This window comes from Amycolatopsis sp. NPDC058986 (assembly GCF_042741125.1).
Lineage (GTDB): Bacteria > Actinomycetota > Actinomycetes > Mycobacteriales > Pseudonocardiaceae > Amycolatopsis.
In genome coordinates this window covers 1-57,671 of record NZ_JBHYJW010000060.1, presented here as the reverse complement: position 1 = coordinate 57,671, position 57,671 = coordinate 1, and the positions used below count along the sequence as shown (strand labels likewise).

42 protein-coding genes, 1 other RNA gene and 1 pseudogene (1 of these 44 running past the window's edge) are annotated in these 57,671 nt (G+C 70.1%); 31 read left to right on the top strand and 13 right to left on the bottom strand.

The features are described from left to right. Both ACFW0G_RS36830 and ACFW0G_RS36825 read left to right on the top strand, forming a co-directional pair. On the top strand, positions 1 to 957 hold the 3' portion of the coding sequence (locus tag ACFW0G_RS36830) for a bifunctional RNase H/acid phosphatase (RefSeq protein ID WP_378330120.1). It extends 165 nt beyond the left edge of the window; the window shows 957 of its 1,122 coding nt (coding positions 166-1,122); its start codon lies beyond the left edge, outside the window; its stop codon occupies positions 955 to 957. A gap of 233 nt (positions 958 to 1,190) precedes the next feature. Next, positions 1,191 to 2,942 (top strand): hypothetical protein, encoded by a 1,752-nt coding sequence (locus ACFW0G_RS36825; RefSeq protein ID WP_378330119.1) that lies wholly within the window; start codon positions 1,191 to 1,193, stop codon positions 2,940 to 2,942. Positions 2,943 to 3,125: 183 nt separating this feature from the next. Here ACFW0G_RS36825 and sfnG read toward each other — a convergent pair whose 3' ends face one another. Together sfnG and ACFW0G_RS36815 are read right to left on the bottom strand one after the other, a co-directional pair. Then, positions 3,126 to 4,262, bottom strand: coding sequence for a dimethylsulfone monooxygenase SfnG (gene sfnG, locus ACFW0G_RS36820; protein ID WP_378330118.1), 1,137 nt, complete (start codon positions 4,260 to 4,262; stop codon positions 3,126 to 3,128). 150 nt (positions 4,263 to 4,412) lie between these two features. Then, complete coding sequence (locus ACFW0G_RS36815) at positions 4,413 to 7,244, bottom strand: BREX system ATP-binding domain-containing protein (protein WP_378330117.1); 2,832 nt, start codon at positions 7,242 to 7,244, stop codon at positions 4,413 to 4,415. Positions 7,245 to 7,890: 646 nt separating this feature from the next. Here ACFW0G_RS36815 and ACFW0G_RS36810 point away from each other — a divergent pair. The 14 genes and pseudogenes from ACFW0G_RS36810 to ACFW0G_RS36745 all read left to right on the top strand — a co-directional run bounded on the left by ACFW0G_RS36810 (position 7,891) and on the right by ACFW0G_RS36745 (position 23,249). Beyond that, positions 7,891 to 8,541 carry a DUF4142 domain-containing protein gene (locus ACFW0G_RS36810; protein ID WP_378330116.1) on the top strand — a complete coding sequence of 217 codons (651 nt, stop codon included), beginning with the start codon at positions 7,891 to 7,893 and terminating at the stop codon, positions 8,539 to 8,541. A 23-nt stretch (positions 8,542 to 8,564) separates the two neighbouring features. After that, positions 8,565 to 9,395, top strand: coding sequence for a ferredoxin (locus tag ACFW0G_RS36805; protein WP_378330115.1), 831 nt, complete (start codon positions 8,565 to 8,567; stop codon positions 9,393 to 9,395). Next, on the top strand, positions 9,392 to 10,690 hold the full coding sequence (locus ACFW0G_RS36800) for an NAD(P)/FAD-dependent oxidoreductase (protein WP_378330114.1): 1,299 nt from the start codon (positions 9,392 to 9,394) through the stop codon (positions 10,688 to 10,690). The genes ACFW0G_RS36805 and ACFW0G_RS36800 overlap by 4 nt, the downstream gene beginning before the upstream one ends. Continuing rightward, positions 10,596 to 10,889, top strand: a pseudogene (locus tag ACFW0G_RS36795) (hypothetical protein); the annotation flags it as partial. The gene ACFW0G_RS36800 and the pseudogene ACFW0G_RS36795, both read left to right, overlap by 95 nt. Positions 10,890 to 11,088: 199 nt before the next feature. Beyond that, an RNA gene (rnpB, locus tag ACFW0G_RS36790) (RNase P RNA component class A) lies at positions 11,089 to 11,480 on the top strand. 471 nt (positions 11,481 to 11,951) lie between these two features. Further along, complete coding sequence (locus ACFW0G_RS36785; protein WP_378330113.1) at positions 11,952 to 12,818, top strand: hypothetical protein; 867 nt, start codon at positions 11,952 to 11,954, stop codon at positions 12,816 to 12,818. Between the two features lie 451 nt (positions 12,819 to 13,269). After that, the gene (locus ACFW0G_RS36780; protein ID WP_378330112.1) at positions 13,270 to 13,539 is read left to right on the top strand and encodes a hypothetical protein; all 270 of its coding nucleotides are present in this window, start codon (positions 13,270 to 13,272) and stop codon (positions 13,537 to 13,539) included. Between the two features lie 12 nt (positions 13,540 to 13,551). After that, positions 13,552 to 14,034: a hypothetical protein gene (locus ACFW0G_RS36775; protein ID WP_378330111.1), complete on the top strand. Its 483-nt coding sequence runs from the start codon at positions 13,552 to 13,554 to the stop codon at positions 14,032 to 14,034. Between the two features lie 3 nt (positions 14,035 to 14,037). Further along, positions 14,038 to 17,013, top strand: a complete 2,976-nt coding sequence (locus ACFW0G_RS36770; RefSeq protein WP_378330110.1) for an ATP-binding protein — start codon at positions 14,038 to 14,040, stop codon at positions 17,011 to 17,013. Next, positions 17,010 to 19,190 (top strand): magnesium transporter, encoded by a 2,181-nt coding sequence (locus ACFW0G_RS36765; RefSeq protein ID WP_378330109.1) that lies wholly within the window; start codon positions 17,010 to 17,012, stop codon positions 19,188 to 19,190. The genes ACFW0G_RS36770 and ACFW0G_RS36765 overlap by 4 nt, the downstream gene beginning before the upstream one ends. A 3-nt stretch (positions 19,191 to 19,193) precedes the next feature. After that, positions 19,194 to 19,793, top strand: a complete 600-nt coding sequence (locus tag ACFW0G_RS36760; protein WP_378330108.1) for a hypothetical protein — start codon at positions 19,194 to 19,196, stop codon at positions 19,791 to 19,793. 6 nt (positions 19,794 to 19,799) lie between these two features. Continuing rightward, on the top strand, positions 19,800 to 20,795 hold the full coding sequence (locus ACFW0G_RS36755; protein WP_378330107.1) for a C40 family peptidase: 996 nt from the start codon (positions 19,800 to 19,802) through the stop codon (positions 20,793 to 20,795). 156 nt (positions 20,796 to 20,951) lie between these two features. Beyond that, entirely contained in the window at positions 20,952 to 22,997 is a 2,046-nt protein-coding gene (locus ACFW0G_RS36750; protein ID WP_378330106.1) for a hypothetical protein, read from the top strand. 54 nt (positions 22,998 to 23,051) lie between these two features. Beyond that, entirely contained in the window at positions 23,052 to 23,249 is a 198-nt protein-coding gene (locus ACFW0G_RS36745; protein ID WP_378330105.1) for a hypothetical protein, read from the top strand. Between the two features lie 155 nt (positions 23,250 to 23,404). On the opposite strand, the gene ACFW0G_RS36740 is transcribed toward ACFW0G_RS36745, so the two are convergent. Further along, on the bottom strand, positions 23,405 to 24,373 hold the full coding sequence (locus tag ACFW0G_RS36740) for an AAA family ATPase (RefSeq protein WP_378330104.1): 969 nt from the start codon (positions 24,371 to 24,373) through the stop codon (positions 23,405 to 23,407). A 128-nt stretch (positions 24,374 to 24,501) separates the two neighbouring features. On the opposite strand from ACFW0G_RS36740, the gene ACFW0G_RS36735 reads away from it, so the two are divergent. Together ACFW0G_RS36735 and ACFW0G_RS36730 are read left to right on the top strand one after the other, a co-directional pair. Beyond that, entirely contained in the window at positions 24,502 to 25,908 is a 1,407-nt protein-coding gene (locus ACFW0G_RS36735; protein ID WP_378330127.1) for an RNB domain-containing ribonuclease, read from the top strand. A gap of 13 nt (positions 25,909 to 25,921) precedes the next feature. Further along, entirely contained in the window at positions 25,922 to 26,698 is a 777-nt protein-coding gene (locus tag ACFW0G_RS36730; protein ID WP_378330103.1) for a helical backbone metal receptor, read from the top strand. A 191-nt stretch (positions 26,699 to 26,889) separates the two neighbouring features. Here ACFW0G_RS36730 and ACFW0G_RS36725 read toward each other — a convergent pair whose 3' ends face one another. Together ACFW0G_RS36725 and gabT are read right to left on the bottom strand one after the other, a co-directional pair. Next, positions 26,890 to 28,323, bottom strand: a complete 1,434-nt coding sequence (locus tag ACFW0G_RS36725; RefSeq protein ID WP_378330102.1) for an aldehyde dehydrogenase family protein — start codon at positions 28,321 to 28,323, stop codon at positions 26,890 to 26,892. Beyond that, positions 28,320 to 29,714, bottom strand: a complete 1,395-nt coding sequence (gabT, locus tag ACFW0G_RS36720; protein WP_378330126.1) for a 4-aminobutyrate--2-oxoglutarate transaminase — start codon at positions 29,712 to 29,714, stop codon at positions 28,320 to 28,322. The genes ACFW0G_RS36725 and gabT overlap by 4 nt, the downstream gene beginning before the upstream one ends. A gap of 64 nt (positions 29,715 to 29,778) precedes the next feature. Between gabT and ACFW0G_RS36715 the strand changes: the two genes are divergently transcribed. Then, positions 29,779 to 31,251: a PucR family transcriptional regulator gene (locus ACFW0G_RS36715; RefSeq protein ID WP_378330101.1), complete on the top strand. Its 1,473-nt coding sequence runs from the start codon at positions 29,779 to 29,781 to the stop codon at positions 31,249 to 31,251. A 9-nt stretch (positions 31,252 to 31,260) separates the two neighbouring features. Here ACFW0G_RS36715 and pip read toward each other — a convergent pair whose 3' ends face one another. After that, positions 31,261 to 32,226, bottom strand: coding sequence for a prolyl aminopeptidase (gene pip / locus ACFW0G_RS36710; protein ID WP_378330100.1), 966 nt, complete (start codon positions 32,224 to 32,226; stop codon positions 31,261 to 31,263). 90 nt (positions 32,227 to 32,316) lie between these two features. Then, the gene (locus tag ACFW0G_RS36705; RefSeq protein WP_378330099.1) at positions 32,317 to 33,294 is read right to left on the bottom strand and encodes a hypothetical protein; all 978 of its coding nucleotides are present in this window, start codon (positions 33,292 to 33,294) and stop codon (positions 32,317 to 32,319) included. A gap of 215 nt (positions 33,295 to 33,509) precedes the next feature. On the opposite strand from ACFW0G_RS36705, the gene ACFW0G_RS36700 reads away from it, so the two are divergent. After that, the gene (locus ACFW0G_RS36700; RefSeq protein WP_378330098.1) at positions 33,510 to 34,454 is read left to right on the top strand and encodes an undecaprenyl-diphosphate phosphatase; all 945 of its coding nucleotides are present in this window, start codon (positions 33,510 to 33,512) and stop codon (positions 34,452 to 34,454) included. Positions 34,455 to 34,547: 93 nt separating this feature from the next. After that, a complete protein-coding gene (locus ACFW0G_RS36695) occupies positions 34,548 to 35,429 on the top strand; it encodes a cytochrome c oxidase assembly protein (protein WP_378330125.1) in 882 nt (293 codons plus the stop codon). A gap of 227 nt (positions 35,430 to 35,656) precedes the next feature. On the opposite strand, the gene panB is transcribed toward ACFW0G_RS36695, so the two are convergent. Continuing rightward, positions 35,657 to 36,544, bottom strand: a complete 888-nt coding sequence (gene panB / locus ACFW0G_RS36690) for a 3-methyl-2-oxobutanoate hydroxymethyltransferase (RefSeq protein ID WP_378330097.1) — start codon at positions 36,542 to 36,544, stop codon at positions 35,657 to 35,659. A gap of 272 nt (positions 36,545 to 36,816) precedes the next feature. Between panB and lysX the strand changes: the two genes are divergently transcribed. Beyond that, positions 36,817 to 40,140, top strand: a complete 3,324-nt coding sequence (lysX, locus tag ACFW0G_RS36685; protein ID WP_378330096.1) for a bifunctional lysylphosphatidylglycerol synthetase/lysine--tRNA ligase LysX — start codon at positions 36,817 to 36,819, stop codon at positions 40,138 to 40,140. Between the two features lie 226 nt (positions 40,141 to 40,366). Further along, positions 40,367 to 40,945, top strand: a complete 579-nt coding sequence (locus tag ACFW0G_RS36680) for a hypothetical protein (protein ID WP_378330095.1) — start codon at positions 40,367 to 40,369, stop codon at positions 40,943 to 40,945. Here the strand turns inward: ACFW0G_RS36680 and ACFW0G_RS36675 are convergent. Continuing rightward, on the bottom strand, positions 40,908 to 41,354 hold the full coding sequence (locus ACFW0G_RS36675) for a MarR family winged helix-turn-helix transcriptional regulator (protein WP_378330094.1): 447 nt from the start codon (positions 41,352 to 41,354) through the stop codon (positions 40,908 to 40,910). The genes ACFW0G_RS36680 and ACFW0G_RS36675 overlap by 38 nt on opposite strands. Before the next feature lie 59 nt (positions 41,355 to 41,413). On the opposite strand from ACFW0G_RS36675, the gene ACFW0G_RS36670 reads away from it, so the two are divergent. Beyond that, positions 41,414 to 42,640, top strand: coding sequence for an MFS transporter (locus ACFW0G_RS36670; RefSeq protein WP_378330093.1), 1,227 nt, complete (start codon positions 41,414 to 41,416; stop codon positions 42,638 to 42,640). A gap of 51 nt (positions 42,641 to 42,691) precedes the next feature. Further along, positions 42,692 to 43,276, top strand: a complete 585-nt coding sequence (locus ACFW0G_RS36665; RefSeq protein ID WP_378330092.1) for a DinB family protein — start codon at positions 42,692 to 42,694, stop codon at positions 43,274 to 43,276. Between the two features lie 36 nt (positions 43,277 to 43,312). Here the strand turns inward: ACFW0G_RS36665 and ACFW0G_RS36660 are convergent, their stop codons facing one another. After that, a complete protein-coding gene (locus tag ACFW0G_RS36660; protein ID WP_378330091.1) occupies positions 43,313 to 43,864 on the bottom strand; it encodes a methylated-DNA--[protein]-cysteine S-methyltransferase in 552 nt (183 codons plus the stop codon). A 160-nt stretch (positions 43,865 to 44,024) separates the two neighbouring features. Here ACFW0G_RS36660 and ACFW0G_RS36655 point away from each other — a divergent pair, with 160 nt between their 5' ends. Beyond that, positions 44,025 to 45,461 (top strand): S8 family serine peptidase, encoded by a 1,437-nt coding sequence (locus ACFW0G_RS36655; protein ID WP_378330090.1) that lies wholly within the window; start codon positions 44,025 to 44,027, stop codon positions 45,459 to 45,461. Further along, positions 45,458 to 46,078, top strand: a complete 621-nt coding sequence (locus tag ACFW0G_RS36650) for a VOC family protein (RefSeq protein WP_378330089.1) — start codon at positions 45,458 to 45,460, stop codon at positions 46,076 to 46,078. Before ACFW0G_RS36655 ends, ACFW0G_RS36650 begins: the two co-directional genes overlap by 4 nt. Before the next feature lie 87 nt (positions 46,079 to 46,165). Here the strand turns inward: ACFW0G_RS36650 and ACFW0G_RS36645 are convergent, their stop codons facing one another. Beyond that, positions 46,166 to 47,887: an NAD+ synthase gene (locus ACFW0G_RS36645; protein ID WP_378330088.1), complete on the bottom strand. Its 1,722-nt coding sequence runs from the start codon at positions 47,885 to 47,887 to the stop codon at positions 46,166 to 46,168. Between the two features lie 176 nt (positions 47,888 to 48,063). Continuing rightward, on the bottom strand, positions 48,064 to 50,388 hold the full coding sequence (gene secA2, locus ACFW0G_RS36640) for an accessory Sec system translocase SecA2 (protein ID WP_378330087.1): 2,325 nt from the start codon (positions 50,386 to 50,388) through the stop codon (positions 48,064 to 48,066). Positions 50,389 to 50,489: 101 nt separating this feature from the next. Here secA2 and ACFW0G_RS36635 point away from each other — a divergent pair, with 101 nt between their 5' ends. Next, on the top strand, positions 50,490 to 52,112 hold the full coding sequence (locus ACFW0G_RS36635; protein ID WP_378330086.1) for an alpha/beta hydrolase: 1,623 nt from the start codon (positions 50,490 to 50,492) through the stop codon (positions 52,110 to 52,112). Between the two features lie 128 nt (positions 52,113 to 52,240). Here the strand turns inward: ACFW0G_RS36635 and ACFW0G_RS36630 are convergent, their stop codons facing one another. Further along, positions 52,241 to 52,906 (bottom strand): LppX_LprAFG lipoprotein, encoded by a 666-nt coding sequence (locus ACFW0G_RS36630; protein ID WP_378330085.1) that lies wholly within the window; start codon positions 52,904 to 52,906, stop codon positions 52,241 to 52,243. A gap of 67 nt (positions 52,907 to 52,973) precedes the next feature. Here ACFW0G_RS36630 and ACFW0G_RS36625 point away from each other — a divergent pair, with 67 nt between their 5' ends. From ACFW0G_RS36625 to ACFW0G_RS36615, 3 genes are all read left to right on the top strand, one after another. Further along, entirely contained in the window at positions 52,974 to 54,314 is a 1,341-nt protein-coding gene (locus tag ACFW0G_RS36625; RefSeq protein ID WP_378330084.1) for an MFS transporter, read from the top strand. A gap of 79 nt (positions 54,315 to 54,393) precedes the next feature. Next, entirely contained in the window at positions 54,394 to 55,737 is a 1,344-nt protein-coding gene (glnA, locus tag ACFW0G_RS36620; RefSeq protein WP_378330083.1) for a type I glutamate--ammonia ligase, read from the top strand. An 11-nt stretch (positions 55,738 to 55,748) separates the two neighbouring features. Further along, positions 55,749 to 57,299: an amidase gene (locus ACFW0G_RS36615; RefSeq protein WP_378330082.1), complete on the top strand. Its 1,551-nt coding sequence runs from the start codon at positions 55,749 to 55,751 to the stop codon at positions 57,297 to 57,299. The last annotated feature ends 372 nt before the right edge of the window (positions 57,300 to 57,671 follow it).

Genomic DNA, 57,671 nt, shown 5'->3' with positions numbered 1-57,671 from the left:
CTCGTCGCCGCGCTCGAGGCCGCCGCCGACGCCGGAGCGTCCACAGTGGACGTCCGGATGGACTCGAAGCTCGTGGTGGAGCAGATGTCCGGCCGGTGGAAGATCAAGCACGCCGCCCTGCAGCCCCTTGCCGCGCGGGCCAGGGAACTGGCCGCCGGATTCGACCGCGTCACCTACCAGTGGATTCCGCGCGCGGAGAACTCCCACGCGGACAGGCTGGCGAACGAGGCGATGGACGCGGCCGCCGGGAAGCAGGTCAAGGCCGCGAAGGCCGTCGTGAAGGAAACCGACCGCTCTTCCCCGGCACGCTGGACCGGCGCCAGCGGCACCCCCACCAAGCTCCTGCTGCTGCGGCACGGCCAGACCGCGATGTCGATCGACCGGCGCTACTCCGGCCGCGGCGACGTCCCGCTGACCGACCACGGCCAGGCACAGGCCGCCGCCGCGGCCAAACGGCTCGCCGGGATGCCCGGTCTCGTCGTCGACGGCGAGGCGGCGCCGATCGTCGCGTCCCCGCTCACCCGGACCAAGCAGACGGCACAGGCCGTCGCCGACGCGCTCGGCGGCCGCGTCGAAACCCACCCGGGGCTCATCGAGACCGACTTCGGCGAATGGGAGGGCCTGACCTTCGCCGAGGCGAAGGAACGCGACCCGGACCTGCACCGCCAGTGGCTCGGCGACACGTCGGTGCCGCCGCCGGACGGCGAGAGCTTCGACGTCGTGCACCGCCGCGTCCGCAAGGCGCGCGACGAGCTGATCGCCGAGTACGGCGGCCGGACGATCGTGGTGGTCAGCCACGTGACGCCGATCAAGGCGCTGCTGCGGATGGGCCTGGACGCCGGTCCGTCGCTGCTGTTCCGGCTGCACCTCGACCTCGCGTCGCTGTCGATCGCGGAGTTCTACCCGGACGGCAACGCCTCGGTCCGGCTGGTCAACGACATCTCCCATCTGTCATGACCCCCCTGTCATAACCCGGATACCGGCGGTTGCTCGTGACGGCGAAATGTGGGATGGATCACGCCCGATGATGACGCGTGGACAGGGCCGGATGAGGTATTGGCTAGAGTGCTGCTTCGAAGTTGAGGGCGCTGTGGCGCCGCGACGACGGATCCCGCCCGGGATCCTCCTCACGGGGGCGCAGGCTCGTGCGTTTCTCGGCAAGGCCTGTGAATAGGAACAGTGACGGGGACATGACGGCAAGCGCACTCAGCGAAGCATCCGAACGTGACCTGCCCAGCACGCCGGATTCCGAAACCGAGCGGCGCGGCTGGGCGCTGCGGCTGGCCCCGTACCTGGCGGTGCTCGCCGGGGTCGCGGCGGTCGCCTGGCACGCCACCCGCTACAAGCACTGGATCGTCGACGACGCGGCCATCACGTTCTCCTACGCGCGCAGCTTCGCCGACGGCCTCGGCCCGGTGCTGCAGCCGGGGGCGCCGCCGGTCGAGGGCTTCTCCGACCCGACGTGGATGGTCCTGCTCGCGCTGGGCAAGGTGGCCGGGCTGTTCGACCACGGCCTGCTGCTGGGCATCCCGGACTACGTGCTGTTCCCGAAGCTGCTCGGGCTGCTGTTCACCGGCGGCATCCTCGCCGGGTTCCAGGTGGCCGCGCGGCAGGTCTTCCGGCGGCACGCCTGGGCGATCACCCTCGTCGCCGGGCTGACGCTGGCGACGATCCCGTCGTTCGTGATCTGGGTCGTGTCCGGCCTGGAGAACTCGCTGTTCGCGTTCGGCGTCGTCTGGCTCGCGGTGCTGCTGTTCGTCGCGGCCCGCAAGGACAACCTGCTGTCGTGGAAGGTCGCCACCGCGGCGGGCCTGCTGGTCGCCTTCTGCGCGCTGACCCGGCCGGACGGGCTGATCTACGCGGGCGCGTACCCGCTGGCGGTGCTGTGGCAGCTGCGGCGCCCGTTGCTCGGCACGAGCATCAAGCACGTCCTGATCTCGCTGGCCGCGTTCGCGATCCCGTTCGGCGCGTACGTCGCCTGGCGGCACAGCGAGTTCGGCGGCCGGCTGCTGGCCAACCCGTCGATCGCGAAGCAGCAGGGCCTGCCCGACCTGACGTCGATCATCCGGCCCGGTGCGCTGGTGCTGTACATCGGTGTCGCGGCGGTCGTCGTGGTCGCGGCCCTGATCGTCTGGGCGATGGTCAAGGCGCCGTGGCGGCGCGCGCTGTACGTGCTGCTGACGCCGTTCGCGCTCGGGATCGTCGCCTTCGGCGTGCTGATCCCGGACTGGATGGACCAGTACCGCTTCGCGACGCCGGTGTGGGCGCTGGGCGCGCTGGCCGGGACGATGTGCCTGGCGGAGTTCCTGCGGACGGTCAAGGCGCCGGTGGTCCGGGTCGTGGCGCTGGTCGTGGTGATCGCGTCGCTGGTCCCGTCGGCGATCGGGTTCGTGAAGGTCTCGGACAAGTTCATCAAGTCCCCGACCATCCCGGCCTGCCTGGTGGCCGACCGGTTCGGCCGCGGGTTCAACACCATCGCCGACATGCTGGGCCTGCAGCAGGCGTCGCTGCTGCTGCCCGACCTCGGCGGTTCGTCGATGACGAGCAGGCTGCAGCTGGTCGACATGGCGGGTCTCGTCGAGGCGAACGTCGCCGACTACCTGCACAAGGACGACATCCACGGCCTCCGCGACTACGTCTTCGACAAGGTCAAGCCGACCTTCATCCACTCGTGGGGACCGTGGGCCAGCGGCAACGGGATCGCCGTCGACCCGCGGATCGACCAGGACTACTACCCGATCTTCGTCTACCCTGGCCCCGGCCTGCGCAACGGCGACTTCGTCCGCAAGGACGCGGTGACCGACATGGCGAAGCTCGAGGCCGTCCGGCACTACGCGGCGACCACGATGATGAACGTCGAGGGCCAGCACTTCGTCACGGCTCCGCTGGACGACTGCGGCCCGACCATGAAGCCGGGGCAGACCATCGCCCCGCGCGGCTGAGGCTTTACCCGGACGCACCCGACCTGCGGCTCAGTGGGTCCAGTGCGTTCCCCGCCGCCGCGGGGATGTGCCGATGCTCAAGGGGACCCGCGCCTCTTACGACGTTCCGTGAATGCCACATCGAGGGACTCTGAGTCCCTCGATGTGGCATTCACGGACTTCTCGACCTGCTGAACGGAGCCGTCAGACGCTCAGGGGTTCGGGGGTGGCGGCGCTGCGGTCGATGTCCTTTTCCAGCTCGCGGATCACCGGCAGCACGTGCTTGCCGAAGTACTCGACGTCCTCCAGGTAGTGCAGGAAGCCGAGCAGCAGCAGGTTCGCGCCGCGCCGCTTGTACTCGATCGCCCGGCGCGCGATCTGCTCCGGCGTCCCGACCAGGCCGGTGCGGAAACCGTCGTTGTACTGCACGAGATCGGCGAACTCCGAGTCGGCCCACATGCCCTTGGTGTCCGAAGTGGACTTACCGGCCTGCTTGACGGCGTTGCGGAAGCCTTCCACCGCGTCGACGTTGGCCTTCGCGACGATCTCCCGCAGGACGTCCTTCGCCTCGCTCTCGGTCTCCCGGGCGATCACGAACCCGTTCAGTCCGAATCGGACGGTGTGGTTGTTCGCCGCCGCGTAGTCGTTGACCTCTTCGACCTGTTCGGTGAATCCGTCGAAGTCCTTGCCATTGCTGAAGTACCAGTCCGACACCCGGCCGGCGAGCTTGCGCGCGGCCGTCGAATTGCCGCCCTGGAAGATCTCCGGATGCGGCCGCGTGTCCCCGGTCACGGGCTTCGGCTTGATGTCGAAGTCGTGGATCCGGTAGAAGTCACCGCCGAACTCGGCGTGGTCGTTCGTCCAGAGTTCCTTGAGGACCCGGATGAACTCCTCCGAACGCCGGTAGCGCTCGTCGTGTTCGAGCCACGGCTCGCCGAGATTGGTGAATTCGTCCTTGAACCAGCCGCTCACGACGTTGACCGCCGCCCGGCCGCCGGAAAGGACGTCGGCGCTCGCGATGAACTTCGCCAGCACGCCGGGATGCCACAGTCCGGGGTGGATCGCGGCGATGACCTTGAGCCGCTGCGTCGCCAGCAGCAGCGCGAGGCTGAACCCGGTCGATTCGTGCTGGTAGGCGGCGCCGTAGCTGGCGGTGTACCGCACCTGGGAAAGCGCGTACTCGAAGCCGTTGTTCTCGGCGAGAACGGCCAGATCGCGGTTGTACTCGTAACCCCAGTCGGTGCGCTGTTCGATGTCGCTGGTGACCAGGCCGCCGCTGACATTCGGTACCCAGTAGGCGAATTTCAGCGGCTCGTGCAGCCGTGCTTCGTTTTCGGGCATGGTCGCTCCACAAAAGTGAAAAGTGAAAAGGGTGCGGAAAGGTGCTACGCGAAACAGCGGTAACCCGCCACGCGGACGTAGTCCACATGGCGGCGGCGGGTCAGCAGGGCGCCGGACATGGCCGAAGTAGAACAGCGGCTCCCGAGCCGGTCAACGGCCGTCCACGCCATGGGACTTGAGCGCTCCGGGCAGTTCGGCGCGGCCGGTGATGCCGAGCTTCCGGTACGCCCCGGAAAGGTGCAGTTCGACCGTGCGCCGGGTCAGGTGCAGCGCGGCGGCGATCTCCCGGTTGGTGAGCCCCTGCACGGCCATCACGGCGATGCGGTTCTCCTGGCGCGTCAGCCCGTGCTCGTTTTCCTTGGCGGGCGACAACGTCCGGCGCGCCGCGCGAAGTTCTTCCGCGGCCCGGCGGCCGAGCGGCCGCGCCCCGCACTGTTTGCTCAGCTCGACCGCCTGGCGCAGCGTGGCCGCGGCCTTGTCCGGTTTCCCGTGCCGCGACTGGAACGTCCCCAGCTCGGTCAGCGCGTTCGCGAGGTGCAGCCGGGCTGGTGAGGCGGCGAGTGTGCCGACGGCCTTCTGCAGTGCGCGCTCGGCTTCCTCGTCTTCGCGCACGAGTCCCATGGTGGTCAGCGCTGTCCCGAGTGGACGGGCGGCGCCCCAGCGTTCCGCCGCGCAGAGGTCCTCCTCGGCGAGCCGCGACGCCTCGTCGGTCTGGCCAAGCGTGAGCGCGGCGCGGACGGCGTAGGCTCGCCAGGCGACGAAGCCGGGGAACCGCATTCCGTGATGTGCCAGCCGACGACCGCAGCTGAGGAGGTCTTCGAGGCCGAACCGCGTGTAGCCGGTGGCCACCCGGAGCCTGCCGCGTGCGTGCAACAGGTAGGTGTGCGAGAAAAGTCCTTGGCTGGAAACGAAATCCATTCTGTCCAAAAGGGACGTCGCGGCTTCGAAGCGGCCGAGGTCGACCCAGCACTCGACCAGCCGCGCCGCGCACAGCACCGCGATCGGGCAGATTGTGGTCGCGTCCCGCTCGTCGAACTGGCGCAGCAACGATTCGAAGTGGACACTCGCGCGCTGCAGGTCACCACCGGCCTGTAGCGCGATACCGCGGGCCAGCGTCGGCAGCGCGGCGCGGGGGACGTGGTGATCCCACGGTTCGCGGTCGAGGTCGAGCACCCGGCACAGCCGGTCGGTGTGCGCGGGCTCGTCGGCGAGCACGGCGGTGGCGAGCGTGAAGAAGTAGTGCTGCTCGAACAGTTCTCCTTCGTCGCCCGCGAGTGCGTCACCGAAGTGACGGACCGCGTCCTTCGCGCATTCACCGCTGCGGACGGCGTCGAGCGCGAGCAGCGCGGAACGGCTGCGCTGCGCGGCCGGATCGGTCAGCGGGGCCCACTGCTGGCCGAAGTCGCGGAAATCCGGGGGCGGGCCGAGCCTGCTGCCCGCCTCGGCGAGGTAGGTCATGCACAGCAGCGGCCAGACGGCGTCCGGCCCGCCCGCGTCGAGCCGGGCGGCGATCTGGCCCGCCGCGCTGATCGCGAGCCGGGCGTCCGGGCCGCCGCACAGCGCGAGGATCATCGCGGTCGCGATGATCGCGGCCATGTCCCGGTCGCCGACGTTGTCGACGGCCTCGCGGATCCGGGCGGGCGCCGACTGCGGATCGCACCGGTATTCGGCGTGCGCCAGCTGGAGCAGGACCGCGAGGCGGCGGCCAGGGCGCAGTCGTTCTTCCAGCGTGCGCCGCAGGTAGCGGACGGCCAGCTCCGGCTGCCCGCCGAACACCGCGTTCTTGGCGGCGAGGCACAACGTCGTGATCGCCCACGGAACCTGGACGGCGGTGGCCTCGAGTAGATGTGCCGCGACGCGCTCGACCGGCGCCCCCGCGTCGGCGAGCAGCTTCGCCGCTCGGGCGTGGGTCACCGCCCTGGTCGCGACCGGCATGTCGGCGAGCACGGAGTTGCGCAGGAAGGGATAGGTGAGTTCGGGGCAGTGGCTGTTGGTCAGCACGTGCAGGCGCACCATCGTGTCGATCGCGGTGAGCGCCGCGGTCTCGTCGACGCCGGCGAGCCGGGCCAGGATGTCGAAGGCGGCGTCCTGTCCCAGCACCGCCACCGCCTGCAGGATCTCCCGCCCGGCGGGGTACTCCTGCAGCCGCGCGTGCATGATCTGGCCGATCGCCGCCGCGCCGATCTCCCGCGGGTCCGCCCCGGGGACGAGCCGGGGGCGCAGGGTCTTGAGCAGGTACGGATTTCCGCCGGTGACCTCGCGGCAGGTCGAGACCAGCTCACCGGGCGCGAGGCCGAGCAGGTCGGCGGCCGCCGTGGTGCCGAGACCGTCGAGCTTGATCGTCAGCGGCGTGCAGCCGGACATCTCGAGCAGGGCGACCTCGCCGAGGGGCTGGCCGATGAGCGAGGTCAGCACGATCACCACGGGCAGTGCGGTGACCCTGGCGCGGATGTAGGCAAGGCAGCGCATCGACCACGCGTCCGCGACGTGGACGTTGTCGACGCCGAGGAAGACCGGTGCCTGTTCGGTCGCGTACCGGACCGCGCGGAAGAACGCTTCCAGCGCCTCGCCCTCCTCGTACCCGGTGAGAGGATGCTGAATCGCGAGGCGTTCGGTGACGTGGGGAGCGCGGGGCAGGGGTGACGCGGCTTCGCCGAGCTGCCGGAGGAAGGTGTCCTGCAAGCTGTCCGACAACTGGCGGCTGACTCCGCCGGACAGGTGAGTTTCCAGCCGCGAGGCGGTGGCGAGCGCGACGGTGAACCCCGCTTCGCGGGCCAGCGCCGCCGTGGCCGTCAGGACCGACGTCTTGCCCATGCCGAACTCGCCGACCAGGATCGCGCCCGCGGCCCTGCCGTCGAGGGCGACCGCGAAAAGCCTGGTCAGCAGGCCGATCTCACGTTCGCGCCCGGGCAGCGGCGCGGTGCGGGGCTTCGGTACCGAAGCCCCGCCGGAGGGGCCCCCGGGATTTACTTCGGTATCCACCGTAGAGACCTTCATGTCGGGTTCGGACAGACTACTGGAGAAAGCAATAGCTCTCGGGAGGTCAGAAGACGGTGCCGGCCGGATAGTTGAATTGTCATTTAACCGGTGGGTAGGCAATGCTCGCGCCCCGGCCGCTCCGGCGCGGCGCCGAACGGCGTGTCCGCCCTTTCGGCGTTCCCTCGCGTCATCGGATTTTCCTGCGCTTTCCGCAATGTGCGAGCCTCCGTCTCGGGGCCGCGATTTCCCGGCTCCCTCCGGGATGTCAGGAATGCCCGCCGTCGGCTGGACGGTATTGCCCATGAGAGCGGTCTCGCGGATGACGGTCCGGTATTCGAGGTCCGGTTCGGACTGTGCCCGGGAAATCGTCACCGCGGTGATCGGGATGTCCAAGTGCTGCTGCCAGGCAAGGTTTCGGCCTTCGTCTGACCGGGACCGGCTCGGCCCGGAGTGTAGCGCCGAATAGTTCGAAAGGCTACGGGGACGGGTTTGCCACTCCATTCATGCGCGAGGCGAAGTGAAAAGACCAGTATTGCCTTCCCTTAGTTAATGTGATATAGATCACACCGCTTTTCGGGTGAACGCGAGAACCGCGCGCCGGATGTCCGCGTAGCCCCCTGTGAGTACTCCTTGCCGAAGGGACGCCGAAATGCTGTTCCGATTCGTGGTGCTACTGGCGATCGCGGGTGGCACGCTGCTCTGGAACGTTTCACCGGCCGCCGCCGACGAACTCCGGCAACTCGACCGGGATCTGCTGATCAGCGTCAAACAGGCGGGGCTCTGGGAAGGCCCGGCCAGCAGGCAGGCACAGGAACACGGCGCGGGCCGCCGGGTGCGCGAAGTCGGTGCGCTGCTCGCCGACGACCACGCGCGGCTCGACGTCCAGGTGCGCGCGCTCGCCGACCGGTTCGGGATGACGCTGCCCGCCGTCCCGACGCCGGAGCAGCAGCACTGGGCCGACCAGATCACCGCCGCCACCGGCCCCGATCTCGACCGCGTCTACGTCAACCGGGTCCGCGCGGCCGACGGCAACCTCTTCGGGCTCGCCTCCCAGGTGCGGGCCGGTACGCAGAACGACGACGTCCGCGCCTTCGCCCAGATCGCCGTCGACACCGTGCTGCGGCACCTGACCCTTTTGGAGAGCACCGGTGTCGCGGAGTCCACGTCGCTGCTGGTGTCGCCCGCCGCGGGCGAGGAAGTCGGCGGCGGGGAGATCGCGCTGGGCGCGCTGCTGGCCGGGCTGGCGACGGCCGCGACCTTCGGCGTGGTCCGCCTGCTTGGTTCCCCCGGAAGGAAATGAGCCGCGCACCCGGAGGTGTCCCGATGTCCCCGCTCGCCGCACTCGCCGACTTTTCCGTTCCCACCCCGCACGACGACGGCGTCGGCCAGGTCGCGGCGCTGTCCGGCCGCGTCGCCTACTTGACGATGTGCCTGTCGCTCTGCTGGGGCGTGCTCGCCGCCGCCGGGTGGGTACGCCGCTTCACCGGCCACAAACCCTTGCGCGGCGGGCACATCATGCTCGCCGCGTTCGCGTTGTCGACCGGCGCGGTGCACGGGATGTCCTTCCTGTTCATGGAGAACAGCGAAACGCTGTCGGTCGTCCAGTTGCTCGTGCCGTTCTTCGGCGGCGGCCTGATCCGGCACGCCATGGGCATCCTGGGCTTCGAACTGCTCGTCGTCATCTCGATCACCGCGGGCCTGCGCCACGGCGTCGCCAAGCGGAGCTGGGGCAGAATCCACCAGCTCGGGTACCTCGGCGTCGGCCTGCTCGTGGTGCACGCGTGGCTCGGCGCGGTCGCGAGCGGGCATCTCGCGGTGGTGTGGCTCGGCGGGATCACCTTCCTCGCACCGCCGATCGTGCTCAGCGTCCTGCGGATCGTGCCGCCGGAACTGCTCGTCCGCGTCGGCCTGGTCGGTGGCGGCGACGCCGAACGCGCGGGCGTGGCCGTCCTCGCCGTCCGGATCAGTGTCGACAGCCGGCGCTGCCACCGCTACGGCGTCTGCCAGGCGGAGGCACCCCAGGTGTTCCGCCTCCAGGGCGACGGCCAGCTCGCCTACCTGCGCAAGCCGGGGGCCAAGCAGACCCAGCGCGTGCAGGCCGCCGCGCGGGCGTGCCCGATGCGCGCCATCCACCTGCAGGAGGCGGGACGATGACCGAGCGCATCGTGGTCGCCGGGGCGGGGCTGGCCGGGCTCCGCGCCACCGAACGCCTGCGGGAACTGGGTTTCGACGGCGACATCGTGGTCGTCGGCGCCGAGCAGGGCATGGCCTACCACCGGCCCGCGCTCACCAAGCAGCTGCTGACCGGTGCGATGAGCCGCGCCGACACCCTGCTGGCCGACCCGCTCGACATCGACGCCGACTGGCGCTTCGGCACCCCGGTGGTCCAGCTCGACCCCGCGCGCCGCGTCGTGCACCTGCCCGGCGACGAGGAACTCGGCTACGACGGGCTGATCATCGCCACCGGGCTGGAGCCCCGGCGGCTCGCCGGCGCGCCGCACGCCCACCCGCGGGTCGTCGTCGTGCGGACACTGGCCGACACCCTGGCGCTGCAACGCGCGCTGGCCGCGACGAAGGGACCGATCGCGGTCATCGGCGAGGGGTTCATCGGCTGCGAGGTCGCCGCCAGCCTGCGCGAGCTCGAGCGTGACGTCATCCTCGTCGGCCGCGAACGCGTCCTGCTCGGCAATGTCCTCGGCGCCGAGATCGGCGGCTGGCTCACCGAACTGCACGCCGCTCGTGGTGTCCGCCTCGCGCTGGGTACCACGGTGTGGCGGTGGCGGCAGGACGCCGACGGGCTCGGCATCGAACTCGACGACGGCCGCGCCTTCGACGTCGGCGCCGCCGTCGTCGCGGTCGGCAGTGTGCCCGCGGTGTCCTGGCTGCGCGGTGCCGCGCTGCCGCTGGACGACGGCGTCCTGTGCGGGCCGACCTGTCACGTTCTCGGCTCGGACACCATCGTCGCGGCCGGGGACGTCGCCCGCTGGCCCAACCTCCGGTTCGGGCCGGGACCCCAGCGCGTCGAACACTGGCTCAACGCGGTCGAAATGGGCAGGGCCGCGGCGGAGAACCTGCTCGCCGGACCACGGGACGCGGCGCCGTTCACCCCGGTCCCGCGCTACTGGTCCGAACAGCACGGAGTGCGCATCCAGATCGCCGGGACGCCGATGCGCGGCACCGACACCGTGCTCCTCGAATCGCCCGTCCCCGCCGGACGGCCCGTCACCGGTTTCGTCCGCGGCGGGCGGCTTGTCGGCGTCATCGGCCTCGACAGTCCCGCTGCCGTCCAGCACTGGACCGCCGAGGTCGGCGAACAGCATCCCGGCCCGCGCCCCGCCCGAGAGGAGAACATCGATGCGCCGAGCCCGGCCGACCGTCCTCGCCGCCGCGGCGGCGCTCACCGCGAGCGCGGTCATCGGGAGCGCAGCGGTGTGGTGGCCGGGTCCTGACCCGGTGGCGTCCGGTCCCGTCGTCGAAGCGCCGGCCACCGAATCGCTCACCCCGTCCGCGGCTCCCGCTCGGCTGATCGCGGTCGGCAGGCCCTGGGCCGAACGCGTCGTCGACGGCGACGGCAACGTCCTCTATCGCTACAACCGCGACCGCGCCGACCCGCCCACCGCCACCTGCTCCGGCGCCTGCACCGATGGCTGGGCGCCCGTGCTCAGCACCGGCCCGCCCGTCGTCAGCGGTATCGACCCCAGGCGCGTCGGCCTGCTCCGCCGCCCCGACGGCACCGACCAGGTCACCCTCGGCGGCTGGCCGCTCTACCGGCAGCGGGGCCGGACCGCCTGGTTCGCCACCGCGCCCGGCGGAGGGGAGGCCCGAACCGGTACGATCCAACGCCGGACGAGCTGGCAGGGCGGTCGCGAGCCGGGAAACCGGCTCGAGGAAAGTCCGGACTCCGCAGGGCAGGGTGGTTGCTAACGGCAACCCGGGGTGACCCGCGGGACAGTGCCACAGAAAACAGACCGCCCCTGCCCGCACGGGCGGGGGTAAGGGTGAAACGGCGGTGTAAGAGACCACCAGCGTCCCGGGTGACCGGGACGGCTAGGTAAACCCCACCCGGAGCAAGGCCAAGAGGGAGTTCGCTCCTGCGCAGGCGTTCGAGGACGGCCCGTCCGAGCCTGCGGGTAGGCCGCTGGAGCCTGCCGGCAACGGCAGGCCGAGATGGATGACCGCCACCCGCGGCGCCGCAAGGAACCGCGGGGACAGGATCCGGCTTACATGCCAGCTCGTCCCTATTCTTCCCTTACTTCCCCTCCTTCCCGCCGCGCGGCGATAGCAAAGGTCCCTTGCTCCCGTTGCCCAGGCCGGGACGGTCCGCTGGAGGTCGCTGAAGGCGTGCGAGCCCCGGTGCCGGAAGCGTTAGCAAAGGTCCCTTGCTCCTCTTTCCTGGCGCTGGAGGCTGTCGTGAGGATCCCGGCAGCGGCGGGGTGCCTGTCGCGAACGACGCGTTGCCGACGTTGAACGTCCCGAACGCGCCGTTCGCGACGGTGGACCCGCGCCCCCCGACGGTCGCGGCCGTATCCACAGAGGACTCATGCCGGTAAGGCCACCTTGAGGGCGTCAGACGCCCCCAAGGTGGCCTTACCGGCACCGCAGAACGCCGAGAATGTCCCGTTTGACGGCTTGGTCGTGTCGTGGGGACCAGGCCCAGGGGCGGAAAATCGGCATGGTCAACAGGAATTACCCCGGAGTAGGGTGACCCGCATGGGTGCAGCGACGGCCACCGCGAAACAGTTCAAGACCGCGTTCGACTCGATTCACGCGTTCGGGTACTTCGCCCCGGAGCTCGAAGCGGCGTTCACCGCGGCGGGCCTGCGGCCGGGCCGGATGTGCTACTTCGCCGGCCGCTCGGCGCCGATGGGCGCGGTCGGGCCCGAGGTCGTGGCCGCCACCTTCTACAACTTCAACCCCGAGGTCATCGCCCGGCACATCCCGCGCGCCTGGACCCTCGCGACGCCGGAGCAGGTCGTCGCGGCCCGCTTCGAGGGCATCGACGCGGCGTTCACCCGGCTGCTCGGCGCCGAAGCCCTCGCGGCGGACGACATCGCCGAGGCGGCGGAACTCGCCCGAGAGGCCGCGTCGGCCTGCCGTCCGGAGGGCCGCGCGCTCTACGCCGGGCATACGAGCGTGCCCTGGCCCGACCGGCCGCACCTTATCCTGTGGCACGCGCTGACGCTCCTGCGCGAATACCGCGGCGACGGGCACATCGCCGCGCTCGTCCTCAACGGCCTCGGCGGGCTTCCCGCGCTGGTCACCCACACCGCCACCGGCAACGGCTTCCTCGCCGAGGCGGCCAAGAAGTCCCGCGGCTGGAGCGACGAGGAGTGGGCCGCCGCCGAGGCGGAACTGCGCGAAACCGGTGTCCTCGCGGCGGACGGGACGCTCACCGAGGCGGGCGAGGCCCTGCGCGAACGCATCGAGGTGGCCACCAACGCCGCCGCGGAAGCCCCGTGGACTCATCTCGGCCCGGAGAAGACCGCCCGGCTCGAAGAACTCTGCGCTGGAGTGGGCGAGCGAGTGGTCGCCGCGGGGGCGTTCCCGGCGGGTGTGTTCGCGACAGGCCGCCCCTGAACCGGTTTCTCACGCTATGTGGTGAAAGAGCGGGCACGCTTTGTGCGGGCAGTAACCGTTCCAGTGTTACGTCAAGATCGAGTTCGTCACCGGTCGGCCGCGAGGCCCTCACAGAGCGGACTCGCGCGACGGCGCCGAATGGGTCATGTCACACTGTCCGCGGCCCAGCAGGTCGACATTCGGCTCACCCAGCGTGAACAACAAACTCGCGTCCGGGTGAGTTCGTTCGCACACTACGAAATACGGGTGGCCGGGGTTAAACCCGGCGAGTCTTGCCACGATGATGGAGGGCGAGGAGTTTCCGTGTGAGAAGCCTGGCTCCAGCCCCGAGAGACAAGTCGACATCTACACAGCGCGCTTTGACCACTACCCCTCGTAACGCCATGATGTTGTTCGAAGTACCGCCGAAGCCAGAACCGCGCGGGCCCCACCGCGCACCGGGAGTAACGCGATGACCACCATGACCGCCTTCGAGACGCTGGCCGCCAACGGCGAACTCGGCACGGGCAACGTCCGTAACTGGCTGCTCGACAACATCATTCCCCTGGTGCTGCTCGCCGTCGCGCTCCTGCTGCTCTGGCTCGGCGGCGGCAAGGGGGACAACGCCGGCGTGATGCGCAGGCTCGCGGGTGTCGTCATCGCGCTCGCGATCATCGGACTCGCGGTCAGCGGTGCCGGCGTCAACGTGGGCAAGTGGATCTCCGGCCTGTTCACCGGCTGAGGCGGGCCCGGCGTGCGCATCAGGACGGATGACGAGGTCTACCGGGTCGACGCCGTATGGCTCGGCCCACCGAAAGCGACTTTTCCCTGGCGGGCCCGCTACGTCGCGTGGCTCATCGGGATCCCGGTCTTCCTGGTCGTGCTCACCGTCGAACGGTGGGCCGGATGGGGCTTCGGGTTCTTCTCCACGGCGTGGGCGTTCGTCGCCACGATCCTGATCACCAAGCTGATCACCGCCAAGATCAGCCACGAGCGCCCGCTGGGCGCGGTGGCCGCGATGGCGGCGCGCGAACTGACCACGCCGAGAGAGAAGACCACGGGCACGGGTGGCGCGGTCACCGCCAGCCGGGTCCGGGTGCGCGCCGAGCGTCCCCTGCCGAAGCACAAGCGGAGAAGGCGATACCAGCACCACGGCGGCACGGGCGCCCAGCACGTCACAGCACAGGGAACACCACGAGCGCGCCGGGGCCGTGCCGCGGTCCGGGCCGGGAGGTAGTCGTTGTTCGGTCGCGGCGGAAGCCGAGGAAAACGAGATCGGGACATGCCCACCGGCGCCTGGCAAACGCCGCAGCAACCCCGCTCACCGGGCGCCCAGCCCTCCGGCAAGGGCAGGCGGCTGCCCGGGGAACAGGCGATCCCGGCCTACACACCGTCGATCGCGGCGCGCAGCATCGACGGCCACCTGCTGCGCACCGGGTTCGAGGTCTACGCCTGGTACCGGCTCGCGCCGCAGCGGTGGTCGTTCCGGTCGGATTCGCAGCGCCGTGACCTCATCGCCGCCATCGCGGGCCAGTACGCCGAGCTGCAGGGCCGCTGGCTGCACCTGCGGGTGACCAACCGGCCGTACCCGATCCGCATGTGGGCCGAGGCGCACGTGCACAACGCCGTCGGCAGGCCGGGGGATGTGCCGGGCGCGCTGTCGTTCGACGACTACCTCATCGGCGAGCAGCAGCAGCTCATGGGCCGTTCGATGGCCGAAAAAGAGGTCTACATCGGCGTCCAGGTGCAGACCCGGCGCATGGTGGACCGGGCGGTCGAACGCGCGGCCCCGGTGCTGCGCAAGATCCTCCCCGAAGCCGTCGACGCCGAGCTGTCCGCGCTGGACTCCGAGGTCGAGCACCTCGACCAGGTCATCGGGTCGGCCGGGCTGGAGGGCCGTCCGGTGCACGCCGAGGAGATGTCCTGGCTGATGCACCGCTCGTGCTCGCTCGGCCTGCCCGCCCCGCGCAACATGCCCGCCGTGCCGGGCGCCGCGTGGGAGCCGGAGGACCTCGCCAGCTTCACCGACGCGGCCGACTTCTACGCCGACCCGTACGCCCCGACGGTCACCGTCCGAGGCCGCACCGGCTCCAACGCCGGGGTGTCGCGGCATCTCGCGGTGCTCACCGTCGGGCAGATGCACGGGCTGCAGATCCCCGAGGTCGACGACCCGTGGGTGCAGCACGCCGACCGGCTGCCCGCCTCCGTGGAGGTGTCCGCGCGGATCTACGTCCGGCGCCCCGAAGAGGTGGCAGGCGAGCTGCAGCGCCAGATGAACAAGGTCCGCTCGCAGGTCAAGCACTACACCGACGAACACGAGCTGGAACCACCGCAATCGCTTGCGCGCCAGGCAGGGCGGGTGCTGGAGATCGACGACGAGATGACGTCGGGCTTCACCGCGCTCGCCACCCGCGTCTATTCGTGGTGGCGGATGGCGGTTTCCGGGCCGACCGAGCGGGACGCGCTGAAACTCGCCCAGCAGCTGCTGGACCTGTACAAGCCGAAGATCGCCATCGAGCATCCCGAGGCGCAGTACGCGATGGCGCGGGAGTTCATCCCGGGCGAACAGCTGGCTTCGGCCGCCTACAAACGGCGCGGCTCGGTCGTCTGGGCGGCCTCGTCGGTGCCGACCGCGACCGCCGAGGTGGGCGACCGCCGCGGCATCCTGCTCGGCGAGACCTGCACCGCGACCCGGCGCCCGGTGGCCTGGGACCCGTGGATGGCGCAGGAGATCCGCGACGGCTCCGGCCTGACCGCGATGGTCGCCGGGCTGGGTGGCGGCAAGTCGTTCCTCGGCGGCGGCATCGTCTACAAGACGTTCCGCGCGGGCGCGCACTGGACGATCCTCGACCCGTCGGGCCCGCTGTCGCGGCTGTGCGACCTGCCCGAGCTGCGGCCCTACGCGCGGCCGATCAACCTGCTCAACGCGCAGCCCGGCATCCTCAACCCGTACCGCGTGGTCGCCGAGCCGCTCATCGAGCACTTCATGGACGAGGACGACCCCGAGCGCTCGTGGCGCCGCGAGAAGGCCCTCGCGGGCGCGACGCGGCGTCGTCTGGTGCTGGACGTGCTCACCGGCGTCCTGCCCTACGAGGTCTCGCGGATGGCGCAGACCCGGATCGTGCTGCTGCGCGCGGTCCGCGCCGTCGGCGGCCGGTTCGACGCCGACCCCGGCCAGGTCATCGACGCGCTGCGCCGCGACTCCAGCGAGCACCACGAGCACGCCGTCGTCGTCGCGGACTTCCTCGACGAGATGCGCGAGCGGATGGCGCTGCTCATCCCGGAGACCGACGCCGACCCGTACTCCGAGACCCGCGACGACCGGCTGACCGTCCTCACCATGGCCGGGCTGACGCTGCCGAAGGACGGCGTGCCGCGCGAGTACTGGACGGACGCGGAGTCCCTCGGCGTCGAGATGCTGAACCTCGCCGCGTGGCTGACCCAGCGGTCGGTGTACGAAAAGCCGAAGGAACTGCGCAAGGGCGTCTGGATCGACGAGGCGTTCTTCCTGTCCGAAGTCCCGACCGGCCGTGTCCTGATGAACCGCTTCGCCCGTGACTCGCGGAAATGGAACGTCCGGGTGCTGCTGTCCTCGCAGATCCCGGCGGACTTCCTGAAGATCCAGGGCTTCGTGACCCTGCTGGACTCGGTGTTCGTCGGCCGTCTCGACGACGACGACGCGCAGGCCGACGCGCTGCGGCTGCTGAAGGTCCCGGTCGGCGTCGGCTACGAGCAAGTCGTCGCGGCTTTGGGGCGCCGCCCCGGGGCACAGCGGGGGATCGAACGCGACGTCGAGCCACGGCAGTTCATCTTCGGCGACGGAGCCGGTGGCGTGGAACGCATCCGCGTCGACTTCTCCGGCCCGCACCTGGACCACCTGCGCGGCGTCATGGACACCACGCCGGGCTCGCCGGACTCGAGGCCCAAGCCGGGCAAGGAAATCGTGGCCCCGAAGCTCGACGCCAAGGTCTACGTACCCGTACCACCGGAGGAGGACCCGGAGCTCGAGCAGGACTTCGAGCTGGCCGCCGAACTGGAGGTCGGCCTCACCGACGACGTCCTGCTGGGCTCGCCCGACCCGCTCGCCAGCGAAACCGGCGAGGTCGACGGCAGTGTCCACAGTGGAGCCTCGAACGGGAGCGCGAACGGCGAGGGCGGGAAGCACGCCCGGTCCGGGAGCGGCACCAAGGGCGGTCCTGGCAGGGATGCAGCGTGAACACCTTGATGACGCTGGCGTCTGTCCTCGCAGTCGCCGCCGGATGGCGCTGGCTGCGCCGGCCTACTACCAAGGAGGCCGAAAGTAAGCCGACCAGCAAGGCCAGCGGACCTGCGCGACTGCTTACTTTCGGTCGGATTGGTATCTACCGGCACAGCAAGGAAGGGCCTGCCAACGGCATGCGCTGTGGTCGTCGCGCCGCGGTGACCACGGCGGCGCTGATCATCGGCATGCAGATCGTGATCACCGCGCCCGCGAACGCAGCGGCCTGTGGTGAGCCGCCGAACCCGGAACGTCCCGGCGCGGGGCTGGTCGGCGCCGTCGATCCGCCGGAGGGCCACGGCGAGCCGGGAAGCGCCTACATCGACTACAGCTACGCCGGGCTGGTCTGGGACACCTTCCAGACCAACTGCACGCCGCTTGCCGGGCTGGCCTCGCCGAACTCGACCATCGACACCTGGGCGGGCAACCAGCTGTTCAACGTCGGCAAGAACATCGTCGGCGCCACCAACTCCCTGCACTACACGGTCCTGAACGGCGGGCTGCTCAACCCGATCTACTCGGCGGTGAAGTCCGGCGCGGAGAAGGTCTACAACAACATCTACGCGCAGCTGTTCGGGCTGGCCGCGCTGCTGCTGTCGATCATGCTGTTCCGCAACATCTGGCGCGGTGACCTCGCGGCGATCAGCAAACGGGCGCTCTACTCGCTGGCCGCCATCTGGCTCGCCGCGTCTTCGCTGGCGATGCTGCGGTACTTCGACCCGATCGACAAAGCCATCGTGCAGACCACGACGAACATTCAAGCCGGGTTCGTCGACGAGAACGAGAACCGGATCGTCCGGGACATCCTCCCCACGGACCTGCACACCCAGATCGTCTACAACAACTGGCTGCGGGGCGAGTTCGGCGATCCGAAGTCGCCGCAGGCCGAGCAGTTCGGCAGGCCGTTGCTGGACGCGCAGGCGTTCACCCGCAACCAGCTGGTCGCCGGGGACGACGGGAAACAGAACGTCGTCGACGCGAAGAAGGCCTCGTACAAGGACATCTCGACGAAGCTCGGCCCGGCCACCGGTTACTTCACCGGTGAGGACGGCAGCCGCACCGGGTCCGGTTTCCTCGCACTCGGCCAGAGCCTGGTGTACGCGCTGTTCCAGTTGCTCGCCAAGGCTTCTGTGCTGCTCGCGCAGGTGCTCATCCGGCTGTTCGCGCTGACCGCGCCGCTCGTCGGCCTGGTCGCGTTGCTGCATCCGGACATCCTGCGCCGCGTGCTCAAGGTCGCCGGCGGCGTCGCGTTCAACCTCGTCGTGCTGTCCGTGCTCGCGGGGGTGCACGCGCTGCTGCTGCAGGCGATCTTCGCGGCGGGCAGTGCGTTGTCATTGCTGACGCAGATGGTGCTCGCCGGGCTGGTGACCGTGTTGCTGTTCATGGTCGGGCGGCCGGTGCGGCGGCTGTGGCAGATGGTCGAGATGTCGGTCGGCATGGTCGGCGGCGCGGTGCCGACGCCCAGTGGCGGCCTCTTCTCCCGCTTCCGCAAGAACAAGGGCCCGACGCCGCAGGACGAGTTCTGGCAGAACGTGCGCGACACCGACGACGTCGTGGACGGCGAGGCCCGCGGGCCGATCGGCGCGACCGTCGGCGGCGGCCGGTTCCGGCCCGAGGCCACGGTTTTCGCCAACGCGCGGCGGCTGGACAACCACCGCCCGGCGGCGGCCTGGTCCGGTGCGCCGTGGCCGGGCGCGGTCACCGCGGGCGGCGGTGTCGCGGCGCTCCCGCCGGGTGGCGGCAGCGGCGCCCCGGCGTTCGGGCAGTACAACCCGCTCGTGGGCGCGCCGGGCGACTACGTCGTCACGGCGAGCGGAAACCGGGTGCTGCGCGAGGAAAGCCGCCGCGTCGACACCTCGCCCGTCGCGGACCGGCGCTGGAGCGACGAACCGGAGCCGGTGGTCGTGCCGTCGCGGATGACCTCGGCGAACCACGAGAGCGGCTACGGCACCGGCGACCACGCCGCGCCGGAGGCCGCGATGCCGGTCCAGCCGCCGCCGGGCGTGCGTGCCCAGCCGCGGCGGGTCGACCCCGAGGTCGTCGCCGGGAAACCGGTTTTCGTCCTGTACCGGCCGTCGCGCGGGCTCGAGGTCCGCGAGGAGCTGCGCGACACCGACCACCTTATGGGGCGGTGACCCATGCCGATCCGCACGAACCGCGGCCGCACCGCGGTCTACCGCCGCCTGTGGGGCTGGCCGCTGCGCTCGCCCCGGCACCTGATCGGCACGCTGGTGTTCCTGGCCATCATGCTGACCGCGCTGGGCATCGTGCTGCCGAAGGTCATCGGGCGTCCCGCGTCCGCGGCGGGCGGGCCGGACGGGACGTCGGCCTCGGCCACTCCCGGCCCCGGCCTCGCCGTGCCGCCGCCCGCGACGTCGACGCTGCCCACCCGGCTGACCGGTCCGCAGGCCACGCCGTCCACGGCCCCGCCGAGCCAGGACGCGGTCAAGGTCGCGAAGGAATGGGCCACCGCGTGGGTCAAGCACCCGAACGGGATCACGAACGCGCAGTGGCTGGAGGGCTTGCGCCCTTACACCACCGACGAATACCTGCCGGTGATGTCCACTGTGGACCCGGCCAACATCCCGGCGACGAAGGTCACCGGTGAACCCGCTGTCACGACGTCGTACACCAGCTCGATGAAGCTGGTGGTCCCCACCGACGGTCCGAAACTGTCCATCACCGTGGTGAACTCTCCCATGGGCTGGCGGGTTTCGGACTACGACCAGGCGAGCTGAGCACCGATGCGTCTGGGGCTTCTCGTCGGCGCGCTGATCGTCGCGGTGTTCACCGCGGTGGTCACCACCAGCACCGTGGCCAAGGTCGTGTCCGACCAGCAGGAGGCCGCGGCCAAGGGCGTCGTCAACACCAGTTGCGACGCCTCGCTCGGCCCCACCCAGCCGGGCACGGGCGACGGCTCGACCGACGCGAGCAAGCTCAACGAGGAGCAGCGCGGGGTCGTCGCTCAGATCATCGCGATCGGCAAGCAGCGCAACCTCGCGCCGCGCGCGTGGCAGGTCGCGATCCAGGCGGGCATGACGGAGTCGGGCCTGCGCAACCTCAGCTACGGTGACCGCGACTCGCTCGGCATCTTCCAGATGCGCCCGTCGATGAACTGGGGCTCGGTCGCCGAGGTCACCAACGTCCAGTACGCGATCAACAAGTTCTTCGACGTGCTGAAGGCGGTGCCGGACTGGGAAAACCGGCGTCCCGGCGACGCCGCGCAGGCCGTGGAGCGCTCCGGCTTCCCCGACCGCTATCACAAGTGGGAGCCGATGGCGGCGCACCTGGTGCAGAACCTCGGCCAGGTCACCGACGTCTCCGGCTGCGGCCAGGGCATGGGTGCGCTGGTCCCGGCCAGCCAGGCCGCCGCGCAGGCGATCAAGTTCGCGCTCGGCGAGCAGGGCAAACCGTACCTCTGGGGCGGCAACGGCCCGGACGCCTGGGACTGCTCGGGGCTGATGAAGGCCGCCTACAAGTCCGCCGGGATCGTCCTCCCGCGCGTGGCGTCGGACCAGTACAAGGCGGGCGCGATGATCCCGGTGAAAAACGCGCAGCCCGGTGACCTGGTCTTCCTCGCCACCGACATCGCGGACCCGGTGACCATCCACCACGTCGCGATGTACCTGGGCGACGGCAAGATCGTCGAGGCACAGCAGGACGGCGTGCCCGTGCACATCCGGCCGTTCAAGTTCACCGAGGCCGAAGTCGTCCCGCAGGCTGTCCGACCCGGCGTTTAGCATGGTCTGCGGAGCCACGGGCTCTTGACACCCGACCGGGGTGAACGGTAACGCCTGGCACGCGTCAGGCCCGGAACAGCGTGAGCGGGGCCGATTCACCCGACGTCGCGGCCAACTCCATCGGCGCGCGGCCGCGCACTGACAGAGGATGAAGACGTGGCACGGAAATTCGGCAAGCGAGGCAGGACGCCAGGGACCACCGGCGCCAGCCAGGACCCGAGGACGCTGTTCGGCGCGCCGCAGCCGCCGACGCAGCAGCGTCCCGCCTCCAGCACGCCGCTGGCCGACCAGCTGAACCAGGGCTGGCCGGGCGTCGACGCGGGCTACGTCGTGCTGCCGCGTTCGCTCGCCGAGAACATGTCGCTGCCCTGGCAGCAGCAGATGGCCGCGCTACTGGCGCAGTTCCACCACGAGAACGCGCGGCTCGCGTGGCCGATCTACCGCGTGGTGCCGTCACGGTACGAAAAGCTCGTCGACCTGGACGAGGAACAGCTGGCCGAGGCAGGGTACCTCGTCGAAATGGACGCCGACGGCGAGATGACTTACCGCGAGCGCAGCGGGCGCAAGGTCGCGGACCCGGACAACACCACCGTCCTGGTGTCCTGTCTGGACCCGATCCCCAAGCCTGCCGGGCACCAGGCCGTCCCCGAACAGGCGGCCATGGTCGACCCGGACCGGGGCCGCGCGCCCGCGCCGATGAACATCGGTCCGGCACCGGTCTGGCGGACCGTGCCCCAGCCTCCCGGCCCCCAGCCGCCTGGTGGAGTGGCGCCTGGTTCATCGACCGCAGGTGCACCGACGCCCGGTGCCCAGCAGCCGGGCGCCCAGCCGCCTGCCGCGCCGACGTCCGGTGCTTCGGTGCCTGGGCCGCAGTCAGCCGGGCCGCAGTCGCCGGGTACGCCTACGCCGGGTGCGCCGACGGCCGGGCCGCAGGCCGGGGCACAGCCGCCGCGGCCGCCCGTTGCCCAGCAGCAGGAAACCCCGCCGCAGCCGCCCTTTCCCGCCGAGCAGCCGTCCGCGCCGACGTTGCCACCCCAGGTCTGGGGCGCGCCCGCCGAGCCGACCGCCGGTCCGCAGTGGACGGCGGCCATCTCGTCCGCGGCGGCTTCACCCGCTCCCGCTCCCGCCGAGGCCGCATCGGAAGGCCCGGCTCAGCAGCAGGCCGAACCCGTCGCGCCGGCTCAGCCGGAATCCCAGCCCGGTCCGAGCCTCGGGCCGGACCAGACGCAGCCGGTCGCCGACAAGGTCGTGCGCGAAGCGGACACGGGTGCTGATCAGTCCACTGCGGATACCGAGGCGCCCGCTGTCCCGGAGAACGACGCCGCCGCGCCGGAAGAGCCTGCCGAACAGGGGAAGGAACCGTCCTCAGAGGACGATTCCCCGGCCGCCCCGGAACCGGGTGCTCAAGCCACACCGGTGAAGGACGACTCCCCACATGGCTGGGCACAGCCCGGACCCACTGCGCAGGGTGACTCGCCGTTCGGCGAAACCGGCGCGGGACCCGCCGTTTCCCAGCCTGGCCAGCCTTCGGCCGGTGATACCGAGCCATCCGGCGCCGAAGCGGCGCCCACGCGGAACGACACCCCCTCGTCCAGCACGAGCGCACCGCCGCCCAACCCCGGCGCGGCGGCATCACCGGCGGCGGCGCCCATGGGCTGGGTGACCAGGTCGGATCCGGCGGCCCCTGCCTCGACGACTCCGGCCGAAGGCGCGTCGGAGACCACTGCGGCTCCGTACGGCGGAGCGGCGGAGCCGCCCGCGCCCGGTTCGGCCGCGACGAGCACCGGCACACCGCTCCCGGTCTTCCCCAGCAGGGAACCCGGGTACCCGGAGCCGCCCGCGCGGCCGCACAATCCCGCGTTGCCGGTCTTCCCCGGTCAGGGCTCCGCGCCGGTCCCGCCCACGGTGCCCCCGGCGTCGGATCTGCCGGTCTTCCCCGGCCGCGAATCCACGCCGGTGCTCCCGCCCTCGTCACCGGTCCCGCCGCCCCCTGGCACGCCGCCGCCCGGCCTGCCCCAGCCGTCGGCCACGCGGCCGCCGCTGCCGCAGCCGTCGAACAGCGGCCCCGGTACGCCGCCGGGTGGCGAACGCGGCTGGTTCGACGAGTTCCAGAACGCGCGGGAAAACGCGCCGGAGCCCGACTCCGGCGAATTCGGCCCGACCGGGAACCCGACCGAGATTCCGTACCGCTACCGCCGGTGAACGCGGCGGGTGGTCCACCGTGACAGCGGACTTCGCCGGTGTCACGCTTGAACCATGGCTAACGACCCGAACCCGGATCCGGGCTGGTACTACAACACCCGCACGAACGAGGTCGAACACCTCGACCGCAGTCGCGGCGCCGACCTGCTCGGCCCTTACCCGGACGAGGCGACCGCTCGCCGCGCCCTCGAAATCGCCCGCGAACGCACCCGCGCGGCCGACGCCGCCGACGCCGCCTGGAACGACGACTGACCTAGCTCCAGCCCCTCCGGCAGGAGCAAGGGACCTTTGCTATCGCCGGAGAGGAGCAAGGGACCTTTGCTAACGTCCGTGAGCAAGCCAACTATTAGCGTGCTCACCAACGCAAGCAAAGGTCCCTTGCTCCGCCAGTCAGGCAGGCGACGGGCTCAGGCGTCCTGCGTGGCCAGCGACGGCGGGGCGAGCACGAAGCCGGGGTCGACCTGCTCGGCGAGGTCGGCGCCGGCACGGCCGCTGCCCCAGGCACGCGCGTTGCGCAGGTGGAACTCGATGCCTTGGCGCTGGTAGCGCGCCCAATCCCGCCGCTCGGCATCCACGGTAGCGAGCATGGTGTCGAGCGTCCGCAGGTTGTGCGATTCGAGTTCGCCGATCGGCCGCGCGGTGCCCCGTTCGGCGGCGCGCACGTGCCGTGAGTTCTCCAGCCAGCCCAGCAGGGCCTCGCCGACCTGCTCGCGCAGGAAGTCCACGTCCTCGGCGTCGGTCACCTTGTTCCCGACCACCACGAGCCGCACCCCGAAATCGCGCGCGTAGTCCGCGTACTGCCGGTACACCCCGACACTGCGGACGGTCGGCTCGCACACCAGGAATGTCACGTCGAAGCGGGTGAACAGGCCCGAAGCGAACGCGTCGGCCCCGGCGGTCATGTCCATGACGACGTATTCGCCTTCGACGTCGACCATGTGGTTGAGCAGCAGTTCGGCCGCGCCGACCTTGGAGTGGTAGCAGGCCACGCCCAGATCGTCCTCGTCGAACTGGCCCGTGACGCCGAGCCGCACTCCGCCGAGTTCGCGGAAGCAGGCCTCGGTGATCGGGTTGTCCTCGAACGGCGTGACGAGCCGCGAGCCACGGCCGGGCGGCGTGGTCTTGATCATCGCCGCGACGTCGGGGATGCGCGGATTGTCCCCGCGCAGGTACTCCTTGATCAGCGCCATGTTGTCGCCCAGCGTCGGCCAGGCCAGCGCTTCCTCCTCGGTCGCGCCCAGCGCCACCGCGAGGTGCTGGTTGATGTCGGCGTCGATCGCCAGTACCGGCTTGCCGGTGGCGGCGAGGTGCGCGACGAACAGGGACGAGAGGGTGGTCTTCCCACTGCCGCCCTTGCCGACGAACGCGATCTTCACGGCCGGATCCCTTCTGAAGATGGTATCGGTTTTCATTACAGGCACGGTTAACGTACACCCAACCGGCCGCACCCGAACGAGCGATCAAGGCACCCGGTGCGGGATAGTGTTGTGTGGTGCCTCCACTCGTGATCAGGACACATGCGGCCGGAGGGGATTTCGCCCGCCTCCGGGCGGAGTTCGTGCTGCCGGAGGCGTTCGGCCCGGACGTCCTCGCCGAGGCCGAGGCCGCCGTCCTCGATCCGCTCGCCTCCGCCGGGGAGCGGGAGGACGCCACGCATCTTCCCTTTGTGACCATCGATCCGCCGGGCTCGAAGGATCTCGACCAGGCCATGGTCATCGAGCGCACCCGCGGCGGGTTCCGCGTGCACTACGCGATCGCCGACCTCGCCGCGTTCGTCCCGCCCGGTGGTGCGCTCGACCGCGAGTCGCGCCGTCGCGGCCAGACGATGTACCTGCCCGACGGCAACGTCCCGCTGCACCCGCCGGTGCTGTCCGAGGGCGCCGCGAGCCTGTTGCCCGGCGAGATCCGGCCCGCGGTGCTGTGGACGATCGAGACCGACGAGACCGGTGAGCTGACGTCGACGCGGGTCCGCCGCGCGCTGGTGCGGTCCACCGAGCAGTTCGACTACGAGACCGTCCAGGCCGCGCTCGACGCCGGCACCCCGCATCCTTCGGTCGCGGCGCTGCCCGAGATCGGCCGGGCGCGCCGGGAGCTCGCGATCCGGCGCGGCGCGGTCGAGCTGCAGCTGCCCGAGCAGGAGATCAACGGCGATCCCGACGGCGGCTGGGCCCTTGCCCAGCGGCCGCGCAACTCCGTCGAGGGCTGGAACGCCGAGATCTCGCTGCTCACCGGCATGGCCGCCGCGGAGATCATGATCGGGGCCAGGGTCGGGGTGCTGCGGACGTTGCCCGATCCCGACGGCACCGCCGTCGAGTGGCTCCGCCGCTCCGCCGACGCGCTCGGCATCGCCTGGCCGGAGGCGACGACGGTTTCGGAGTTCCTGGCCACGCTCGACCCGGGGAAGCCCGCGTCGATGGCTCTCTACACCGACACGACGCGTCTGCTGCGCGGCGCCGGGTACACCGCTTTCGACGGGGAGCTGCCCGCGCTGACCACGCACGCCGGGATCGGCGGTGCCTACGCGCATGTGACCGCGCCGATCCGGCGGCTGGTCGACCGGTTCGCGACGGAGATCTGCCTCGCCGTCACCGCGGGACGCGAGGTGCCGGACTGGGTGCGGGCCGCGCTGGGCGAGGTGCCCGAGCTGATGACAGCGTCCGATCTGCTCGCCGCGAAGGTCGAGCGCGCCTGCATCGACCAGGTCGAGGCGTGGGTGCTCGCCGAGCGCGTCGGTGGCGAGTTCAGCGCGGTCGTGCTGCGTGCCGAGGAGACCAGGGCCGAGATCCTGGTGGAGGATCCGCCGGTGATGGCGAAGTGCGCGGGGGAGAAGTTCCCCGAGGGGGAGCGGATCGCCGTCCGGCTGACCGCGGTCGACGTCGAGAAACGGAAGGTGTCGTTCGAGCGGGCATGAGCGAGGCGATCGCATGAGACTCGAACTGTTCGACGATCTCGGGGAGACGGTCCCGCTCGAGGGGCCGCCGTCCCGCGTGGTGTCGCTCGTCCCCTCGCTGACCGAAGCCGTCGAGGTGAGCGCGCCGGGCTTGCTGGCGGGGGCGACCGACTACTGCACGCACCCGTCCACTTTGGATGTCGCGAGGGTCGGGGGCTCCAAGTACCCGAAGCTGGACCGCGTCCTGGACCTGCGGCCGGATCTCGTGCTGGCCAACTCGGAGGAGAACCGCCCCGAGGACGTGGCGCGGCTGCGTGCCAACGGGATCCCGGTGTGGGTGATGGCGGCCGCCGCGACGGTGCCCGCCGCGCTCGGCTCGCTGCGCCGCGTCCTCACCCAGGCCTACGGGCTCGACGAACCGGACTGGCTGGTCGAGGCCGAGGAGATCTGGCGTGAGGTCGCGCCCGTCCGGTTCCACGCCGTGGTGCCGGTGTGGCGGAAGCCGTGGATCGTGCTCGGCCGCGAGACCTTCGGGGGTGACGTTCTGCGCCGGGTCGGCGTCGCCAACGTCTACGACCGCGATCCGGAACGCTATCCGCGGCCGGACCTCGGCGAGCTCCGCGCCCGGTTCGACACCGAGGCCGACCTGCTCGTGCTGCCCGACGAGCCGTACGAGTTCGCCGCCGACGACGGGCCGGAGGCGTTCCCAGGAGCGCCGTACGTGCTGGTCTCCGGCCGCCACCTCACGTGGTACGGCCCCTCGCTGGTCGACGCCCATGCCGCGCTGACTCAAGCCCTCCAAGGTCTCTGAAGCCCCCGAAAGACACCTCTGACCTGCGGAAGAAGAGCAAGGGACCTTTGCTAACGTTCCTTAGCGCACTAATCGATCGCGCACCGCCGGACGCAAGCAAAGGTCCCCCGCTCCTCCTCCGGACGCCGTCAAGGCCACCTTGCGGGCATCGGACGCCCCTAAGGTGGCCTTGACGGCATGCCCCCCGAAGATCAGAGCGTCAGGCCGGTCAGCACCGTGACGCGCTCTTCGGTGAAGTCGGCCATCGCCGACGCCGGGCCCTCCCGCCCGACGCCGGAGTCCTTGACCCCGCCGTAGGGCATCTGGTCGGCCCGGAAGCTCGGCACGTCGCCGACCAGCACGCCCCCGACGCGCAGGCGCGCCGAGACGTCGAACGCGGTCGGCAGGTCGCGGGTGAACACGCCCGCCTGCAGCCCGAACCGCGAGTCGTTGATCAGCCGCACGCCCTCGTCCACCGATTCGACCCGCGTCAGCGACACGACCGGCCCGAACACCTCCTCGGCCATCACCGACGCGTCCTCCGGCACGCCCGCGAGCACCGTCGGCTCCACGGTCGCGCCGTCGCGGGAGCCACCCAGGAGCAGCGAGCCGCCGGCCGCGACCGCGTCGGAGACCCACGATTCCACCCGCGAAGCGGCGGCCGTGTTGATCAGCGGCCCGACGTCGACGCCGTCCGAGCGCGGGTCGCCGGTACCCAGCGCGCGCACCTGCTCCAGCACCTTCTCCTGAAGCGCGTCGAAGACGTCCGCGTGCGCGTACACGCGCTGCACCGAGATGCACGACTGGCCTGCCTGGTACATCGCGAACGTCGCGATCCGCTGCGCCGCGAAGTCCAGGTCCGTCCAATCGGGACAGACGAGCACGGCCGCGTTCCCGCCCAGTTCCAGCGCGACGTGCTTGCGCGGCACACTGTCGCGGATGCCCCAGCCGACCGGTACCGAGCCGGTGAACGACACGACCGGCAGTCGCGGGTCGGCCACCAGCGCGGCTGCGGCTTCGTTGTCCGTCGGCAGAATCGACCAGCTCCCGGCCGGAAGGTCGGTCGATGCCAGGATTTCGCCGAGTGCCAGCGCGGTCAGCGGCGTCGCAGGCGCGGGCTTGAGCACGATCGGCGCACCGACCGCGATCGCCGGCGCGACCTTGTGCGCCACCAGGTTCAGCGGGAAGTTGAACGGCGTGATGCCCAGCACCGGGCCACGCGGCAGGCGCCGGACGAGCGCGAGCCGCCCGGTGCCGCCGGGGTCGGTGTCCAGCCGCTGCAATTCGCCGGAGAAACGCCGTGCCTCCTCGGCCGCCCACCGGAACGTCGACACCGCGCGCCCGACTTCGCCGCGCGCCCACTTCAGCGGCTTCCCGGACTCGGCGGTGATCAGCTGAGCCAGCTCTTCGGACCGCTCACCCAGAGTTCGGGACACGTGGTCCAACGCGCCGGCCCGGACGTGCGCGGGCAGCGTCGCGAACTCATCGGCGACGTCGTGCGCGGCTTGCACCGCCGTCTCGATGTCCGAAGAGGACGGTACGAAGTGGACTCCGGCTTCGCTGTCGTCGAAGGAATGCCGGACGACGGCGGTCGCGTCGCTCGTCACCGGCTTCCCGGCGACCCAGAACGGAACAGTTGTGCTCATCGGGAGGCCTCCAGACGAATGGCGTATTCGAGAACGGAAAGACCCTCGTCGAGCAGGTCGTTCGACAGCGAAAGCGGCGGAAGCAGCCGGACGACATTGCCGTACGTGCCGCAGGTCAGCACCACGACACCGGCCGCGTGGCAGGTCTTCGCGATGCGCTGGGTCGCTTCGGCGTCCGGCTCGTTCGTACCGGGCTTGACGAATTCGGCCGCGAGCATGGCGCCGCGTCCGCGGACGTCGCCGATGAGGCCGGTTTCCGCCGCGAGCGCGCGCAGCCGGGGGAGCACCGCGTCTTCGATGCGCCGCGCCGATTCGGCGAGGTTCTCGTTCCGCATGGTCTCGATCGAGCCGAGGGCGGCGGCACACGCGATCGGGTTACCGCCGTAGGTGCCGCCGAGCCCGCCCGGCGCGACGGCGTCGAGCAGTTCGGCGCGGCCGGTCACCGCGGCGAGCGGCAGCCCGCCCGCGATGCCCTTCGCCGTGGCGACGAGATCCGGCACTACCTCTTCATGCGAAGACGCGAACCATTCGCCGGTTCGGCAGAACCCGGTCTGCACCTCGTCGGCGATGAAGACGACACCGTTCTCGGTGCACCATCGCGAAAGCGCGGGCAGGAATCCCGGTGCGGGCTCGATGAACCCGCCCTCGCCCTGGATCGGCTCGATGACCACGGCCGCGACCTGGTCGCCGCCGATCTGCTTGGCGATCCGGTCGATCGCGATCCGCGCCGCCTCCTCGCCGGACAGGCCGTCGCGGTACGGGTACGAGCCCGGCACGCGGTAGATCTCCGGCGCGAACGGGCCGAAGCCGTGCTTGTACGGCACGGATTTCGCGGTCAGCGCCATCGTGAGGTTGGTGCGGCCGTGGTAGGCGTGGTCGAACACGACGACGGCTTGGCGGCCAGTGGCGACGCGGGCGATCTTCACCGCGTTCTCCACCGCTTCGGCGCCCGAGTTGAACAGCACCGACTTCTTCGCGTGGTCGCCGGGCGTGAGTTCCGCCAGCGCCTCGCACACCTCCACGTAACCCTCGTACGGGGTAACCATGAAGCACGTGTGGGTGAACCAGCACGCCTGCTTGCGGACGCGGTCCACCACGGCGGGCGCGGAGTGGCCGACGCTGGTCACCGCGATCCCGGAGCCGAGGTCGATCAGCACGTTGCCGTCGGCGTCGGTGAGCAGGCCGCCGCTGGCCGAGGTGATGTAGGCGGGCAGCACCGAGCTGACGCCGGCGGCGACCGTGGCGGCGCGACGTTCCTGCAGCTCACGCGAGGCGGGGCCGGGGATCTCGGTGCGCAGTCTGCGTTGCTGGGGCGCCGGTGCCTGGGGCCCGGCCTCGGTGACGGTCACGGCTGAACTCCTGCGTCGCGGGGATGGGGGCGCCCTCAGCATGGGACCGCGACGGCCCGGCGTCAGCAGGCCGAACTGTCCAATTCCCGAGTTAGAATTGGACACTATGGCACTGACCCTGCGCGACCTGGCCGCCGAGCGCTCCCTCGGCCTGCGGGTGCTGGCCGGGGAAGCCGCACTCGACCGCCCGATCGGCTGGGTGCACCCCACCGAGCTGATCGATCCGCAGGCCTTCCTCGAAGGCGGTGAACTCCTGCTGACCACGGGCCTCGCGCTGGACGAGCGGACGTCGCCCGCCTACGTCCGCGGGCTGGTCGACGCGGGTGTCGCCGGGGTCGGCTTCGGGGTCGGGCTGAGCCACGGGCAGGTGCCGCGCGCGCTGGCCGGCACCGCCGCCGAGGTCGGGCTACCGCTGCTGGAAGTGCCGAAGCGGACGCCGTTCATCGCGATCACCCGCGCCGTCTCCCGTGCTGTCGCCGCCGACGAGTACGCCGCGCTGGTCCGCACCGGGCGCGGACAGCAGGAGCTGACTCGCACAGCGGTCGGGAAGTCCGGGGTGGGCGGGGTCGTGCGCAAGCTGGCGCGGCTTGTCGACGGCTGGGTGGTGCTCTTCGACGCCTCGGGCACGGTCACCGAGGCCGCTCCGGCGTCGGCTCGCGGGCACGTCGAAGGCCTGCGCGGCGAGCTGGAACACCTCCGAGCGGGCACGCGGCTGACGGTGCTGGGGGAGTACGAGGTCGCGCTGCAGACGCTCGACACCAGGACACGCGGGGTCCTGGCGGTAGGCACCGAGGGGCCCCTCGACACCGCGGGGCAGCACATCGTCAACACCGCGGTGTCCCTGCTTTCCCTTGCTCTGGAACAGAATCGAGCGCAGAGCGCGGCGCTGCGCGACCTGCGCACCGGACTGGTCGAGCTGCTCGCCCAGCGACAGAATGCACTCGCTCTCGGCGTGATGACCACGGTGTGGGGTGGCGCGCCGGAGCCGCCTTGGTCGGTGCTGGCTTTCGTCGGCCCGCCCGCCGCGCGGCGAGCGTTGCACGACACTCTCGACGCCGACACCGTTGCCGAGGACGTGTTCTTCGCGCATTCGGGGTCCGCGGTACTGGTCTTCGGGGCAGCGCGCCAAGAGGATCAGGTGCTCGCCGCCGCGGCGCGGATCGGCGGCCTGCACGGCGGGCTCGTCGAGCAAGTGTCCCTTGTGGACTTCGCGACCGTGGCGGAACAGGCCACGCACGCGGCATCGTCGGCCCAGGAGCAACGGGTCCCGCTCGTCCGGTACGCCGAACACGTCGGCGCCGGACTGCTGGAGCTGGTCGAACCTGGCGTGGCGCAAGCGTTTGCGGCCAGGGCGCTCACTCCGTTGCGGCGGCACGACGAGACCGGGCGTGGCGACCTCGTCGAATCGCTGCGCTGCTGGCTCGAACACCACGGGCACTGGGACAACGCCGCCACGCGCCTCGGCGTCCACCGGCACACCCTGCGCAACCGGATGCGAAAGGTCGAGGAGCTCACCGGCCGATCCTTGGACTCCCCAGGCGTGCGCGCCGAACTCTGGCTCGCCCTCCAACTGGGCTGAAGGGGGCGTTCAGCTCGCGCGGCTCCGGAACCCGTCGGTGGCTTCACGAAGCGCCGCCAGCACCCCGGGATCGTTCACCGCGTGCCCGGCGCCTTCGAGCAACCGCAGCTGCGAGCCTGGCCACGCACGATGCAGCGCGTACGCCGTGGCGGGCGGGCAAACGGCGTCGTAGCGGCCCTGCACGATGACGCCGGGGATGCCCGCGAGCTTGCCGGCGTCGCGGATGAGCTGCCCTTCTTCGAGCCAGGCGCCGTGGCTGAAGTAGTGCAGGGCGAGGCGCGCGAAGGTCAGCGCGAACTTCGGGTCCGAGTACTGACGGACGAAGGATTCCTGGGGGAACAGGGAAACCGTCGCCCCCTCCCAGACGCTCCAGGCGAGCGCGGCGCGTTCGCGCACCGCGGGGTCGGGGTCGTAGACGAGTTCCGCGTACGCGGCGAGCGGATCGTCACGGCGCTCCTCGGGCACCGGCGCCAGGAAGTCTTCCCATTCCTTCGGGAACAGGTTCGCCGCGCCGCCTCCGTAGAGCCAGTCGAGTTCGCCGCGCCGGACCGTGAACACGCCGCGCAGCACCATTTCGCTGACCCGGTCGGGATGTTTCTGCGCGTAGGCGAGGGCGAGCGTCGCGCCCCACGAACCACCGAAGACCTGCCACCGGTCGATGCCGAGGCGTTCCCGCAGCAGTTCCATGTCCGCGACCAGATGCCACAGGGTGTTCGTGGCCAGATCGACGTCGTCCTCGCCGATGTGCGGGGTGCTGCGCCCGGCGCCGCGCTGGTCGAACAGGACGATCCGGTAGACCTCGGGGTCGAAATGCCGCCGGGTCAGCGGCGCGATCCCGCTGCCGGGGCCACCGTGCAGCACCACGACCGGCTTGCCGTCCGGGTTGCCCGCCTGCTCGCAGTGGATCCGGTGGCCGTCGCCGACGTCGAGCAGGCCCTGCGCGTGCGGGGCCAGCGGCGGATAGAGATCGTCCATGGCCTCACTGTGCCCGAGATGGGCGGTGAGACGAAGGGTGGGGGCCCGCCCCCGCCGCCGGGCTGAGCGGGCCCCCGGTCTTCGATCGCGTCAGCACGCGGGCGTCGGGGTGACGTTCGCGAATCCCTTGCCGGCGTTGGTCGCCTTGTTGCTCGCGCAGACCTTGGTGGTGGCCTGGGCGGCCTTCACCACGTAGTAGCCGTAGGCGGACGGCGCCTGCGGATCGGAGACGTTGCCGGAGAAGGTGTTGTTCTGTCCCCAACCGTCCAGCTGGACGTGCACCTCGAAGCCGCCGTACTCGGCGTCGTGCACGAACACCTTGCTGCCCTTGTTGTCGGCGATCACGTAGTTGTTGCCCTTGATGTCGACGAAGCTGTCGGCGTAGTTCTCGCCGCTCTGGCCGGTGCCGTCGAAGGTGTTGCCCCGCAGCTCGCCGCCGGTGGTGCCCTCCTTGACGTCGATCGCCTCGGCGCGGACGTTCGGGCCGATCCTGTTCTTCAGCGCCTTGTTGCGGTCACTGCGGTCGGGCTGCCCGCCCGGCCAGTTGCTCTTGGCGGACCCGAAGTAGACGCCCTCGCCGTAGCCGCCGTACTCGCGGCCGGTGTCGCTGATTTCGTTGTTCTGCACGACGTTGTCTGTACTGCCGTGCTGGAAGTGGATGGCCTCGTGCCCGATCCCGGACACCTTGAGACCGTCGACCACCGTGTTGTGCACTCCCAGTGCCATCACGCCCTTCTGCCCACCGGTGACCGAGAACCCGGATAGCGTCCAGTAACTGCCGGTGAGTTCGAGCGTGCGGCCACCCGAGGCCGACAGCACGGCGGTGCGCGGGCCGGTCAGCGTGATGCGGCCGCTCGCGGTCCCGCTGCGATCCGCCTTGAAGTTGCCGGTGAACGTGGTGTTCGCGGCGAGTTCGATCGTCGTTCCAGGGGACACTGCAGACAGTGCCTTCTTCAGTTCCGCGGAGTTCGCGACCTTGACCGTCGCGGCGGACGCGGCCGGGGTGAGCAGGGACAGTAGTACGACGGTTCCTGCCGTGGCGGCCAGAATCCGCTCACGAACACGCATCTCGTTCCTCCACTTCGAGGGGCGAAAAGGTCGGTCTCGCGGCGTGTCGTAGACGCTAGGTCACCCGCCGAACGAGAGTCAAGTACGTGTTTTGAATTCATGTATGTGAACAATGGGACGAGTCATGGCGGGGTGGGGGTCTTGCCGTGGGTTAACACGGTGCTCGGTACTTTCTTTTCGGGGAATTGTCCTGATGCATATCGGAGAGGCCCGGAATGTCCGCGGTTACCTATGTCGAGTCGATTGTCGTCGGCGCTTTGCAAGGGGTGTCGGAATTGTTTCCGGTGTCCAGTCTCGGGCACAGCATCCTGCTGCCCGCGCTGGTCGGCGGGCAATGGGGCCAGGATCTGAGCATCGGCAAGGATTCGCCGTACCTCGCCGTGCTCGTCGCGATGCACGTGGCGACCGCGCTCGCGCTCGTGATCTTCTTCCGGCGCGACTGGGTGCGGATCATCGCCGGGCTGTGGACATCGGTCCGGCACCGCGAGATCCGCACGGCCGACCAGCGGCTCGCCTGGTTGCTCGTGCTGGCCACGATTCCGGTCGGGGTCGCGGGGTTGCTGTTCGAGGGACTGCTGCGCGACTTCCTCGGCAAGCCCGTCCCGGCCGCCATCTTCCTCACGCTCAACGGCGGCGTGCTCTACGCGGCGGAGCGCTTCTCCCGGCCCCGGAAGGCCGAGGTGTCTGCGGTTTCGCGGTCCGAGGAGACGGTCGACTTCTCCGCCGAGGACACCATGGTGATGCGGGCCGTCTCGGTCGAGCAGGCCTCCGACGCCCGCCTGTCGAAGCTGCGTATCGGTGAGGCGATGCTCATCGGCTCGGCCCAGATCCTGGCGTTGTTCCCCGGGATCAGCCGCTCCGGCATCACCATGGTCGCCGGACTGCGGCGCGGGCTGAACCACGAGGACGCCGCGCGGTTCGCCTTCCTGCTCGCGACGCCGGTGATCCTCGCCGCCGGGGTGCTGAAGATGCCCTCGCTGTTCCGGCCGGAGAACCAGGCATCGCTCGGGCCCGCGCTCGTCGGCAGTGTCGTCGCCGGAATCGCGTCGTACATCGCTGTCCGTTTTCTGGTGAAATACTTTGAAACGCGTACTTTGACACCGTTCGCCATTTACTGTGTGGTTGCCGGAATCGGCAGCTTGATCTTTTTCTCGATCTGAACCCGGTGTGTCCAGCAGATGAATAGTAGCCGACACTGGGGTATCGATATCGCAGCGAATTCCGTGCTCGAGCCGCTCACCGGTGGCCGGATGATGACGGCCTGGACCCTGGACGTCCCGGCCGTTCTCGTCGTGCTCGTCCTCGCGGTGCTGTACCTGCGCGCCGTCCGGCGTCAGTCGGCCTGGCCGCCGGGGCGCACCGCGGCGTTCCTCGCCGGGCTGGCCACGATCGTGTTCGTCACCTGCTCGTTCCTGGCGGTGTACGACACGACGTTGTTCTGGGTGCGCGCGGTGCAGAACATCGTGCTGCTGATGGTGACGCCGCTGCTGCTCGCGCTGGGCGCGCCGATCACCCTGCTGCTGCGCGCCGCGCCCGCTCCGATCGTGGCCGGGCTAAGTCGCTTCGGCCGCGGCCGTTTCGCGCGAGCGCTGACGTTCCCGCTCGTGGTCACCGCGATGCTGGCGGCGCCGCCCCTGCTGATCTACCTGACCCCGCTGTACGAGCTGACGCTGGACTCGTCCATTGTGGACGCCCTGGTCCGGCTGCTGCTGGTGCTCGCGGGTTTCGGCTACTTCTGGACGCGGATCCAGCTCGACCCGACCCCGCGCGACGACTCGCATCTGGTGTCGGTGTGGATCTCGCTGGCCGAGGTCATCCTCGACGGCGCGCTCGGCCTCGTCCTCTGGCTGGGCCCGCTGCTCGCGCCCGCACACTACGACGCGCTGCACCGGACCTGGGGCCCGGAGCCGAGGACCGACCAGATCATCGGCGCCGGCGTGCTGTGGATCGGTGGCGACCTGGCGGGCCTCCCGTTCGTCGGCGCCCTGATCGTCCGCTGGGCGCGCGACGACGAGCGCCGCGCCCGCGAGGTCGACGCACGACTGGACGAGGAGGCCGCCACGGGCGAGGCGCCGTCGAGCGGCCTGTGGTGGGAGAACGACCCGGCGCTCGCGGAGAGGTTCCGCCGTCGATGACACCCCCGCCGTCGCTGGGGGAGCGTTACCGGAGGAGCAAGGGACCTTTGCTATCGCCGGAGAGGAGCGAGGGACCTTTACTCACGTCGCTTAGTGCACTAATCGTTGGTGTGCTCAAGGACGTTAGCAAAGGTCCCTTGCTCTCTTTTCGCAGGTCAGGACGCTCCGTGGGGGCCTCCTTAAGGGACCCGGAGTCCCTCAAGGAGGCCCGCACGGACCGACCTCTCTCAGTGGAACTCGTGCTCCGGCGCGGGGAACTCGCCCCGTCGCACCTCGTCGGCGAACGCCGCCGCCGCGCCCGAGAGCGCACCGGCCAGGTCGGCGTACCGCTTCACGAACCGGGGTGCCTTCCCGCGCCGAAGTCCGGCCATGTCCTGCCAGACGAGCACCTGGGCGTCGCAGTCCGAGCCGGCGCCGATGCCGACGGTCGGGATCTTGAGTTCGTGCGTCACGCGCTTCGCGGCCTCCGCGGGCACCATCTCCATCACCACCGCGAACGCCCCGGCCTCCTGCAGTGCCAGCGCGTCGGCGAGCAGCACGTCCGCCGCTTCGCCGCGCCCTTGCACCCGGTAGCCGCCGAGGTTGTGTTCACTCTGCGGGGTGAACCCGATATGTCCCATCACCGGCACGCCCGCCGAGGTCAGTGCCTCGACGTGCGGCGCGAACCGGCGCCCGCCTTCGAGCTTGACCGCGTGCGCCCTGCCTTCCTTCATGAATCGCACGGAAGTGGCCAGCGCCTGCTCGGGGGAGAGCTGATAGGAGCCGAACGGGAGATCCGCGACGACCAGCGCCCGCTTCACCGAACGGGTCACTGCCCGGACAAGCGGAAGAAGTTCGTCCACAGTGACCGGCAACGAGGTGTCGTAGCCGAAGACGTTGTTGGCCGCGGAATCGCCGACGAGCAGCACGGGAATCCCGGCTTCGTCGAACAACGCGGCGGTGTACATGTCGTATGCGGTGAGCATCGGCCAGGGTTCGCCCCGTTCCTTGAGCTCACGCAGGTGATGGACGCGGATCTTGCGCACGGGCGCGGATTGCGCCGATGCCGAGCCGGTACCGTACGGGGCGGCTACCTCGCCGCTGGAGCCGCCGGATCCGGTGCTGGGGGTAGACATCGTTGTCGACCGTCCTTCCCTCGAGGCCTCGTGCGAGGTCCCCGGGTCGTGGAGTCTGAACGATCAAAGCGTGACACGCGCCGAGGGCACCCCCAAGGCCGTGCGACCAGCTTCACACCCCCGTGGCGGCGCTCCCACGACCGAGCTACCGCCCCGGGACCACGCACCGTCCGACTTCGGGATGATGCCCGGAGACAACCCGGCGCGGTTCACTGACGTTGAACAAAGCAGTCGAGACGGCCATTACGGACGTCCGGTCACGAAAGGCGACGATGGGAAACCCTGCGAGCGCGCGCACCCGCCTGCCCGCCTGGAAGGCCAAAGCCGGCGGCATCATCGCCACCGTCGTCCAGCTCGCCGCCGTCTTCTCCGTGATACTCCTGCTCACCAACGGCCCGCGCGGCCGCGTGATGAACGGCATCGACATGCTGTTCTCCGCGCTCAGCGTGCCCACCAACGCCAGCCTGGTCATCGTCCTGCTGCTCGTCGTCCTCGGCGCGGCCCTGCGCCGCCGCAAACGCGCCGCGCTCTACACCCTGGCGCTGTTCCAGGTCGGCGGGCTGCTGATGACCATGGCGCTGCAGGCGACGCTGCTGTGGTGGCCGGAGACGCTGACGCTGGGCCCCAGGCAGATCCGTCACATCCCCGGGCATCTGTGGGCGCTGACCATCGCCGACCTGGTCTCGATCGGGCTGCTCGTCTTCCTGCTCCGGCTGCGTCCCGCCTTCCCCGCCCGGCTCGCCCCGAGCGCGTGGCGGGACGGATTGTCCGTGCTGCTGGGCGGGTTCGCCGCCGTCATCGTGCTGGGGTGGGCGCTGAGCGAGGCGTTCCCCGGTCATCTCGCCGACACGTGGGAGCGCTTCGCCTGGGTCGTGAACCACGCGACCGGCGAGAACATCCAGCTCAAGCGGTTCGGGGTCGGCGAGGGGCCGGGCTGGCTGGACGTGCTGCTCGACCTCGGTGCGACGGCGGTCGTCACCGGCGCGCTGTACACGTTGTTCCGCGGTGTCCGCAGCAGGCGGCTGCGTACTGATGACGAGGAACTCCAGCTGCGCGGGCTGCTCGCCGAGCACGGCGAAGGCGATTCTCTCGGGTATTTCGCCACCCGCCGCGACAAGAGCGTCGTCTTCTCCTCGAACGGCCGCGCCGCGGTCACCTACCGCGTCCTCGGCGGTACCAGCGTGGCCAGCGCCGACCCGATCGGCGATCCCGAGTCCTGGCACGACGCCGTCCGCGTGTGGCTCGACGAAACCCGTACCTACGGCTGGACGCCCGGTGTGCTCGGCGCGAGCGAACAGGGCGCGAAGGTCTACACCGACGCCGGTTTGAAGGCACTGGAAATCGGTGACGAAGCGGTGCTCGACATCCGCGAGTTCAGCCTCGCCGGTCCCGAGCGCCGCTCGGTCCGGCAAGCGGTGAAGCGCATCGAGCGCGCCGGCTACACCACGCAGGTCCGTCGCCATGGCGAGATCCCGGCCGAAGAGATGGCCTCGTTGCTCGCCCACGCCCAGCAATGGCGTGGCGCCGAGACCGAACGCGGGTTTTCCATGGCACTGGGCAGGCTCGGCGATCCGAGCGACGGCCGCAGCGTCATGGTCGAGGCATACGACGCGCGAGGAGAGCTGCGGGGCTTGCTTTCGTTCGTGCCGTGGGGGAGGCGCGGGCTTTCCCTCGATCTGATGCGACGCGACCGGGACGCCGAGAACGGCCTCAACGAGTACCTGATCGCCGAGGTCGTCGCGGCGGGACAACACCTTGGCGTGCAACAGATTTCGCTCAACTTCGCGATGTTCCGCGCGGTGTTCTCCGAGGGTGAACGGATCGGCGCGGGCCCGGTTCTCCGGGCATGGCGGGGCGTTCTCGGCGTCGCGTCGAGGTTCTTCCAGCTGGAGTCGCTGTACCGGTCCAACGCCAAGTACGGGCCCGACTGGGTGCCGCGGTTCCTCTGCTATTCCTCGGCACGCAGGCTGCCCAGGGTCGGCATCGTCGCCGGTGCGCTCGAAGGGTTCGTGCCCACACGCGGGACGCGGTCGTTGCGGCTGGAGACCGTCAGCGACGACTTCGTCGCGCAGGTCAAGCGGATCGACGAAAGCGCGGCGCGGCCGAAGGTCCGGGAGACCCGGCGGCCCGAGCAGGTCCGGGTGCGGGTCGCGAAGCTGGACAAGCTCCGCGCGGCGGGCATCGATCCGTACCCCGTCGGGTTCGAGCGGGACGACCTGCTCGGCGACGTCGTGAAGAAGTTCGGCGGGCTCGCCCCGGACACCCACACCGGGCATCACGTGCGCGTGGCGGGCCGCGTGCTGGCGCTGCGTACCCTCGGCGGACTGTGTTTCGCGCGTATCAAGGACTTCTCCGGCGAAATCCAGCTGATGCTCGACGCGTCGGTGCTCGACCTCACCGGCTGGCGGACCGGGATCGACCTCGGTGACCACGTGGGCGTGAGCGGCCAGGTGATCACGTCCCGGCGTGGCGAGCTGTCCGTGCTCATCGACGAGTGGACGGTCACCGCGAAATGCCTGCATCCCTTGCCGGACAAGCGAAAGGGCCTCACCGACCCGGAGACGCGGGTGCGGCAGCGCTACCTCGACCTCGCGGTGAACCCGGACTCGGCGACGATGCTCCGGCTGCGGTCCACAGTGGTCCGCGCGGTGCGGGAACGCCTGCACCACCGTGACTACCTCGAAGTCGAGACACCGATGCTGCAGACCGTGCACGGCGGCGCGAACGCGCGCCCGTTCGTCACCCACATCAACGCCTACGACATGCGGATGTACCTGCGGATCGCGCCGGAGTTGTACCTCAAGCGCCTGTGCGTGGCCGGGGTGGAACGAGTCTTCGAGCTCAACCGCAACTTCCGCAACGAGGGCGTCGACGCGACGCACAACCCCGAATTCACGATGCTCGAGGCGTACCAGGCGTATGCGGACTACGGCACCATGCGGAAGCTGACGCGTGAGCTGGTGCAGCAGGCGGCGGAGGCGGCCTACGGCGCGCAGGTGGTCCGCCGGCCGGACGCGGACGGGAAGCTCACCGACTACGACATCTCCGGCGACTGGCCGGTGATCCCGGTGCACCAGGCGGTTTCCGCCGCGCTCGGTGAGGAGATCGACGCGGGGACGCCGGTGGAGACGCTGCGGCGGCTGTGCGTCCGCGCGGGAGTCCCGGTCGGCGAGGACGCCGGACACGGCGACCTCGTGCTCAAGGCACACGAACACCTCGTCGAAGGCGCGACAGTGCTGCCGACCTTCTACACCGACTACCCGACCGACGTCTCTCCGCTGACCCGCCAGCACCGCGTCGACTCGCGGCTGGCCGAGCGCTGGGATCTCATCGCGTTCGGCTCCGAGGTCGGCACCGCCTACACCGAACTGACCGACCCGATCGAACAGCGGCGCCGCCTGGAAGCGCAGTCCCTGCGCGCCGCGAGCGGCGACGTCGAGGCCATGGAGCTCGACGAGGACTTCCTGCTCGCCCTGGAACATGGCATGCCGCCCACCGGTGGTCTCGGCATCGGCATCGACCGGCTGCTGATGATGCTCACCGGCGCCTCGATCCGGCAGACCGTCCTCTTCCCCTTCGTACGCCCGCAGGCCTGATGCCCGCAGGCCTGGAGGAGGAGCAGGGGACCTTTACTAACGTTCGTTAGCGCGCTAATCGTTGGCTTGCTCACGGACGTTAGCAAAGGTCCCTCGCTCCCGTCCGGCGATAGCAAAGGTCCCTCGCTCCGCTGAGCCGCCGCGTCACCCCGCGCGAACGCGCCACAAAGTCGTCGCGGACCCGTTAATCCGTGTCACACGTGCCTGGGTCGCTTAGGGTGTGCTGGTGCGTGCTGCGCGGCTGATCGCCCTTGTCCTGGTTGGACTCGGTGTCGTGGCCTATTCCGCGTGGCCCCTCGAGTTCCTGTTCGCCACCGGGGTTTCGCCGCTCCACGACCCCGTCGGTGAATTGCTCACCAGGCATCCGGTGTTCCGTGTCGCGCAGATCGTCTCGGGGAGTGCTTTCCTGCTCGTCGGCCCGCCGCTGGTCCGGCTGGCCCCGGTGCACTGGACGGGCCGCCTCACCGCGGGGTCGGTCAGCGTCTTCGGTGCTCTCGTCTTCGCCGATGCCGCCTATCCCGGCAATACCGCCGTCAGTCTGCTCACGAACGTCACCTTCGTCGTCGGTTCGTGCAGCCTCGTCCTCTGGTGGCCGCGCGGCTGGCGGGAAAGCGCCATCATCGGCCTGGCCCTGATCGTGCTCACGTGGCTGGCCGTGCTCGTGACCGGGTCGCTCGGTCCCGGACATTTCGCCGGCGTGGCAACCCGCGCGCAGCTGGTGGTCCGCGCCGCGCAGATGGTGCTGGGCGCGATGTACGTCTTCCGCGTCACCCCTGCGCCGCGATATGCGTCTCGAGTCGGCTGAGCAGTTCGAGCAGCGTCCGCCGTTCCGCGGCGTCGAGCACGGAGAAGGTCTCGTTGGCGTGCGCGCCCTGGATCCGTTCGATCTCCTTCAGCCGTTCGCGCCCGGACTCCGTGATCGCCAGCAGACTCGCCCGTCGATCGGTCGGATCCGGTTCGCGGCGCAGCAATCCGTCACGTTCGAGTGCGTCCACCGCTGAGGTGATCGCCCGCCCGGTCACGCCGAGCCGTTCGCGAACCTCGCCCATTCGCGGGCGATCGCCGAGCATGTCGACCACCAGCAGCAGCTGGACCTGCGCGGTCGGCCAGCCCTTGCGCGCATAGGGCGCACCCGCGTAGCGGCGCATGACGTGGGTGATGCGCCGCAGCGCGTCCGCCAGTTCCGCGCCGGTCGGGGCCTTCTCGGTTGACATGCCCGTAGCTTACCCGCAAAGTATATAGGCGCAATTGATACTAAATACTTTGAAACTACATGGGGGATCTCGTGACTCTGTGGACGAACCGGACCTTCGTCCTGCACATCACCAGCGCGACGACTTCGTCGCTGGGGACAGCCGCCTCGCAGGTGGCGGTGGTCTTCGCCGTTCGTGGCATCGGTGGCACGCCGGCCGACATCGGCCTGGTCGCCGCGGCCGGTCTCGTGCCGGCACTGGTGTTCTTCCTGGTCGGCGGTGTCATCGCGGACAGATGGCCGCGCAACCTCGTTCTCGTCGGTGCCAACACCCTGTCGGCGCTGAGCCAGGGCGTACTCGCCGTGCTGGTGCTCACCGGGCAGGCCCGCCTCGGGCACATCGTCGCGGCTGCCGCCGCCAACGGCCTCGCGACGGCTTTCGCCATGCCCGCGTCGCAAGGACTGCTGATGCGTGGCGTGGCCAAGGAACACGGGCCGCGTGCGTTCGCCACGTTCCGGCTCGGGCTCACCCTCGCCCAGATCGGTGGCGCCGCGCTCGGTGGTGTACTCGTCGCGGCCACGGGCGCCGGCTGGGTGCTCGCGATCGATGCGCTGACCTTCGTCGTCGCGATCCTCCTCCGGCTGCTGGTGCGGGTCGAGGGCACTTTCACCGTGCGCGGACATCTCGGCCGGGAACTGCGCGAGGGCTGGACCGAATTGCGCTCCCACCGCTGGCTCGGCCCGGTGATCATCCAGTTCGCGGCCGTCAACACCCTCGCCGTCGGTGCCTACGAACTGGTCCTCGGCCCGGTCGACACCGCGGAGACGCTGGGGGGAGCGGCCGCGTGGGGAGCGATCTCGGCCTGCGACGCCGCGGGCATGGTCCTGGGTGGACTGCTGTTGATGCGGTTCACCTCGTCGCGGCCGCTCGTCGCGGCGGTCATCGGCGGCGTGCTCACCGTGTCCCCGCTGGTGGCGATGGCGGCGGCCGCGCCGCTCACCGTGGTGTGCGCGGCCGCGGTCGCCGCCGGGGTGGGGGTCGAGGTCTTCGGGGTGCACCTGATGACCATGCTGCAGCGGGAAGTCCGGCCGGACCGGCTCTCCCGGGTGTCGGCGTATCAGTCTCTCGCGGGCTTCGGGCTGACGCCGGTGGGCGCGGCGCTCGCCGGACCGCTCGCCGCCGTCGCGGGGATCCGCGGGGCGTTGTGGGCGACGAGTGCCCTGTTGCTCCTGATCGCCGCGGTGGTGCTCAGCCTGCCCTCCGTTCGCGTGGTTCGCGCGGACGCCGAAATTGTCGGTGCCGGGTGAGACGATGCTCGCAATCGACCATGACCCCCGAACCCGGAAGAGAGGTCCACCATGGCGGGAAGTGTTCCCCCGGTCGCCGACGAGCGTGAAGGTCTGCTGAAGTACCTGGAGCAGCAGCGGCATGTGTTGCGGATAGCCGCATACGGCCTCACCGACGAGCAGGCCAGAGCCGTGCCGAGCCGCAGTTCGCTCAGCGTCGGCGGGCTCGTCAAACACGTCGCGGACACTGAGGACGGCTGGATCGACATCGTGCTTCAGTTGCCGCAGAAGGAACCCACCAAACAGGACTACGTCGACGGATTCCGTCTCCTCGAAAGCGAAACTCTCGAAGGCGTGCTCGCCCGGTACGACGAAGTAGCCCGGCGCACCGAAGAGGTCATCGCCGGAATCGCCGATCTCGGCCAGCCGGTGCCCATCCCGAAGAATGTCCCCTGGTTCCCGAAGGACGTCGACGCGTGGTCGGTGCGCTGGGTCCTGCTGCACCTGATCGAAGAGACCGCGCGTCACGCCGGTCATGCCGACATCGTGCGCGAGCACATCGACGGCGCGACGGCGTTCCCGCTGATGGCCGCGGCCGAAGGCTGGCCGGAGTCGCCGTGGATGAAACCGTGGAAGCCCGAAGCGCAGTCGGTGTGATCCGTCCACACGCGACACCGCACGGGAGGTGGTGAATCAGAACAAGGTCGGCTCGTCCGCCAGCGCGCCCTCGATCACGAGCATGCGGCGCTTGGTCGTGACCCCGCCCCGCGCCGAGAATCCGCCGTCCTTGCCTCCTGCGGCGAGGACCCGGTGACACGGGACGATGATCGGGAACGGGTTGCGCCCCAGGGCCTGCCCGACGGCTTGTGCCGAGCCGGGCATGCCGAGCCGGTTCGCGATGTCACCGTAGGTCAGCGTCTTACCCGGCGGGATGGCGCGCGTGATTTCGTAGACGCGGCAATGGAAATCTGGCAAACCGGTCCAGTCGAGTTCGACGTCGCCGAGCTGTTTCGGCTCGCCGTTCATCAGGGCGACGATGCCGGCGATGGCCGATCTCATCGCCTCCGGTGGCGCCGATTCGACGGCGTCGGGGAAACGTGTGACCAGGTGGGATCGCGTGCGTTCGGTACTGCCCTCGGGCAACTGGACGCCGAGCACGACGTCCGCGTGCCAGGCGAGGCCGCAGGGGCCGATTGCGGTGTCGAACACGGCGAAGCCCTGCGGCGGGGATTCCTTGGCCGTCATCCGCCCAGCCTACGAGAGGGGTCCGACAAGAACCGCCCGAAGAGGGATGCCGTACGCGCGGCCGATCGCTAGGTTCAGTTCGGGGGTTTTGCCGGATTGAGGAGGTCGGTCGGTGGCGGGCAGGAACAGGCGTGCGCTCAGAGCGCTGGGTGGCGTGGTGATGGCTGCTGTGCTGGGTACGGGACTCGCCGTCCCGGCGGCGGCTGCCACGGGCGCTGAGAACGGGGACGTGCCCTCGGCGTTGACGGCGGCGCCGGAGGAGTCCGCGGTACCGCCCGGCACTTTGGTGATGCCGCACGTCGTGATCACCCGCGCGGACCGGCTGCACACCTGGTGGGCCGAACTCGCCGTACGGCGAGCGGGCGGCACGGTCGTGTCGTCGTACCCGCAGGTCGGCGTCGTGGTGGCGTACACGGCGAAGGACGACTTCGCGGCGAAAGTCCGTGGCACGCGAGGAATCGAAGCGGTCGGGGCGACCCGGACGGCCAAACTCCCCGTGGAGTTCTTCGCCGCCCGGAAGGACGTCCGCTACACCGGGCCCGGTTCGCCGAACTCCGGTCAGGTACCCGCCGAAGGCACGGCGTGGGACGTCCCGGCGCTCGGGCTCGACGCCGCGCACCAGGTGTCCGACGGCAGCCGGCGGGTTGTCGCGGGTGTGCTGGACACCGGTGTGGACGACACCCATCCCGAACTCGCGGGCGCGTTCGACGCGCGGAACTCGGTGTCCTGCCTCTCCGGCTGGGCCGACCGCAGCCCGGGCGCGTGGCGGCCAACGCTGGACGGGCACGGCACGCACGTGGCGGGCACTATCGCGGCGGCGCGCAACGGCACCGGCGTCGTCGGCATCGCCCCCGGTGTGCGGCTCGCGTCGGTGAAACTGGCCGAACTGGACGACACCGAAACGGCTGAGAGCATGGTGTGCGGCTTCGTGTGGGCGGCGGAGCACGGATTCGCCGTCACGAACAACAGCTACCGCTCGATCCCGTGGCGCTACAACTGCGACAACCAGATCGACCAGGCGGCGATCAAACTCGCCGTCGGCCGGGCGGTGGCCTACGCGCAGCGTCGCAACGTGCTGGTCGTGGCATCCGGTGGCAACGCGGGCATCGACCTCGACACCCGGTCGGTCGACACGGAAAGCCCGGCGGACAGCACCCCGGCGCGGCGTCCGATCGACCCGAGCTGCATCCGCCTGCCTCACGAACTTCCCGGCGTGGTCGGCACCGGCGCGCTCGACGAGAAACTTCTCAAGGCGTCGTTCTCCAACTACTCGGCGTCGCGGATCACTGTCGCGGCGCCGGGTGTGCGGGTCTGGTCGACCTGGCCCGGCGGCCTGTACCGCTCGGCGAGCGGCACCTCGATGGCGTCCCCGCACGCGACCGGCGTGGCCGCGCTGATCGCGAGCGAACATCCGCGCTGGAACGCCGAACACGTCAAACGAGCCCTGTACGCGACCGCCAAGCCGCTGGCGTGCCCCGACCCGTACGACCCGAACGGAGACGGCAAGCCCGACGCAGTCTGCAAGCGTTCGCCGGCCGGGAACACCTTCTACGGGCATGGCCTCGTCGACGCCGCTGCCGCGGTGGGGGCACGATGACCCTCGTGCTGGATCATCTCGTCTTCGCCGGACCGGACCTCGCGGCCGCCGTCGCCCACGTCACCGAACTGACCGGTGTCGAGCCCGTCCCGGGCGGCAGCCACGTCGGCCGCGGTACCGCGAACTACCTCGCCGACCTCGGCTCGGGCTCCTACCTGGAGGTCATCGGCCCCGACCCCGCGCAGCCCGAGCCGGACGGGCCACGCCCGTTCGGCATCGACGACCTCACCGAGCCCGCGCTGGTCACCTGGGCCGTCCGGACCACCGACATCGACGCGGCCGTCGCCGACCTCCGGGCCGCCGGCTACGACCCCGGCGACATCTTCGACATGTCACGGGACGCGCAGGGCGAACTCCTGTCCTGGCGGCTCACCTCGCCAGGCGGCCTCGACGGGCTCGCGCCGTTCCTCATCGACTGGGGGAGCACACCCCATCCGACAACACGCGGTCTGCCGAAGATCCCGCTCCTGCTGGTGACCGGCGTCCACCCCGACCCGGCGGCCGTCGACGTCGTGACCCGCGCGCTCCACCTGGAGCTGCTGGTCCGCCACGACAAGAAGCCGGGCCTGGTAGCCGTCCTCCGCCGGACCGACGGCTCCCAGGTCGCCCTCAGCTGAGGAGGAGCAAGGGACCTTTGCTCACGCTTGCTGAGCAACGCTAACGAAGCGAGAGCAAAGGTCCCTTGCTCCCGCTCGCCCCCGGGGCTACGCCTTGCCCTCGCGCCAGGCGTTGGTGATCGGCAGCCGCCGGTCCCGCCCGAACGCCTTGAAGGTGATCTTCGTGCCCGGCGGGTACTGGCGGCGCTTGTACTCGGCCTTGTCGACCATGCGCACCACGCGGTCGATGGTCTCCGGCTCGAACCCGGCCTCGATCAGGTCGGCGTACCCGCGGTCACCCTCGACGTAGTCGTCGAGAATGTCGTCGAGCAGCGCGTAGTCCGGCAGCGAATCGGTGTCGAGCTGGTCGGGGCGCAACTCGGCCGACGGCGGCTTGCTGATCGAGTTCTCCGGGATCGGCGGTGTCTCGCCGCGTTTTTCCGCTTCGGCGTTGCGCCAGCGAGCCAGATGCCACACGTGGGTCTTGAACACGTCCTTGATCGGCGCGAACGCGCCCACCGCGTCGCCGTAGATCGTCGAGTAGCCCACCGCCAGCTCGGTCTTGTTGCCCGTCGCCAGCACCAGGTGTCCCTCCAGATTGGACAGTGCCATGAGCAGCATGCCCCGCGCCCGCGCCTGGACGTTCTCCTCCGCGAGCCCGGTGAGCTTCAGCTGGTCGACGTAGACCCGGACCATGTCTTCGATCGGCTCGACCCGGAAATGCGCGCCGATCCGGCGGGCAAGGTCGGCGGCGTCGCCCTTGGAGTGGCCCGAAGAGTACTTCGACGGCATCGAGACGCCGTAAACGTTGTCGCCACCGAGAGCGTCCGCGGCCAGCGCGGCGACCACGGCGGAGTCGATCCCGCCGGAGAACCCGAAGATGACCGACGAGAACCCGTTCTTGTGGACGTAGTCGCGCAGACCGACGACCAGCGCCGACCACACCTCGGCTTCGTTGGAGAGCGGTTCGCTCACGACCGACTCGGTCGACGGCTCGTAGGCGGGGAGCGGTTCCTCGCTCAGCACCCGCCGGTGGACGTGCAGCCCCTCGAGGGCGCCGTCCGTGACGTGCCCGCCCGCGGCGAGGTCCAGATCGGTCACGAGCAGGTGCTCGACGAACTGCGGCGCCCGCGCGAGCACGGTGCCGTCGGCAGCGACGACCAGCGAGTCCCCGTCGAAGACCAGATCGTCCTGGCCGCCGATCTGGTTGGTGTACACCAGCGGGGCACCGGCCTCGGCGGCACGGCGGGCGATCAGCGGCAGCCGGACATCGTCCTTGGCCCGCTCGTACGGCGACGCGTTCGGCGCGACGACGAGATCGACCCCTGCCTTGCCCAGCGCCGAGATCGGGCCGCCTTCCTGCCAGATGTCCTCGCAGATGACCATGCCGATGTCGAGCCCGTGCAGGCGCACGACATCGAGAGTCGTCCCCGGCTTGTACCAGCGGTGCTCGTCGAAAACGCCGTAGTTGGGCAGGTGGTGCTTGAACTGCCGGGCCACCACCTCGCCGCGATACAGCGCCGCGGCCGCGTCCCGCGGCCCCTCCTCGTCGAGGTCGAGGTAGCCGACGTAGGTGAGCACGTCGCCGCAGCCTGCTTCGTCGAGCCGCCGCGCGAGGATCTCGAGGCTCTTGCGGGAGGCCTCGGCGAACGTCTTCCGCAGCGAGAGGTCCTCCACCGGATAGCCGGTCAGGGACATCTCGGGGAACACGACCACGTGGGCCCCGGCCTCGGCGGCCTTGCGGGTCCACGCGACGGTCAGCGCGGAGTTGCCGTCGAGGTCGCCGACGGTGGGATTGACCTGGGCCAGTGCGATGCGCAGTTGCGGCATGCGCACATTCTGACCCACGGTCCCCCGCCCGGACGAGCGAATGTGCTCGAAAGAGCAGGACACCCGCCTGTCCAGAGCGGGGAAAGAGAAGCAAGGGACCTTTGCTCACGCTCGCTTAGCGTTGCTCAGCAAACGAGAGCAAAGGTCCCTTGCTCACCTCCGGGCCGAGGCCGGGGCTACTTGCGCCGGATCATGCTGCGCACCTTTTTGATCGTCTGCTCGAAGTCGGAGTCGAACGGGTTGTCGTGCACCAGGTAGGTCCACGTCGTGTTCGCCCGCCGCACGCCGGCGTCGGCCAGGTCGATCCCGTCGTCGGTGATCTCGGCTTCCTCCAGCGTCTTCGCCGCCCGCGTCACCGCCTCCGGGATGATCTTGTGGAACTCCGGGATCGCCGCGCGGTGGAACTCGTCGAGCGGAGTCTCCCGCGCCAGCGCCCGCAGGTGGATACTCTCGCGCACGTCGGTCAGGTACGCGAGGTGGTCCGACCACAACTGGTCGAGGTGGTACAGCAACACCTCGCGGCAGATCTGCTCCAGCCGGGCCTCGTCGTCGAGCTTCTCCTTCAGCTCGCCGAACTTCTCCGGCTGCGCCTTCTCCAGCTCCTCGGCCGCCAGCGCCGTCCGCAGCACCTTGTCGCGGTGCGCCAGCAGGTCGCCGCGCTGCCGCTCGATCAGCCGCGTGTAGCGCCAGGTGTTGCGGTGGATCTCCAGGTCGACGCCCTCGGCCACGCGCTGGGCGTGGTTGAGCTGCCGCAGCGCGGCCGGGTCGGTGATCTCGCCGGTGTCGGGATCCGAGCCGATGCCCTCGGGGATATCCGGCGCGTTCGAGAGCACGAGTTCGTCGTTGAGGCTGGCGAAGAAGATCGCGCTGCCGGGGTCACCCTGCCGCCCGGACCGCCCGCGCAGCTGGCCGTCGAGACGGCTCGACGGGTAGCGCGCGGTGCCGATCACGTGCAGCCCGCCCAGCTCGACGACCTCCTCGCGGTCCGTGCCCTCGGTGCCGCCCAGCCGGATGTCGGTGCCGCGTCCGGCCATCTGCGTCGACACCGTGACCGCGCCGCGCTTGCCCGCTTCGGCGATGATCGCGGCTTCCTCGGCGTCGTTGCGCGCGTTCAGCACGACGCATTCGAGATCGACCTTCGCCAGTTTCTCCGCGAGTTCCTCGGACTCGGCGACGTCCTGGGTGCCGACCAGGATCGGCCGCCCGGTCTCGTGCACCTTCCGGATCTCGTCCTCGATCGCCCGCAGCTTCTGCGACGGCGACGCGAAGATCCGGTCCGGCAGGTCCTCGCGCACGTTCGGCGTGTTCGGCGGGATGACCGCGACCTCGAGCTTGTAGAACTCGCGCAGCTGCTCGGCCACCGCGACCGCGGTACCGGTCATGCCCGCGACCTCGGGGTAGCGCGCCAGCAGCGCCTGCACGGTGATCGAGTCGAGGATCTCGCCCCGGTCGGTGGCGGTGACCTGCTCCTTCGCCTCGACGGCGGCCTGGAGGCCGTCCGGCCAGCGCTGCAGCTCCGCGACCCGGCCGCGGGCGGCGTTGATCAGCTGCACCTTGCCGTCGCGGACCAGGTAGTCGACGTCGCGGGTGAGCAGCGCGTGCGCGTGCAGTGCCACGTTCACCGCGGCGAGCCGCTCCGAACCGGAGTCGCCGTAGAGGTCGATACCGCCGAGCGACTTCTCCACCACGGACGCTCCCGCGCTGGTCAGCCACGCGTTCCGGCCGTCGGAGTCGGTCTCGTAGTGCAGGCCCAGCCGCAGCCGCCGGACGACGTTCGCGACCTCTTCGTCGGCGTCGGTGTGGTCGATCGACCCGGCCATGACCAGCGGCACCCGTGCCTCGTCGACCAGCACCGAGTCGGCCTCGTCGACGATCGCGATCTCGGGATCGGGCTGGACGAGGTCGTCCTCGCGGGTGACCAGCCGGTCACGCAGCACGTCGAAGCCGATTTCGGCGACAGCGCCGTAGGTGACCTCTTTTGCGTAGGCCTCCTTGCGGTCGTCCCGCGAGTGCGCGGGCTCGACCCAGCCGACGGACACGCCGAGCAGCGCGTACACCGGGCCCATCCATTCCGCGTCGCGTCGCGCCAGGTAGTCGTTCACCGTGACGACGTGCACGCGCTTGCCACGCAGCGCGTAACCCGCGGCGGCCAGCGCACCGGCGAGCGTCTTACCCTCACCGGTCTCCATCTGCACGACGTGCCCGGTCAGCAGGCCCATGGTGCCCAGCACCTGGACGTCGAAGGCCCGCTCGCCCAGTGCGCGCCGCGCCGCCTCGCGGCCCAGCGCGCACACCTCGACCAGCTGGTCGTCGCCGAAGTCCGTGGCCTCGCGCGCCTTGCCGGCGCGCTCGGTCAGCTCCTCGTCGGAAAGCTGCTCCAGTTCGGGTTCGAGCTTTTCGACGGCGGGCAGCAGTGCCTCGTACCGGGTCAGCTCGACGCTGCCCGGCCGCTGGATGATCCGGCGGAGCCGCTTGCCCACCCGGCTGATCAGTGCTGCCACCCCTGGTCTCCCGTCTATCTGTGTCCGAGCACACCCCGTCCCGACCAACGCGGGACAGGTGCGTCCGAGTTCCGCGTCTGCCCGGATGGCACGATCCAACCGTGCCTCCCCACATCAGCGCCAGGTCCCGTACCCGCCGAATCGCCGCGCTCGCGGCGTCCGGCCTGCTCGCCGTCACGCTGGCCGCGTGCTCGACGGGCGAAAAGTCCGCGCCGCCCGCGCCGTCGACCGAATCGCACGCACCGGTCGGGCCGGTGCCCGCCGGCCTGGAGCGGTTCTACGGACAGAGTGTGACCTGGGCCGACTGCGCACCCTACGCGACCTCCGCCGAAGCGAAATCCGCGTTTCGTACGAAAGATGTCCAGTGCGCCAGGCTGACCGTGCCGCTGGACTACGGCAAACCGGACGGATCGACGATCACGCTCGGCCTGCTCCGCCGTAAGGCGACCGACCAGGGCTCGCGGATCGGCTCGCTGGTGGTCAACCCGGGCGGGCCCGGCGCCTCGGGGATGACCGCTGCGGCCAGCCTCGCCGGGCAGACCGCGAACACCGCGCTCGGAAAGCGTTTCGACCTGGTCGGCTTCGATCCGCGGGGGATCGGTGCCAGTGAACCGCAGATCCGCTGCTTCACCGACGCCGAGCGCGACGCCGACCGTGCGGACGACATCGAGACCGACGGTTCGCCCGCTGGAGTCGCGAAGCAGGAGCAGCAGAAAAAGGACTTCGCCACGAAGTGCGCGCAACGGACGCAGCACGGCGACGACATGCTCGCCAACGTCGGCAGCCGAGACGTCGCGAAGGATATGGACATCCTTCGCTCCGTACTCGGCGACGAGAAACTGACGTACCTGGGCTTTTCCTACGGCACCCGGATCGGCACGACCTACGCCGAGGAGTTCCCGCGCAACGTGCGCGCGATGATCCTCGACGGCGCCGTCGACCCTCAGCAGGACGCGACCGCGTCGCTGGTGGCGCAGGGCGCCGGATTCGGCAAGGCGTTCGGGGAATTCGCCCGATGGTGTGCCGGTCAGCAGGACTGCGCGCTCGGGCCCGACGCCGGCGGGGCGGTGAAGGGCTACCAGGACCTGGTGCGCCCGCTGATCGAGTTCCCGGTCCCGGTCGGCGACGGCCGGAAGCTCTCCTACGAGGACGCCACGACCGCCACGATCCAGGCGCTCTACCAGCAGAGCCTGTGGGACTCCCTGAACTCGGGACTCAACGAGCTGAAGCGGCAGCGCGGCGCCACCCTCGAAAAGCTCGCCGACCTCTACAACGAACGCGGCACCGACGGCCGCTACGGGACGACGCAGGACGCGTTCACCGCGATCCGCTGCGTCGACGACCCGCGGGTCACCGACCCGAAGACGATCGAGCAGGCGCAGCAGAAGTACGTCCAGGTGGCGCCCTTCCTCGACGACGGCCGTCCGGCCAGCTCGGCCCGCGACGCCTGCGCGTTCTGGCCGGTGCCGAACACCTCCCAGCCGCATCTCCCGAACGTCGAGGGCCTGCCGAAGCTGCTGGTCATCTCGACGACCAACGACCCGGCGACGCCGTACCAGGCCGGGGTGAACCTGGCGAAGGCGCTCAAGGGAGCTTTGCTCACGTTCGAAGGCACCCAGCACACCGTGTTCCTGCAAGGCGTCGGTTGTGTCGACAAGGCGGGCACCGACTACCTCGTCGACGGCACGCTCCCCGCGGAGGGCAAGCGCTGCTCGGCGTCCTGACCGCGGCGGAAGAGGAGCGAGGGACCTTTACTACCGCCAGAGAGGAGCGAGGGACCTTTGCTAACGTCCGTTGGCAAGCTAACCTTTGGCTTGCCAACGAGCGATAGCAAAGGTCCCTCGCTCCCGCTTCACCGGACCACGACCGCGTTCTGCCTGGTCAACCCCAACTCGAACATCACAGGGCTCTGATGCTCCCCCGGTGGCGGCACCTGCACCCACAGCCGCACGAACTGCCGCGGCTCGCGCTCGGACACCCACACCTTCACGGTCACGTCCGCGTGAATCTGCGGCAGCACCCGCGACGCCACCGCCACCGGCACCACACCGCCGACCCGGAACGCCTCGACGTCCTCGACCCGCTCGCGCCCCTCGGTCCTGGCCGCGCCGACCCCGTCGAGCAACCGGCGCAACCCACCCTGAGGCCCGAGCAACGCCGAAACCGCGAACTCCGGCGGAACCGGCTCCCGCGCCGTCCCCGACGGGTCCGTACGGGTGACTTCCGCGCCCCGCAGGTCGAACGAGAACTTCACCCGCCGCACGTCGTCCTGTACGTCGGCGGTGCCAGTGGCCCGGCCACCGTCGTCGAGCGTCGCGTCGCCCTCGATCTGACGCAGCGGCAGACCCGGCAGCACACCGTTCACCCCAAGCGAAAAGTGCGTACTCCGCACCGTGGCGAACGACGAAGCGGCAGCGGTGAGCAGTTCGGCCCCGGCGGGCAATGGAGCACTCGGCGACGCCGCGCACCCACCGGCGAGTCCGAGCACGAGCACCAGCAGGACGCGAAGACAACGCATGGCGTCGGAGCCTACTGAGCGCCCCGCAGTGCCCACCGCCACACTGTTGGCCCGATCCTTGCGAGTGATGTCCTTCCGGCCACTGTCGACCGTGCAGACAACCCGCGAAACTTCGTCGGTGACCGTCGAGACCCGCGAGACTCGTCCCGCACCCCGCCTGCACCGCGCCTGGTTCATCGCCGGCGCCGCGTTCGTAGCCCTGCTCGCCGCGGCTGGTTTCCGCGCCGCCCCCGGCGTCCTCATCGATCCCCTGCACGAGGAGTTCGGCTGGTCCCGCGCCACCATCGGCGCCGCCGTCTCGGTGAACCTCGTGCTCTACGGCCTGTTCTCCCCGTTCGCCGCCGCGCTCATGGAACGCTTCGGCATCCGGCGCGTCGTCGCGACCGCGTTGTTCGTCGTCGCACTCGGCGCGGGCGGCACCGTGTTCATGACCGCGAGCTGGCAGCTCATCCTGTGCTGGGGCGTGCTCGTCGGCGTCGGCACCGGCTCGATGGCGATGAGCTTCGCCGCGACCGTCGCCGCGCGCTGGTTCGTCCGCAGCAGGGGCGCCGTCACCGGAGTGCTCACCGCGGCGGGTGCCACCGGCCAGCTCATCTTCCTGCCGCTCATCTCGAACCTCGCGATCAGCGACGGCTGGCGCACCGCCTCGCTCGTCATCGCGATCGCCTCGCTCGCCGTCGTTCCGGTCGTGCTGATCGTGATCCGCGATCACCCCGCCGACATCGGGACCACGGCCTACGGCGCCCCGCCCGAGACCGAGGTCGCCCGTCCCGCCGCCAGGACCGGCACCGCGCGACGCGCGCTCGGAGTGCTGGGCAAGGCCGCGCGCACCCGGACGTTCTGGCTGCTCGCCATCGGCTTCGCGATCTGCGGGGCCACCACGAACGGACTCGTCAGCACCCACTTCGTGCCCGCCGCTCACGATCACGGCATGCCCCAGACGACCGCCGCCGGGCTACTCGCGCTGGTCGGCGTCTTCGACGTCGTCGGCACCATCGCGTCCGGCTGGCTCACCGACCGTGTCGACCCACGCGTGCTCCTCGGCGTCTACTACGCGCTGCGCGGAGTGTCGCTCGCCTTGCTGCCTCAGCTGTTCACCGACTCGGTCCAGCCGAGTATGTGGGCGTTCATCCTGTTCTACGGCCTCGACTGGGTCGCCACCGTGCCGCCGACCGTCGCGCTCTGCGTCCGGAAGTTCGGCGACGCGGGCCCGATCGTCTTCGGCTGGGTCTTCGCGAGTCACCAGCTCGGCGCCGCCTTCGCCGCTTCCGCCGCGGGCGCCGTCCGCGATCACTTCGGGGACTACGCGATCGCCTGGTACGTCGCCGCGGGCCTCGCCGTGATCGCTTCGGCCGCGTCGTTGGCGGTCACCCGATCGGGACGCCGTGAAGTCGCCTTCGCCACCTGAGCGGGGGATATCACCCACATCCGACCCACTCGGCGCGTCGCGAAACATCCCGTTAACACGCTGTGGTTAGGGTGCGGCCATGGATCGCCAGCAGGAGTTCGTGCTCCGTACCTTGGAAGAGCGCGACATCCGTTTCGTCCGGCTGTGGTTCACCGATGTGCTGGGGTTCCTCAAGTCCGTGGCGGTCGCGCCCGCCGAGCTGGAGGGCGCCTTCACCGAGGGCATCGGTTTCGACGGCTCGGCGATCGAGGGCTTCGCGCGGGTGTACGAGTCCGACATGATCGCCAAGCCCGACCCTGCCACTTTCCAGGTCCTGCCCTGGGAAACGCCGGACGGCGGTCCGTACTCCGCGCGGATGTTCTGCGACATCGCGATGCCGGACGGTTCGCCGTCCTGGGCCGACCCACGGCACGTGCTGCGCCGCCAGCTGTCGAAAGCGGGCGAGGCGGGGTTCACCTGCTACGTCCACCCGGAGATCGAATTCTTCCTGCTCGCCAATCTCCCCGAGGACGGCAGCGAACCCGAGCCCGCCGACAACGGCGGCTATTTCGACCAGGCGAGCCACGCCACCGCGACGCATTTCCGCCGCCACGCCATCGAAACGCTCGAGGCGATGGGCATCTCCGTCGAGTTCAGCCACCACGAGGGTGCGCCCGGCCAGCAGGAGATCGACCTCCGGTACGCCGACGCGCTGACGATGGCCGACAACGTGATGACGTTCCGTTACGTCGTCAAGGAGGTCGCGCTGACCCAGGGCGTCCGGGCGACGTTCATGCCGAAGCCGTTCACCGATCAGCCCGGCTCGGGCATGCACACCCACGTCAGCCTCTTCGAGGGCGACCGGAACGCCTTCTACGACGCCGAGGACCCGTACGAGCTGTCGGCCACCGGCAAGGCGTTCGTCGCCGGGTTGCTGCACCACGCCAAGGAAATCTCCGCGGTCACCAACCAGTGGGTGAACTCCTACAAACGCCTGATCAGCGGAAGCGAGGCGCCGACGACGGTTTCGTGGGGCCGCGCCAATCGCTCGGCGCTCGTCCGGGTGCCGATGTATTCGCCCGGCAAGGCGTCCTCGCGGCGCGTCGAGATCCGCACCCTCGATTCCGCTTGCAACCCGTATCTTGCGTACTCCGTTATCCTGGCCGCGGGCCTCAAGGGCATCGAGAAGGGCTACGAGCTTCCGCCGCCCGCAGAGGACGACATCTGGCAGCTCTCCGACGCCGAGCGCCGTGCCGCCGGTTACGCGCAGTTGCCACAGAACCTGGGGGAGGCGCTCGCGGAAATGGAAAAGTCCGAACTGCTGCCGGACGCTCTCGGCGAACACGTCTACGACTTCTTCCTGCGGAACAAGCGTTCCGAATGGGACAACTACCGCAGCGCGGTCACCCCGTACGAACTCCGGACGCTCCTCCCGGTGTTGTGATGCGGCGGCGGATGAGGTCCCGTGTCCTGTCCGCTCTGCTCGTCGCAGTCAGTCTGGCCGCCGTCGCACCCGCGACGGCCTCGGCCGGCGGCTTCGATCTCGATTCCGCGACCATCCCGTCGCTGCAAGCCCGCATGGCCGCCGGGCGGCTCACCGCCACCCGGCTGACCTCGGCTTATCTCGACCGGATTCGAACGGTCGACCACAAGGTCAACGCGGTCCTCGCGGTCAACCCCGGAGCGCTCGGCCAGGCGGCCGAGAGCGATGCCCGGCGCCGCGCCGGTCATCTCCGTGGGCCGCTCGACGGCATCCCGGTGCTGGTCAAGGACAACGTCGACACCCGCGACCAGCAGACGACCGCCGGATCCCGCGCGCTGCGCAGCCGCCCGGCCAAGGACGCCACGCTGATCACCCGGCTGCGCGCCGCTGGAGCGGTGATCCTCGGCAAGGCGAATCTCTCGGAATGGGCCAACTTCCGCGCCGCGAAGCCGACTTCCGGCTGGTCGGGGGTCGGCGGCCAGACCAGCAACCCGTACGTCCTCGACCGGAACCCTTGCGGTTCGTCGGCCGGCTCCGCCGCCGGTGTCGCGGCTTCGCTCGCCCAGGTCGCCATCGGCAGTGAAACCGACGGTTCGATCGTGTGCCCAGCGGGGATGACCGGCACGGTGGGTCACAAACCGAGCCTCGGTCTTGTCAGCCGAACGGGTGTCGTTCCGATCTCCGCCGAACAGGACACCGCGGGCCCGATCGGCCGCAATGTCGTCGACGTCGCGTTGACGCTCTCGGTACTCCAGGGCCGCGACCCCGCCGACCCCGCGACCGGCGCGTACCCGCCTGACCAGCCGACGGACTACGCGCGCCTGCTCAAGCCGGGCGCCTTGCGGGGCTCGCGCATCGGTATCTGGCGCCTGCCCGTGCTCGGTCCCGACACCGACGCCGTCGTCACCCGGACGAGGGACGCACTCGTCCGCGCCGGAGCCGAGGTCGTCGAGGTGGTCCCGCCGTACCAGGACCGCATCGGCCAGCTGGAGTTCCCAGCGTTGCTGACCGAGTTCCACCGCGACATCGACCGCTACCTCGCGACGCGCACCGGTGTGCCGCGCGACCTGGCGGCGCTCATCGCCTACAACCGGTCCGATCCGCTGGAACAGACGTGTTTCGCCGGGCAGGAACTGTTCGAACAGGCACTTGCCGCACCCGGCCCCGACGACCCGAAGTACCGCGCCATGCGCGCCGAACTCAGCGACCTGGCCCGCCGCTCGATCGACGAGACCCTGGCGAAGTACCACCTCGACGCCATCGCGTCGCCGACGAATCCGCCCGCGTGGAAGACCGACTGCGCGAAGGGTGACAACGACGTGATCCCGTCTTCGACCCCGGCCGCGGTCGCCGGCTACCCGGACGTCACCGTGCCTGCGGGTTTCGCCGGCCCGCTCCCGATCGGCATCTCGTTCATGGCTGGCCGCTGGTCGGACGCCCGGATGCTCGCGTTCGCCGCCGACTTCGAACGGTCCGTCCCCGCCCGCGAACGACCGCGCTACCTCCCGACCATCGGAAGCTAGCGTTTCAAGGTTCTGACCTGCGTCGATGTCGTTAAGTGACCCCCCTGTTTTCGGACGGTTCCGGGCCATGTAATCTTCTCTTCGTCGCCAGGAACACCGGGCCACCGGGGCCGAAAGCCCCGAGGTCAGGCGCCAGGGCCGAGCGGGTTGACACCGCGAACCGGACCAGGTAACGTTCAGCGTCGGCCCTCGAGCGGCCGCCGACTCCCTACGACTAACACCGTAGGATGAGGCATGCTCGGCCAAAAGCTTGATGAATATCGCTTGAAGCAATTCAGTGTGTTGCTTGAGAACTCAACAGTGTGCTAGTGAACTAAGCCAGTAGAGCTTATTGTTTGAACCCCTCCTCGTGGGGGTTCCTTTGAGGATATG

Excerpts from the sequence above, each read along its gene's own strand:
- ACFW0G_RS36630 (WP_378330085.1), bottom strand. The coding sequence starts at position 52,906 with ATGCGTTGTCTTCGCGTCCTGCTGGTGCTCGTGCTCGGACTCGCCGGT.
- ACFW0G_RS36745 (WP_378330105.1), top strand. The coding sequence starts at position 23,052 with ATGGCTAACGACCCGAACCCGGATCCGGGCTGGTACTACAACACCCGC.
- ACFW0G_RS36645 (WP_378330088.1), bottom strand. The coding sequence starts at position 47,887 with ATGCCGCAACTGCGCATCGCACTGGCCCAGGTCAATCCCACCGTCGGC.
- gabT (WP_378330126.1), bottom strand. The coding sequence starts at position 29,714 with ATGCTGAGGGCGCCCCCATCCCCGCGACGCAGGAGTTCAGCCGTGACC.
- panB (WP_378330097.1), bottom strand. The coding sequence starts at position 36,544 with ATGTCTACCCCCAGCACCGGATCCGGCGGCTCCAGCGGCGAGGTAGCC.
- ACFW0G_RS36675 (WP_378330094.1), bottom strand. The coding sequence starts at position 41,354 with ATGTCAACCGAGAAGGCCCCGACCGGCGCGGAACTGGCGGACGCGCTG.
- ACFW0G_RS36780 (WP_378330112.1), top strand. The coding sequence starts at position 13,270 with ATGACCACCATGACCGCCTTCGAGACGCTGGCCGCCAACGGCGAACTC.
- lysX (WP_378330096.1), top strand. The coding sequence starts at position 36,817 with ATGGGAAACCCTGCGAGCGCGCGCACCCGCCTGCCCGCCTGGAAGGCC.
- ACFW0G_RS36785 (WP_378330113.1), top strand. The coding sequence starts at position 11,952 with ATGGGTGCAGCGACGGCCACCGCGAAACAGTTCAAGACCGCGTTCGAC.
- ACFW0G_RS36760 (WP_378330108.1), top strand. The coding sequence starts at position 19,194 with ATGCCGATCCGCACGAACCGCGGCCGCACCGCGGTCTACCGCCGCCTG.
- ACFW0G_RS36655 (WP_378330090.1), top strand. The coding sequence starts at position 44,025 with ATGGCTGCTGTGCTGGGTACGGGACTCGCCGTCCCGGCGGCGGCTGCC.
- ACFW0G_RS36730 (WP_378330103.1), top strand. The coding sequence starts at position 25,922 with ATGAGACTCGAACTGTTCGACGATCTCGGGGAGACGGTCCCGCTCGAG.
- ACFW0G_RS36755 (WP_378330107.1), top strand. The coding sequence starts at position 19,800 with ATGCGTCTGGGGCTTCTCGTCGGCGCGCTGATCGTCGCGGTGTTCACC.
- ACFW0G_RS36650 (WP_378330089.1), top strand. The coding sequence starts at position 45,458 with ATGACCCTCGTGCTGGATCATCTCGTCTTCGCCGGACCGGACCTCGCG.
- ACFW0G_RS36670 (WP_378330093.1), top strand. The coding sequence starts at position 41,414 with ATGGGGGATCTCGTGACTCTGTGGACGAACCGGACCTTCGTCCTGCAC.
- ACFW0G_RS36695 (WP_378330125.1), top strand. The coding sequence starts at position 34,548 with ATGACGGCCTGGACCCTGGACGTCCCGGCCGTTCTCGTCGTGCTCGTC.
- ACFW0G_RS36625 (WP_378330084.1), top strand. The coding sequence starts at position 52,974 with ATGTCCTTCCGGCCACTGTCGACCGTGCAGACAACCCGCGAAACTTCG.
- ACFW0G_RS36805 (WP_378330115.1), top strand. The coding sequence starts at position 8,565 with ATGTCCCCGCTCGCCGCACTCGCCGACTTTTCCGTTCCCACCCCGCAC.
- ACFW0G_RS36715 (WP_378330101.1), top strand. The coding sequence starts at position 29,779 with ATGGCACTGACCCTGCGCGACCTGGCCGCCGAGCGCTCCCTCGGCCTG.
- ACFW0G_RS36725 (WP_378330102.1), bottom strand. The coding sequence starts at position 28,323 with ATGAGCACAACTGTTCCGTTCTGGGTCGCCGGGAAGCCGGTGACGAGC.
- pip (WP_378330100.1), bottom strand. The coding sequence starts at position 32,226 with ATGGACGATCTCTATCCGCCGCTGGCCCCGCACGCGCAGGGCCTGCTC.
- ACFW0G_RS36615 (WP_378330082.1), top strand. The coding sequence starts at position 55,749 with ATGAGGTCCCGTGTCCTGTCCGCTCTGCTCGTCGCAGTCAGTCTGGCC.
- ACFW0G_RS36825 (WP_378330119.1), top strand. The coding sequence starts at position 1,191 with ATGACGGCAAGCGCACTCAGCGAAGCATCCGAACGTGACCTGCCCAGC.
- ACFW0G_RS36660 (WP_378330091.1), bottom strand. The coding sequence starts at position 43,864 with ATGACGGCCAAGGAATCCCCGCCGCAGGGCTTCGCCGTGTTCGACACC.
- ACFW0G_RS36700 (WP_378330098.1), top strand. The coding sequence starts at position 33,510 with ATGTCCGCGGTTACCTATGTCGAGTCGATTGTCGTCGGCGCTTTGCAA.
- ACFW0G_RS36705 (WP_378330099.1), bottom strand. The coding sequence starts at position 33,294 with ATGCGTGTTCGTGAGCGGATTCTGGCCGCCACGGCAGGAACCGTCGTA.
- glnA (WP_378330083.1), top strand. The coding sequence starts at position 54,394 with ATGGATCGCCAGCAGGAGTTCGTGCTCCGTACCTTGGAAGAGCGCGAC.
- sfnG (WP_378330118.1), bottom strand. The coding sequence starts at position 4,262 with ATGCCCGAAAACGAAGCACGGCTGCACGAGCCGCTGAAATTCGCCTAC.
- ACFW0G_RS36665 (WP_378330092.1), top strand. The coding sequence starts at position 42,692 with ATGGCGGGAAGTGTTCCCCCGGTCGCCGACGAGCGTGAAGGTCTGCTG.
- ACFW0G_RS36800 (WP_378330114.1), top strand. The coding sequence starts at position 9,392 with ATGACCGAGCGCATCGTGGTCGCCGGGGCGGGGCTGGCCGGGCTCCGC.
- ACFW0G_RS36810 (WP_378330116.1), top strand. The coding sequence starts at position 7,891 with ATGCTGTTCCGATTCGTGGTGCTACTGGCGATCGCGGGTGGCACGCTG.